Raw genomic sequence first — 54447 nt, forward strand, 5'->3', positions numbered from 1 at the left:
TCGGCCGGACGGGTCACGCTCGTGGGCGCCGGCCCGGGTGACCCCGGCCTGATCACCGTCGCCGGCCGCGCGGCGATCGAGTCGGCCGACGTCGTCGTCGCCGACCGACTCGCCCCGTGGGAGGCCATCGGTTGGGCGAAGCCGGATGTCGAGGTCGTCGACGTCTCCAAGATCCCCTACGGCCGCTCCACGAGCCAGGACGAGATCAACCGCGTCCTCATCGAGCACGCCCGCGCCGGTCGCCATGTCGTCCGGCTCAAGGGCGGTGACTCGTTCGTGTTCGGGCGGGGCTTCGAGGAGGTCCAGGCGTGCGCCGCGGCAGGCGTCCCGACCACGGTCGTGCCGGGCGTGACCTCCAGCGTCGCCGGCCCGGGCCTCGGCGGGATCCCGGTGACCCATCGCGGCCTCGTCCAGGGCTTCACCGTCGTCTCGGGTCATGTGCCTCCCGGACACCCCGACTCGACACTCGACTACGCCGCGCTCGCCCGCTCCGGCACGACGCTGGTCGTCCTGATGGGGGTGCGGACCCTGCCCGCCATCGTCGAGGCGCTGATCGAGGGTGGTCTCGACGAGTCGACCCCCTGCGCTCTCGTCTCCGATGCCAGCCTGCCCAGCCAGCGGGTCGTCCGCAGCACCCTGAGGGACGCCGCGGCGGACGCCGCCGCCTCCGGGATCGGTGCCCCCGCGGTCGCCGTCGTGGGCCACGTCGCCGCGCTCGAGCCGTGATCCGGTGGATGCGGCACGGCGAGTCCACCTGGAACGCCGAAGGACGCCTCCAGCACCGCAACCCGACTCCCCCGCTGACCGAGCTCGGCCGAAGCCAGGCTCGCCAGGCCGCTGAGGAGCTGCGCGGCACGACCGTCGACGTCGTGCTCAGCTCTCCCGCGCTGCGGGCACGGCAGACGGCGAGCGTCGTCGCGGACGTCCTCAGGCTCGACGTCGTGGTCGACGACCGGCTCGTCGAGATGGATCACGCCGAGACCGTCGCGCAGGTGAGGCAGCGGGTGCTGTCCCTCGTCGGCGAGCACCCCGGCGAGCTGCTCGCGGTGAGCCACGGGGACACGATCGCCGTGGCGGTGGAGCTGCTGACCGGCGACCCGTGCTCCGTCCCCGCGAACGGCCAGATCCACGTGACGGGCACTCCGTGAGCCGCTCCCTCGCCGCCGGTCTGGCGCTCGGCTTCGTCCTCGACCGTGCCCTGGGCGATCCCGCCCGCTTCCATCCCGTCGCCGGGCTGGGCCGCTGGGCTGCCGCCGTCGAGCGTCACACCTACCGGGACCACCGAGGTGCCGGAGCGCTCCACCACGTCGCCGTCACCGCACCGCTCGTCGGTGCGGCGGTGCTGGCCGAGCGCGCCTGCCGTCGCCCGTGGCAGCGCACCCTGCTGGCCGCCGCGGCGGCCTGGGCGGTCGTCGGCGGACGTTCCCTCGTCCGAGAGGGCTCGATCATCGCGGAGCAGCTCGGACGCGACGACCTGGCCGCTGCTCGGGTGCAGGTGACCCACCTCGTGGGCCGCGATCCCAGCCGACTCGACGCTGACGGGGTCGCCCGCGCGGCCACCGAGTCGCTGGCCGAGAACACGTCGGACGCCGTGGTCGCGCCCCTGCTGTGGGGAGCGGCCTTCGGCGTCCCCGGCCTCGTCGGGTACCGCGCGGTCAACACGCTGGACGCGATGGTCGGCCACCGCTCGGCGCGCTACGAGCGCTTCGGCTGGGCCAGCGCGCGGATCGACGACGTGGCCAACCTCGTTCCGTCACGAGTGTCCGCGGCCCTCGCCGTGGCGCTTGCGCCGCACGTCGCTGGGCGACCGCTGGACGCGCTGCGTGCCTGGGTCCGGGACGCGCGCCACCATCCCAGTCCCAATGCCGGTCCGGTCGAGGCGGCCTTCGCCGGCGCGCTGGGCGTGACACTCGGCGGGATCAACGACTACGCCGGTCGCGTGGAGCACCGGGCCGAGATGGGCGACGGACCCACTCCGACCGTGACCGACCTGCCGCGCGCCGCGCGACTCGCCACGGCGGTCGCCTGGGCCGCCGCGGCCCTCAGCGTGGGGCTTGCGCTCGCACCCAGGCCCTGGCGTCACCGGCGTCACCCACGGCCGTGACCCCCTCGGGTCCGGCCGCACGACGCACGATGACCACCGGAACACCGAGCGCGCGCGCCACGTCGAGCTTGGCCTCGGTGTGGTCGCCGCCCGAGTCCTTCGTCACCAGCACGTCGACATCGGCCATGACCGCCCGCTCGTGCTCGAGCGTGTAGGGACCGCGGCTCTGGAGCAGGGTCCAGGCGCCAGGCAGCTCGATCTCCGGCGGGTCGACCACGCGCACGACGCAGGCGTGGTCGCGCAACGGGCCGACGAACCGGGGCAGCGACTGCCGTCCGATGGTCAGGAAGGGGCGCCGGCCGAGCGTCGCGGTCACGCGGGCTGCCTCGTCGTGGTCGTCGACCCAGTGCCAGCCCGCCGCCTCGGGACGGCCGGACCATCCCGGGCGCTCGAGCCGCAGCAGCGGCACGCCCGCGGCGCGGCACGCGGCGGCCGCGTTCGCGCTGATGCCCTCCGCGAACGGATGGGTCGCGTCGACGACGACCTGCACCCGCTCGGTGCGCAGGTGCTCCGTCAGGCCATCGACGCCGCCGAAGCCACCGACCCGGACGTCACCCACCGGCAGCCGAGGCCGGGCGACACGCCCCGCGAGCGACGTCACGACGGAGTCGCCGTCCTCCACGAGCCGGCCGGCGAGGTCGCGCGCCTCCCGCGTGCCACCGAGCACGAGGACCCTCATGCGTGCGGCCCGATGACCGGGACGGACGGCGCACCCTGCTCGGCGAGGGTGAGCAGGGCGTCGACGTCGAGGTGCTTCTCGGCGAGGTCGCCCAGCAGGTCGAGGCGCGCGTCGCGGGCCGCGGCGAAGTCGACGCCGGACGCGACGAACGAGCCGCCGCGGGCCCGGGCCGCGAGATTGAGGACGGCCGTGCGCAGCTCGTCGGACTCCAGGCTGCCGTGCCACATCGTGCCGAGGACGGCACCGTCCTGAACCCCACCGAGGAAGTCCGTGGCGCCCGCGTCGCGGCTGATCCGGCCGTGGTGGATCTCGTAGCCCGCGGCGGACGCACCCAGCGCCTCGCCGCGCGGCAGCCGCAGCGTCTTCTCCGCGGCGAAGGTCGTCTCGACGGGCAGCAGCCCCAGACCCGGGACGCTGGCCGGATCACCGGCCTCGATCCCCTCGGGGTCGTGCACGTGGCGCCCCAGCATCTGGAACCCGCCGCAGATCCCCAGGACCGCGCGCCCGGACTCCGCGTGGCGGGCGATCGCCCGGTCGAGGCCTCGCGAGCGCAGCCAGGCCAGGTCGGAGATCGTCGCCCGCGTGCCGGGCAGGACGACCAGGTCCGCGTCGGCGAGGTCGTGGGGGTCGGCAGTGAACACGACGTCCACGTCGGGCTCCAGGCCGAGCGCGTCGACGTCGGTGAAGTTGCTGATCCGGGGCAGCCGCACGACGACGACCCGCAGTGCCGCGTCGCTCCCGGTGCGACGGCCCTGCAGGTCGAGGGCGTCCTCGGAGTCGAGCCACACATCAGGGCTCCACGGCAGGGTGCCGAAGACGGGACGTCCCGCCAGCTGCTCCAGCTGGCGCAGCCCCGGCGCGAGGAGCGACTCGTCCCCCCGGAACTTGTTCACGACGAAGCCGGCCACCAGCGCCTGGTCCTCGGGCTCGAGCAGCGCGACGGTGCCGTAGAACGCCGCGAACACGCCCCCACGGTCGATGTCACCGACCACCACGACGGGCATGTCGGCGTGCCGCGCCAGGCCCATGTTCACGTAGTCGCCGGCCCTCAGGTTGATCTCGGTGGGGCTGCCGGCCCCCTCGGCGACGACGAGGTCGTACCGCGACGCGAGGTCGTCGTACGCGGAGTAGGCGGCCTCGGCCAGGTGCACCCGGCCGCCGATGAACTCGCGGCTGCTGATCTCGCCGGCGGGCTCGCCCATCACGACCACGTGGCTGCGACGATCGCCCCCCGGCTTCAGCAGCACGGGGTTCATGGCCGCCTCGGGCTCGGCGCGGGCAGCCAGCGCCTGCACCCACTGCGCCCGGCCGATCTCGGCACCGTCGGCGCACACCATCGAGTTGTTCGACATGTTCTGCGCCTTGAAGGGCGCCACGCGGACGCCCCGACGGGCGAAGGCGCGGCACAGGGCGCTGGTCACCAGGCTCTTGCCGGCGTCGGAGGTCGTTCCCGCCACCATCAGCCGGGCGGTGCGGCGGGCCTGGGAGTCCACCGGACCAGTATCCCGTCCGGTTCGGTTCCGCCCTCGCCCGGGCAAGCGTGCCGCACTCTCGCCCTCCCGCGGAACCGGCAGTAGCGTCGGCGGGATGACGAACGTGCGCGAGTTCACGATCGAGGTCCCTGCGGCGACGCTCACCGACCTGCGCGAGCGACTCGAGCGGACCCGGCTCCCACGGCGCGCCGGTGCCGGCTGGGAGGCGGGCACCGACCCGGCGTATCTCGCGGAGTTCGTCTCCTCCTGGACGCACGACTTCGACTGGCGGCTCACCGAACGAGCGGTGAACCGGTTCCCCCAGAGGATCGTGCGGGCGTCGGGCACCGACGTCCACGTGCTGCACGTGCCCGCGCGAGGGACTGCTGCGCCGATTCCGCTCGTCCTGACGCACGGCTGGCCGAGCTCCTTCTTCGAGTTCCTCCCGCTGATCGGCCCGTTGACCGATCCGGCAGGCCACGGCGGTGATGCCGCGGACGCCTTCGACGTGATCATCCCGTCGCTTCCCGGATTCGGATTCTCCGAGCAGCTGCCACACGGGCCGACCGAGCCGTCACGCATCGCGGACCTCTGGGTCGAGGTCGTGGAACAGCTGGGGTACCGGTCCTTCGGCGCGTACGGCGGCGACATCGGCTCCCACGTGACGAACTTCCTCGGAGCGCACCATCGCGAGCGCGTGCTCGGCGTGTTCACCCACCACCCCAACCTCCACCCCCAGCTCGATCCGGCGCGGCCACTCTCCTCGGCCGAGCAGCGATATCTCGAGCAGCGCAGCAGCGACCTCGGTGGTCACGACGACGGCTACGCGGCGATCCAGGCCACCCGGCCGAACTCGCTCGCGGCGGGACTCTCCGACTCCCCCGCCGGCCTCGCCGGCTGGCTGATCGAGAAGTACCGCGAATGGAGCGACTGCGACGGGGACCTGGAATCGTCGATCGACCGCGGCACGCTGATGAGCATCGCCACCCTGTACTGGGTCACCAACACGATCGGCACCTCGTTCCTGCCCTATCGCGACGACGACGCGACACCGCAGCTTCCTCCGGTCACCGTCCCCGCGGGACTCATCCTCACACCGGAGGACGCCACCTATCCTCGCGAGTTCGCCGCCAGGACCTACACCGACATCCGGCTGTGGCGAGGGCCCGAGCGCGGCGGGCACTTTCTCGCCCTCGAACAGCCCGAAGGCCTCGTCCGCGACCTCCGTGACTTCTTCCGTCCGCTCCGCTCGTCAGTGCTGCGCAGCAGCTGAGGGCCGGGCGACCACTTCGATCCAGCGGATCGGCGCCTCGATCGGTCCGGGCCCGAAGTGCCGCGTCAGCGCGTCCTCGGCGATCGCCGTCGCATCCTCGACCTTCAGGGACTCGTGGTGCTCGATCGCCACCCTCAGCGGAGTGCCCTGGCAGAACGCCCGCGCGGCCTCCGCCGGGGTCGTGCGGCTCGTTCCTTCCACGGCCCGGATGGTGGCGCCCGGCATGCCCGCCTCCTCGAGGTCGTCCCGGATGCGCGGGATGTGGAAGTAGCCGTGCGGCGTCCGGCTCAGGAAGTCCACGGGGTGGTCCGGCGTCGCGGTGACGAGCGCGGCGTGGATGACCCACGGCACCTCGCTGGTCTCGATCCGGTCCCAGACGATGAAGACGAACGATCCTCCCGGCCTCAGGACACGCGCCGCCTCCCGGTATCCGCGGACACGGTCGGGGAAGAACATGGCGCCGAACTGGCACGCGACCACGTCGAAGGCGTGGTCATCGAAGGGCAGGTTCAGCGCGTCGGCCTGCTGCCACGTCACCGCCGTGTCCGTGACCGCCGCGGCGGCGGCGTCCAGCATCGGCTGGTTGAGGTCCGTGGCCGTGATCCTCGCGCCAGGGCACCTCCGCAGCAGAGCGGCGGTGAGCGCCCCGGTGCCGGCCGCGGTCTCGAGGACCTCCCCCGGCGCGAGGTCCGCGACCACGCGAGCGAGACTCTCGGCCGGCTCCTCGAAGATCATCGGCACGAGGAGCTGCTGGTAGACCTCCGGAATGCCGCCGCGGAACTGCGCGTCCCGCTCCGCCTCCGCATCGTCCATGTCTGCAACGTACGCCCGTCCCGGCGCACGTTCCAGAGGCGAAAGGCGTCCTAGCGCACCGTGATCTTCAGCGGCTTCGACGCGATCCGGAAGGTGTCGGCGTCGCCGCCCCAGATCCACTTGTACGTGTGCTCGCCCTTGGGCTGCTGGCCGAGCGTGTAGATCTTGGACTTTCCGACCTTCACGTAGAGGTTCTTGATGCGCTTGCCGTCGCGGTAGAGCGAGAGCCGCAGCGGCTTGTCGCGCCAGAGGTCGAACTCCGCATCCTTGCCGTACGTGTTGCCGATCCGCACACCGAATCGCGCCTCGCCGGGACCGGCCAGCGGCACGCCGTCCTTCACGTAGCCACGGTCGCGCAGGAACGTCGACCAGTGCACCTTCGTGACCAGCTTGACGCCCCGGACGACCTGTCCCGGCTCGGAGATCCTGACCGGCGGGAACTTCACGGTCGGGAGACGGGGCGACCAGTCCTTCGTGCCGGCCAGCGGCACCGACCCGACCGGCAGCCCGCGCAATGTGAGGATGCCGCGCTTGTCGGTGAACGCGTCGCGATTCCCCGACAGCGGCCCCGCGGCACCGTCGGCGTAGACGAGGTACTCCGGCAGCCGGTGTCCGGTGGGCGTCATGACCGTCGCGCGAAGCGTTCCCCCGCGCGCCACCGTGAACGTGCCCAACGACGTGGATCCGGCCTGCACCGTCACCGCGACCGGTCCGAGCCAGGTGTACTTCACCGGTGTGAGGTCCCAATAGTCGAACGACTCCTCCGCCGCCAGGGTGTACTGGCCGGGAACGGCGGCATCGGTGCGGAACTCGCCGGTCGCCGAGGTGACGAGGTCGATCGGAGGGGCGGAGCCGTCCGGGTCCAACCTGACCTTCATCCCCTTCACCGGGCCGCCGAGGTCATCCACGATCCGCCCGGTCACGACGGAGTCCGGAGCCTCCGCCACGGCAGGCTGAACCCCTGCTCCCACCAACGCCACCGTCATCGAGGCCGCAACGGCCGACGCCATCCAACGCATGGAACCATCCCCCCGAGCCCGACTCTCGTGCTCTCGGTCCCGAGCCTAGGCGGGCGTGTGAGAGATGTCACGGCTGTGGCTTGTGGGGAAGAACCGGCGCTCACCGGGCGTTGCACGTCGCTGTCGCCCGCGCTCGGTCGACCACCCGCAGACGTCTTCACCCAGGAGTTTCGTGACCACCACCGCCACCCAGGCACCCCCGGCTCCGAGCACCGATCGCGCCGGGCGCCTCATCGCCCTGCTCGTCGGCTCGGCGTTCGTCGTCATCCTCAACGAGACGATCATGAGCGTCGCCCTGCCCGAGCTGATGCGGGAGTTCGACGTGCCTGCCGCGACGGCTCAGTGGCTCACGACGGCGTTCCTGCTGACCATGGCCGTGGTCATCCCGATCACGGGCTTCCTGCTGACGCGCTACCCGCTCCGCCGGATCTTCATGGCGGCGATGATCTCCTTCACCGCCGGCACCCTGCTCGCGGCCCTGGCGCCCACCTTCGGGGTCCTGGTCGCGGCACGCTCGATCCAGGCGGTCGGCACGGCGCTGATGATGCCGCTGCTGATCACGACGATCCTCAACCTGGTCCCGGCAGACCGCCGCGGCCGGATGATGGGCACGGTCTCCATCGTCATCTCGGTGGCGCCTGCCGTCGGCCCCACGATCTCGGGCATCGTGCTGGACCAGCTCGACTGGCGCTGGATGTTCTGGCTCGTGCTCCCGATCGCGCTCCTCGCCCTCGGCCTGGGCGCAGCGTGGGTGCGCAACGTCACCGAGCCGGTCGACGTGCCGATCGACGCCCTCTCGGTCGTCCTGTCCGCGCTGGCGTTCGGCGGACTGATCTACGGCCTGAGCAGCATCGGCGAGGCCGCCGCGGGCGAGGTCCCGGTCCAGCCGTGGGTCCCGATCCTCGTCGGTGCCGTCGCCCTGGTCTTCTTCGTGACGCGTCAGCTCTCACTGCGCGAGCGGGCGCTGCTCGACCTGCGCACGTTCGCGCACCGCACCTTCACGATCGCGGCCGGTCTGGTCGCGGTCAGCATGATGGCGCTCTTCGGCACCCTCATCCTGCTGCCGATCTACCTGCAGTCGGTGCTCGGGCTGAGCACGCTGGAGACCGGGCTCGTCCTGCTGCCAGGCGGCCTGACGATGGGCCTGCTCGCGCCGTTCGTCGGTCGCCTCTTCGACCGGTACGGCCCGCGGCCGCTCGTGGCACCCGGGGCGGCGGTCACCTCGGTCGCCCTGTGGTCCATGGCGATGTTCGACACGAGCACCTCGCAGGGCACGGTCGTCGCCGTCCACGTGCTGATGAGCGTCGGCCTGGCGCTCATGTTCACGCCGCTGCTGACCTCGGCGCTCGGATCGCTGCCGCACCACCTGTACTCGCACGGCAGCGCGACCGTCTCCACCCTCCAGCAGGTGGCCGGCGCCGCGGGCACCGCACTCTTCGTCACCGTGATGACCCGCCGGTCCGTCGCCGAGATGGAGGCCGGCGCGTCGGTGGTCGACGCGACGGCCGCCGGCGTCCACGCCGCGCTCTTCTACGGCGGTGCGATCTCCGCGCTGGCCGTCGTGGTCGCACTGTTCGTCCGCGGCCCGAAGGCGGGCGCGGCAGCCGAGGCTCCGGCAGCCTGAGCCGGGCGTCACGTTCCACTCTGCGGCGGGTCCCGGTTACCGGGAGGGAACTACCGTAGAGTGGACGTCATCGTTCGGAACCTTCCCGAGGCCCAGGCGAGCCCGCCGCCGGCTGAAGGTTCCCAGCATCCATCGCCGATGCCCCGCTGAGGATTTCCACCCATGACCGAGTTCGTTCCGCAGTTCCGCCCCGACGCCACCGACGCCCTCACCGAGGCGATGGCGCGACGGATCCTCGTGCTCGACGGCGCGATGGGAACCGCGATCCAGCGCGACCGCCCCGACGAGGCCGGCTACCGCGGTGATCGCTTCGCCCAGTGGTCGTGCGACGTCCAGGGCAACAACGACCTCCTCACCCTGACCCAGCCCGACATCATCGAGAGCATCCACCGCGAGTACCTCGAGGCCGGCGCGGACATCATCGAGACCAACACGTTCAACGCGAACGCGATCTCCCTGCGCGACTACGACATGGTCGACCTCGCATACGAGCTGAACTACGCCTCGGCGCGACTTGCGCGCGCCGCCGCGGACGCCGTCGGGACGCCCGACCACCCGCGCTACGTGGCGGGCGCGCTGGGCCCCACCACGCGCACCGCGTCGATCTCCCCTGACGTCAACGACCCCGGCGCCCGCAACGTCACGTGGGACGAGCTCGTCGACGCCTACCTCACGGCCGCGCGCGGCCTGGTCGACGGCGGGTCCGACCTGCTCATGATCGAGACGATCTTCGACACCCTCAACGCGAAGGCCGCGATCTTCGCGGTCGAGACGCTCTTCGAGGAGACCGGTCGCCGCTGGCCCGTCGTCATCTCGGGCACCATCACCGACGCGTCCGGCCGCACCCTGTCGGGCCAGACCGTCGAGGCGTTCTGGCACTCGATCCGCCACGTGAACCCGCTGCTCGTGGGCTTGAACTGCGCGCTCGGCGCCGACGAGATGCGCCCCTACATCGCCGAGCTCTCGCGCATCGCCGACTGTCACATCTCCTGCTACCCCAACGCCGGCCTGCCCAACGCGTTCGGCGAGTACGACGAGTCGCCCGACCAGACCGCGGCGATCCTGCGCGAGTTCGCCGAGAGCGGCTTCTTCAACGTGGTCGGCGGCTGCTGCGGCACCACCCCCGCGCACATCGGCTCGATCGCCGCCACGGTCGACGGCCTGCCCCCGCGCGAGCTGCCCGAGATCGCCCCGGCGCTTCGCCTGTCGGGCCTCGAGCCCCTCACCGTCACCGAGGACTCCCTGTTCGTCAACGTCGGCGAGCGCACGAACATCACCGGCTCGGCGAAGTTCCGCAACCTCATCAAGGCCGAGGACTACCCCGCGGCCCTCGCGGTGGCACTGCAGCAGGTCGAGAACGGCGCGCAGGTCATCGACATCAACATGGACGAGGGCATGATCGACGGCGTCGCCGCGATGGACCGCTTCTGCAAGCTGATCGCGGGCGAGCCCGACATCAGCCGCGTCCCGGTCATGGTCGACTCGTCGAAGTTCGAGGTCATCGAGACCGGCCTGAAGGCCATCCAGGGCAAGTGCATCGTCAACTCGATCTCCCTCAAGGAGGGCGAGGAGCCCTTCGTCGCGCACGCCCGCCTGTGCCGCAAGTACGGCGCCGCGATCGTGGTGATGGGCTTCGACGAGGACGGCCAGGCCGACAACCTCGAGCGCCGCAAGGAGATCAGCCAGCGCGCGTACCGGATCCTGACCGAGGAGGTCGGCTTCCCGGCCGAGGACATCATCTTCGACCCGAACGTGTTCGCGGTCGCCACCGGCATCGAGGAGCACGCCGCGTACGGCCTGGACTTCATCGAGGCCACCCGCTGGATCAAGCAGAACCTGCCGGGCGCCCTCATCTCGGGCGGCGTCTCCAACGTGTCGTTCTCGTTCCGCGGCAACAACGCGGTGCGTGAGGCGATCCACGCGGTCTTCCTGTTCCACGCCATCGAGGCCGGCATGGACATGGGCATCGTCAACGCCGGCGCGCTGGTGCCCTACGACACCGTGCCCACCGAGCTGCGCAACCGCATCGAGGACGTCATCCTCAACCGTCGCGAGGACGCTGCCGAGCGACTGCTGGAGATCGCCTCCGACTACGCCGGCACCGGGGAGAAGGCCGAGGCCGCCACCGAGGAGTGGCGCGACCTGCCCGTCGGCGAGCGCATCACGCACGCCCTCGTCAAGGGCATCGACGCCCACGTCGAGTCCGACACCGAGGAGCTGCGCCAGCTGATCTCCGACCGCGGAGGCCGCCCGATCGAGGTCATCGAGGGCCCGCTCATGGACGGCATGAACGTGGTCGGCGACCTGTTCGGCGCCGGCAAGATGTTCCTGCCCCAAGTCGTGAAGTCCGCGCGCGTCATGAAGAAGGCCGTCGCCTACCTGATCCCCTACATCGAGGCTGAGAAGTCGCCCGACGACGTCAGCAACAGCAACGGCACCGTGATCATGGCCACCGTCAAGGGCGACGTCCACGACATCGGCAAGAACATCGTCGGCGTGGTCCTGCAGTGCAACAACTACGACGTCATCGACCTCGGCGTCATGGTGCCGGCGCAGAAGATCCTCGACGCCGCGCGCGAGCACAACGCCGACGTCATCGGCCTGTCCGGCCTCATCACGCCCTCGCTGGACGAGATGGAGAACTTCGCCGCCGAGATGGCCCGCCAGGAGTTCGACATCCCGCTGCTCATCGGCGGTGCCACCACGTCGCGCGCCCACACGGCCGTCAAGGTCGACCGCAAGTACCCCGGGCCGGTCGTGTGGGTGAAGGATGCGTCGCGCTCCGTGCCCGTCGTGGCCGCGCTGCTGTCGGACGAGCAGCGACCGAAGCTGATGGCCGACATCAAGACCGACTACGACGCGCTCCGCGAGCGTCACGCCTCGCGCGGCGACGCCCGCACGATCCTGCCGCTCGACGCCGCCCGCGCGGGCCAGACCCCGCTCGACTGGTCCGACTACACGCCGCCGGTCCCGGCCCAGCTGGGTGTCCAGGAGTTCGGCCCCTACCCGCTCGGGGAGCTGCGCGAGTACATCGACTGGCAGCCGTTCTTCAACGCGTGGGAGATGAAGGGCTCGTTCCCCGACATCCTCAACTCGCCCACCCACGGCGAGGCAGCGCGCAAGCTCTACGAGGACGCCAACGAGATGCTCGACCGGATGATCGACGAGGACTGGCTCACCGCCCGCGGTGTCGCCGGACTCTTCCCCGCGGCGCGCGACGGCGACAGCACGATCGTCTACACCGACGAGTCGCGCACCACGGAGCTGACGCGGTTCCACCACCTGCGCCAGCAGACCGAGCACCGTCCCGGCGTGCCGCACCGCTCGCTGGCCGACTTCGTCGCCCCGGTCGACGCCGGTGTGCCCGACTACGTGGGCGCCTTCGCGGTCACCGCCGGCCTGGGCAGTACCGAGAAGGTCAAGGAGTTCAAGGCCGACCTCGACGACTACTCCGCGATCATGGTCGAGGCCCTCGCCGACCGGCTGGCCGAGGCGTTCGCCGAGCGCCTGCACGAGCGGGTTCGCACCGAGATCTGGGGCTACTCCCCCGACGAGAAGCTCAGCAACACCGAGCTCATCAAGGAGAAGTACGACGGCATCCGGCCCGCGCCGGGCTACCCCGCCTGCCCCGAGCACACGGAGAAGAGCACCATCTGGTCGCTGCTCGACGTGGAGGCCCGCACGGGCATCGAGCTGACCGAGAGCATGGCCATGTGGCCGGGCGCCTCCGTCAGCGGCCTGTACCTCTCGCACCCGCAGTCGCAGTACTTCGTGCTGGGGCGCATCGGGCGCGACCAGGTGCAGGACTACGCCGAGCGCAAGGGCTGGACCATCGCCGAGGCTGAGCGGTGGCTGTCGCCGAACCTCGGCTACCGAACCGAGGATGAGTAGGCTGAAGGCGTGACCGATGCCGACATCCCCGTCCTGAGGAACCCGTGGATGGTGGCCGCCTTCGAGGGCTGGAACGATGCGGCCGACGCCGCCACGAGCACGGTCGACCACCTGCTCGAGGAGTGGGACGCCGAGATCTTCGCCGAGCTCGACCCCGAGGAGTTCTACGACTTCCAGGCCGTCCGCCCGGTGATCGCTCCGTCGGAGAACGGAAGCCGCGACATCGTGTGGCCCACGCCCACGCTCTACCTGGCCCATCCTCCGGGTCATGACCGCGACGTGCTGCTGCTGCGCGCCGTCGAGCCGAACTACCGCTGGCAGGCGTTCTGCGCCTCGGTGGTCGAGCTGGCCCAGGCCGCCGGCGTCCAGGAGCTGATCACCCTCGGCGCGCTGCTGGCCGACACACCCCACACCCGGCCGGTGCCCGTCACGGGCTCGACGAACGACCCCGTGCTGATGGAGCGCCTGTCGCTCGACCAGTCCCGCTACACCGGGCCGATCGGCATCACCTCGGTGCTGAGCGACGTGGCCGCGCGCGCGGGCCTGGCCACCGCGGGCATCTGGGCCGCCGTGCCGCACTACGTGGCCGAGCCGCCCTGCTACAAGGCCACGCTCGGCCTCTTGGGCGCTCTCGAGGACGCGATCGGCGTCGGCCTGCCGCAGGGCGTCCTGCGTGAGATGTCCGAGGCGTGGCAGCGCGGCGCCGACGAGCTCATGGACCAGGACGAGGACCTGCTCGACTACGTCCGCACGCTGGAGAACGAGCGCGACGCCGGCGACACGCCCGAGGCCTCCGGCGACGCGATCGCCCGCGAGTTCGAGCGCTACCTGCGCCGCCGCGGCAGCGACGACGCCTGACCCCTTCGCGGAGCCGATCTCGACACGCGCGTCGGCGACTCGATCGCCGGTGGTCGAGTAGCACGGCGAGGAACGAGCCGGCGTATCGAGACCGTCGCTGCGTCAGAGCGCGATGCCCAGCAGCGCGTCCACCGCGGTACGCATGACCCGGGGGCCGTCGACGTCGTCCCCGCGGTTCGAGGCCCAGGCGTCGACGGCGGCCAGCGCGGCAGGCGCGTCCAGGTCGTTCGACAGCGCGGTCCGCAGCTGCTCCACGAGCTCGGCGCCCGACGGGCCGGTCGAGCGGTCGGCCGCGGCGCGCCACGTGGCCAGTCGCGACTCGGCCGCGTCGATCGCGTCGCCGAACCACTCCCAGTCCTCGCGGTAGTGGTGCGCCAGCAGCGCGAGGCGGATCGCCATCGGGTCGCGACCCTCGGCGCGCAGCTTCGAGACGAGCACCAGGTTGCCCTTGGACTTGCTCATCTTCTCGCCCTCGTAGCCGACCATGCCGGCGTGGACGTAGGCGCGCGCGAAGGCCTCGCCAGTGGCCGACTCGGCCTCGGCGGCCGACATCTCGTGGTGAGGGAACACCAGGTCGGATCCCCCGCCCTGCACGTCGAACGCCGTGCCGAGGTGGTGCAGCGCGATCGCCGAGCACTCGATGTGCCAGCCCGGCCGGCCGCGGCCCAGCTCGGTGTCCCACGCCGGCTCGCCGGGCCGCTCGGCCTGCCACAGCAGGCAGTCGAGCGGGTCGCGTTTGCTCGGCCGGTCGGGGTCGCCGCCGCGCTCGGGGAAGATCTGGAGCATCGTCTCGGTGTCGAAGCCCGAGACCGTGCCGAAGCCGGCCGCGGACCGCACCTCGAAGTACAGGTCGTCGTCGACCTTGTAGACGGCGCCCGTCTTCTCCAGCCGCTTCACGAGGTCGACCACGAGCGGGATCGACTCGACCGCGCCGACGTAGTGCTCGGGCGGCAGGATGCGCAGCGCGGTCATGTCCTCGCGGAAGAGCTGCGTCTCACGCTCGGCGAGCTGGACCCAGTCGATGCCGGTGGCGGTGGCGCGCTCGAGCAGCGGGTCGTCCACATCGGTGACGTTCTGCGTGTAGTGCACGTCGAGCCCCTGGTCGAGCCAGACCCGCTGCAGCAGGTCGAACGCCAGGTACGTGTTGGCGTGACCCAGGTGCGTGGCGTCGTAGGGCGTGATGCCGCAGACGTAGAGCCGCGCGGCACCCTCGGGCGTGGAGGGGACGACCTCGCGGCGGGCGGTGTCGTGGACGTGGAGCCCTGGTCCCGATCCGAGCCCGGAGTCGGAGAGTCGAGGGATCGGCGGGCGGGACCAACTCTGCATGTCGTCGAGCCTATCGGGACCGTGAAGTCCACAATGAGCAGGTGATCATGGATTGCGCGGTGTATCTCGACGGAGTGCGCGAGGAGACCGACCGCGACCCCGAGACCCTGGACGACACGCTGGCCGACCTGTCGGGCCAGGACTTCCTCTGGATCGGCGTCAGCGACCCCACGCACGAGGAGATGGAACGCCTCGGCGGGGCCCTCGGGCTCCACCCCCTCGCGATCGAGGACACGCTGTCGCCGCACCAGCGGCCCCGCGTGGACCGCTTCAGCGACCACCTCTTCCTGTCGCTGCGGATCGTGTCGTACAGCGACGACGACATCACCACCAGCGAGGTCAACATCTGCCTCGGGCACCACTACGTGCTGACCGTCCGCCACGGCGGGCCCCAGCTCTCGGTCGCGCGTCGCCGGGCCGAGTTGGTCCCCGACCGACTCAGGCAGGGGCCGATCGCCGCCGTGCACGCCGTGGTGGACGCGATCGTGGACCGCTACGAGGACGTCGCCGCCGAGCTGGTGACCGACGTCGAGGAGGTCGAGTCCTCGGTCTTCTCGGCCGACCGTACCCGCGACTCCGCGCGCATCTACCGCCTCAAGCGCGAGACCCTCGAGTTCCGTCACGCGGTGGCTCCCCTGCGCGACCCGATCCTGCGCTTCGCCCAGGTGGCCGACCCCGAGGACCTGCGCCCCTACTTCCGCGACATCGGCGACCATCTCCAGCGCGCCCTCGACGCGATCGACTCGATCGACAGCCTGCTGTCGAACGCGCTGAACGCCCACCTCGCGCAGCTCAGCGTGCAGCAGAACGAGGACATGCGGAAGCTCACCGCCGGCGCCACGCTGTTCGCCATCCCCACCGCCGTCGCCGGGATCTACGGCATGAACTTCGAGCACATGCCAGAGCTGACCTGGACCTACGGCTACCCCGCCTGCCTCGCTGCCATGGGCGGCGCCTGCCTGTACGTCTACCGGCGCTTCAAGAAGTCCGGCTGGCTCTGAGGACGAACGATGATGCATCGCGCCCCGCTGAGGTACCCAAATGCATCATCGTTCGTCGCTGAGCGGCCCGAGGCCCGATCTTGTGGCGGTCTGGCCCCTATATGGGCCGAACCCCCACAAGATCCGTCCGTCAGGCGGCGACGGTGGCGGTGATGACGCCGGCCCACAGCAGGATCAGCACGAGGGACCCCAGCGCGACGCGGTAGATCACGAACGGCTTGTACGAGTGGTTGCTGACGTACTGGAGCAGCCAGTGGATGACCGCGAGGCCCACGACGAACGAGACGACCGTGCCGACGATCGTGGGACCGATGCCGTAGGCGTTCTCGCCGCCGGGGATGTCCTTGAGCTTGTAGACGCCGGCGCCCACGACGGCGGGGATCGCCAGCAGGAACGCGTAGCGGGTGGCCGCCTGGCGCTCGTAACCCAGGAACAGGCCCATCGAGATGGTCGCTCCGGAGCGGGAGACGCCCGGCACCAGCGCGCAGGCCTGCGCCAGGCCGAGCAGGATCGCGTCGCGGGTCCTGAGGTCGCCGATGGGCTTGGTCTTGCGCCCGATCCTCTCGGCCAGCCCGAGCACGAGGCCGAGGATGATCAGCATGCTGCCGATGAACCACAGGTTCCGGAACTCGCGGTCGATCAGGTCCTCCAGCAGCAGTCCGAGGATCACGATCGGCAGCGACCCGATGATGATGAACCAGCCCATGCGCCACTCGGGCTGCTGCCGGGCCTGCGCGCTGAAGACGCCGCGCACCCACCCCGACCCGATGGTCCAGATGTCGCGCCAGAAGTAGAGGATCACCGCCAGCTCGGTGCCGATCTGGACCACCGCCGTGTAGGCGGCGCCGGGGTCCTCCCAGCCGAGCAGCTGCGGCACGATCGCCAGGTGCGCACTGCTCGAGATCGGAAGGAATTCGGTCAGGCCCTGGACGATGCCCAGGATCACGGAGCGCAGCAGATCCACCGTGCGAGCCTACACACGAACCTTCAGGGCACCGACTAATCTCGTCGCATGCACGTGCGTCGGCTCGGGAGCTCGGGTCTCCAGGTGTCGCGGCTCGCGCTCGGGACGATGTCCTGGGGCGCGGCGGTCGACGAGTATGCGGCCGAGGAGCAGCTGCGGCTCTTCCTCGATTCCGGCGGCACCCTGCTCGACACGGCCCCCATCTACGGTGACGGCGCGTGCGAGCGGGTCATCGGCGCCCTGCTCGACAAGCACGGCGTGCGCGACGAGCTCGTGCTGGCCGGCAAGGCCGGCGTCGTCCGTCGCGACGGCAGGGTCGTCACCGACGGCTCCCTGCGCTCGCTGCTGCGCCAGCTCGACCAGTCGCTGGCCGACCTCGGCACCGACCACCTCGACCTGTGGCAGGTCCACCGCTTCGACGAGTCCGTGCCCGTCGACGAGACGATGGCCGCCCTCGACCAGGCCATGCGCTCGGGCAAGGTGCGCTACGCGGGCATCAGCAACTTCACCGGCTGGCAGACCGTGGCCGCCCAGCACGCGTTCGCGCGGCTCGGCGGCGGGGTGCCGCTGGTCAGCACGCAGGTCGAGTACTCCCTGGTGCGGCGCGAGCCCGAGATCGAGGTCATCCCGGCCGCGCAGCACGCCGGCCTCAGCATCCTGGCGTGGTCGCCGCTCGGCCGCGGCGTCCTCACGGGCAAGTACCGCGGCGGGGTCCCCGCCGACTCCCGGGCCGCGGACGCCCGCTGGGAGGCGTTCGTCGCCCCGCACCTGACTCCGTCGAAGGCCCGCGTCGTCGATGCCCTGGCCGCCGCCGCCGAGGGCCTCGGCGTGCCGATCGCGCACGTCGCGCTGGCCTGGCTGCGCGACCAGCCGCTCGTGGCGTCGGCCATCGTCGGTGCCCGCACCACCGCCCAACTGCAGGAGTCCCTCGGATCGGAGCTGCTGGAGCTCCCCTCCGAGATCGTCGCCGCACTCAGTGACGTGTCCGAAGGAGTTCGATGATCGAGTACGAGTTCTGGGACGTCTCCATCTCCCGGACCAAGTCCCGCAACGCCGTGTGCCAGTGGCTGACCCAGGCGGCCGAGTTCCAGGGTTGGGAACTCGACCGCCTGCGCAAGGACCCGACGGGTCACCGCACGGTGCGACTGCGGCGCAAGATCATCAGGATGCGCGCCACGGTCTGACGACCTGATCAGCTCGGGTCGTCCGACTCCCCGCGGGTGCGCCGCAGCTCGCGGCCCCGCTTGACGTCGGCCTCGTACTTCTTGCGGTTCTTCTCGATCACGGTCGTGTCCCGAGGAGGCAGCTGGATCTCCTCCTCGGCGGGCAAGCCCGCCTGCAGCTCGCGCCCACGCTCCAGCTCGGCGTCGAGCTCGGCGCCGAAGACCAGCGCCAGGTTCGTGATCCACAGCCACAGCAGGAACACGATGACACCGGCCAGCGAGCCGTAGGTCTTGTCGTAGTTCGAGAAGCTCGCCACGTAGAGCCCGAACAGCGCCGAGGCGATGATCCACGTGACGATCGCCACGACCGCGCCCACGCTGATCCAGCGGAAGCGCGGCTGCTTCACGTTGGGCGTGACGTAGTACAGCAGTGCCACGATCAGCACGACGACCAGCAGCATGACCGGCCACTTCGCGATGTTCCAGACCGTCACGGCCGTCTCGCCGATGCCGATCGCCTTGCCCACCGCCTCGGCGGCCGGGCCGGTGAGCACGAGGCTCAGGCCGACGAGTCCCGCGAGGATCACCGTGACGAGCGTCAGCAGCAGCATGATCGGACGCAGCTTCCAGAAGGGCCGGCCCTCGTCGATCTCGTAGATGCGGTTCATGCCCCGCGAGAACGCGTTGACGTACGCCGAGGCCGACCACAGCGCGGCCGCGAGGCCGATGATGAAGCCGAGCCCGGAGCTCTGACTCTGCCCCAGCTGCATCAGCGTGGGCTCGAGGGTGTCGGCGGCCCCCGTGGCGCCCACGTCGCGCAGCACCTGAAGGATCGCGTCCACTGTCTTCTCACTGCTGCCGACGAGACCGACGAGCGACAGCATGGCGAGCACGGCCGGGAACAGCGCCAGCACCGAGTAGTAGGTCAGCGCCGCCGCGAGGTCGGTCCCCTGGTCCTCGGAGAACTCCCGCGCGGTCTTGCGCACCACGTAGAGCCACGGCCGCTTCTTGAGGTCCTTCGGCGAACTCGGCGCGTGCTCGCCCCCGGGCTCGGCCGCCATCAGCTGCTCCGGCGCAGCGATCGCAGCACGGCGAAGGCCAGCACGAGGCACGTGACCCCGGCCGCGAGCGAGAGCACCTCCGGCCGCGGCTTGCCGTCGGGATCGATCACGGTCTCCTTGGCGGATGACGTGAACTCGTGCGCCGACTCCTTGGCCCTGCTCTTGACGTCGAACTTCGCTGCCAGCTCGTCGACCGTCTCCGCGAGGTTCTCGCGGGTCTTCTCGACCTCGTCGCGGAGGACTTCGGATTCGTGTGGTTCGGTCATGGGGTCCTCCGGTTAGTGGTCTCGGGCGTGACGGACGGCGTCCACGTCGGCCTTGACGCTCTCGACGGTCGCCTGCGGAACCGGTGCGCCGGCCTCCTGGACGCGCTTCTTGCCCAGGAGTGCCGCGATGCCGGCGATCACGAAGATCACGACGGCGACGATCAGGGCGGCCAGCCAGGCGTCGACGACGAGCGCCAGTGCCAGGATGGCTGCGGCGATCAGCACGCCGAGGCCGTACAGCGCCAGCAGCCCGCCGGCGCCGATGATCCCGGCGCCGACACCTGCCCGCTTGGCCTTGCTGCCGACCTCGATCTGCGCGAGTCGAATCTCGTCGCGCACCAGCGTCTTCAGCTCATCGCTGAGTCTGGAGATCAGCTCCGAGGTCGAGGCCGACGAGTCGCGACCGGACTCGTATTGGCTCATCGCCCGCCGACTCCGCTGTCGAAGCCCGTGCCGCCGGGCGTGCTTCCGCTCGTGCTGCCGCCGGCAGATCCGCTGGTGCTGCTCGTCGAGCCGGTGCTCGAGCCGGAGCCGCTGCTGGACCCGGGCATGTGCTCCTGCGCAGCGTGCTGCACCTTCTCCGTGGCGTCCTTGACCCGCGGGTCCTTCCACAGTCTCTGCGCCTGGCCCACGATCTGGTCGTAGCGCTCTCGTCCCGAACGCGTCCCCAGGACGTATCCGGCTGCCGCACCCACGAGGAACGTCAACTTTCCGGCCATGGTGGCCACCCCACTTTCGTCTGTGTGACTGCTTGCCACCGAGGTGTACCCAGCCGACGCGGGGGTATGCGGCCTAGGCCAGATCGAGGAACTCGTCGAAGACGCGCGTGCCGAACTGGAGCGCGTCGATCGGCACCCGCTCGTCGACTCCGTGGAAGAGGGCCGTGAAGTCGAGATCGCCGGGCAGCCGCAGCGGCGTGAAGCCGTAGGAGGTCATCCCGAGCTTGTGCCAGGCCTTCGCATCGGTGCCGCCCGACATGAGGAAGGGCGCCACGTGCGCCTCGGGGTCGTGCTTGAGCAGCGACACCGTCATCGCGTCGACGAGATCGCCCTCGAAGCCGTACTCCAGCGGGATGTCCTCGTGGTACGGCTCCACCCGGACGCCCTCGCCGACGATGTCCTGCACGCGCGAGACGAAGGTCTCGTGGTGGCCGGGCAGCGGGCGGCCGTCGACGTAGGCGACCGCCTCCCCCGGCACGACGTTGTGCTTGTACCCGGCCTGCGCCATCGTCGCGTTCGTCGAGTTCCTCAGCCCCGACCCGATCATCCGCACCGCGGGACCGAAGTGCTCCAGCAGCTCGTCGGGGGTGCCCTCGAGCCCTGTCAGCTCCCGCACCTTCTCCAGCAGCAGCTGCATCGACGGACCGGGCTCGACCGGCCACTCGTGCTCGCCGATGCGCACGAGCGCGCGGGCGAGGTGCGTGATCGCGTTGTCGTGGTTGCGCATGGAGCCGTGACCCGCCGTGCCCGTGGCCGTGAGCCGCAGCCACGCGATGCCCTTCTCGCCGGACTCCAGCAGGTACAGGCGCTTGCCGTTCACCTCGGTGGAGAAGCCGCCGACCTCGCCGATGGCCTCGGTGCAGCCCTCGAACCACTCGGGGTGCTCGGCGACGAGCCAGTGCGCGCCGAGCTGGCCGCCGGCCTCCTCGTCGGCCGTGAAGACCAGCAGGATCGGGCGGTCGGGGATCCGGCCGTCGCGCTGGCGCTCGCGCACCACTGCCAGCAGGATCGCGTCGAAGTCCTTCATGTCGACCGCGCCACGGCCCACGACGTAGTCGTCGACGATCTCGGCGGCGAACGGGTCGACCGACCAGTCGGCGGCCTGTGCCGGCACGACGTCGAGGTGACCGTGGATCACGAGCCCGGGGCGAGACGAGTCCTGGTTGCCCCAGCGAGCCAGCACCGATGCCCGGCCGGCCTCCGACTCGAGGATGGTGGACTCGATGCCGACCTCGGCGAGGCTCGCGGCGACGTACTCGGCCGCCACCCGCTCCCCCGGCCCGGACGAGTCGCCGAAGTTGGACGTGTCGATCCGGATCAGGTCACGGCAGAGGTCGACGACCTCGTTCTCGGCGGCGGTCATGCCCCCAGCCTAGTCAGGACATGAGGCGGCGGAGCACCGTCGAGACCATGAGCCGCAGCAACTGGCGGACGACCGGGTCCAGCAGCCGCGGGACACCGATCACGGTGACGTCCTCGTCCCACGTGACCACCGAGCCGGAGCCGCTCGGCTCGACCGTGATCGACGCACTCCCGCGGACGACGCGGCCCTGCTTCTGCAGGTCGGCGCGGTGCGGCGGCTCCCACCGCGTGACGTGCATCGGATCGTCGAATCCGACCGGGCCGACCGCGGTCCTGGCGGTGAATCCCTCGGGCGTGATCGTGATCGTCGTGAGGGGCACGCGATGGCGCTCCCAGTCGGTCACGCGGGCGAACGCGTCGACCGCATCGAGGTGTGACGTGTACCTCACTACCGTTCTGGGCATGGGAACAGCGTAGAGTTGAATCCATGTTCAACAAGGGCACCATGCCGTTCACCTCGGTCGCCGACGTCAAGGCGCGCCTCGCCACCGCGGGCTACCTCGCCTCCGACGCCGTCGCCACCACCGTCTTCCTGGCCAGCGAGCTGGGCAAGCCGCTGCTCGTCGAGGGTCCGGCCGGCGTCGGCAAGACCGAGCTCTCGCGCGCCGTCGCGCAGGCCTGCGGCGCCGAGCTCGTCCGCCTCCAGTGCTACGAGGGCGTCGACGAGTCCCGCGCGATCTACGAGTGGAACCACGCCAAGCAGCTGCTGCGCATCTCGGCCGGGCACGACGAGTCCTGGAGCGAGGCGAAGTCGGACATCTTCTCCGAGGAGTTCCTGCTCCCCCGCCCGCTGCTCTCGGCCATCCGCAACGACGGCCCGACGGTGCTGCTGATCGACGAGACCGACAAGGCCGACGTCGAGATCGAGGGCCTGCTGCTCGAGGTGCTCGGCGACTTCCAGATCACGATCCCCGAGCTCGGCACGGTCACGGCCACGCAGCGCCCGTTCGTGGTGCTGACGTCCAACGCCACCCGCGAGCTGTCCGAGGCCCTGCGTCGCCGCTGCCTCTTCCTGCACATCGAGTTCCCCGACGCCGACCTCGAGCGGGACATCGTGGCGCTCAAGGTGCCCGACCTCGACGACGCCCTCACCGACTCGCTCGTCCGCGTCGTGAACGCGCTGCGCGCCATGCCGCTGCGCAAGGCCCCCTCCGTCTCGGAGACGCTCGACTGGGCGCGCACGCTCGTCGCGCTCGGTGCCGACACGCTCACCACCGAGGTCGTCTCCGAGAGCCTGGGCGTCGTGCTGAAGCACCAGGACGACATCGACAAGGCCCGCACCAAGCTGGACCTGGACGCCGTGCTCTCATGAGCGAGCGCCAGCGAGCGATCATGCGACTCCTCAGGTCGATGCGTCCGTACAGTCGTTTCGCCTCGGGCGCAGTGGCATGAGCACCCAGCTCGCGACCCGGCTGGTCGAGTTCGTCGAGGCGCTGCGCGCCAAGGGCGTCAACGCCGGCCCCAGCGAGTCGATCGACGCCGCCGACGTCATGCGCGTGCTGGGGCTCGACGACCGTGACCTCCTCCGTGAGGGGCTCGCCGCCGCACTGGTGCGACGTGGCGGGCAGCGCGACGTCTTCGATCAGACCTTCGACCTGTTCTTCCCGGTCGGCGTTGGCCGGCCCGAGGCCGCGCGCGACGCCGACGAGAACCTCGACGTCCAGCAGATCCGCGAGCTCCTCCTCATGGCGCTGCTCGACCGCGACCCCCGCACCCTGGCCCAGATCGCCGAGATCGCCGTCGACGTGCTGGGCGAGGTGGGTCAGCCCGGCACCGACACGGCGGGCTGGTCGGCCTACCAGACGATCGACCGGCTCCAGCCCCAGACGCTGATCGCCGCCGCGATGGCCATGCGCCCCGGTGGAGGCAGCGGCAGCGGCGGCCAGGGCCTGGGCACCCAGTTCACCGACCGCCTCGCGCGTGACGAGGTGCGCCAAGGCGTGGAGGCCTTCCGCGAGATGGTGCAGGCCGAGGCGCGACGACGGTCGGCCGAGCTCCGCGGGCGCGAGCTCGTGGCCCGCCACGCGGTGCGCTCCTCGCGCGACCGCGTCGACTTCCTCAGCGCCAACCGCCAGCAGCTGGAGGAGCTGCGCCGCTCGGTGAAGCCGCTCGCGCGCATCCTCGCGACGCGGCTGTCCGCGCGTCGCCGCCGCCGCCGTCGCGGCAAGATCGACATGCGCCGCACCCTGCGCCGCGCGATGGGCACCGGTGGCGTGCCGATGAAGCCCGTCTTCGAGAAGCCTCGTCCGACGCGCCCCGAGCTCGTGCTGCTATGCGACGTCTCCGGCTCGGTGTCGGGATTCTCGAACTTCACGATGCTGCTCACGCAGGCGCTCAGCGCGCAGTTCAGCAAGATCCGCGTCTTCGCCTTCGTCAACGCGATGGCCGAGGTCACCGAGATCGTGCGCGACGGCGCGGTCTCCGGCGGTGGCGACATCGAGACGCGGATCCGCGCCGAGGCGCGCATCACGAAGTGGCACACGAGCAGCGACTACGGCGAGGCCTTCCTGGACTTCCAGGAGTTCTTCCTCGACGCGGTCGGCCCCCGCACGGCCGTGCTGATCCTCGGCGATGCCCGGAACAACAACCAGAATCCGCGGTTCGACGCGCTCCACGAGATCGCGATGCGCTCGCGCCGGACCTACTGGCTGAACCCCGAGCACCACACTCGGTGGGGCCTCGGCGACTCCGAGGCGCTCGCATACGCGGAGATCGTCCCGATGCACGAGTGCGCCAACGTGGATCAGCTGACGCACTTCGTGACACGATTGCTTCCTGTCTGAGCGAAGGAGGGGGCCCATGCGCTCGCTGACCCGTCTTGCGGTGCTGCCGGTCCTGGCGCTCGCGCTGGCTGCCTGCGGCTCGTCCGGGGACGACTCCCCCGGCAGCGGCTCGCCCACGTCGGCCACTCCCGCGCCCAGCCGCGGCGTCCCGGCCGGCGTCGAGGAGACGCTCGACTCCCCCGCCGGCGTGGCCGTCGGCGAGGAGGGTCAGATCCACGTGATCACCTACGGCAGCAGCACGAACCCGGCCGTGGTCAACCAGGTCAGCGCCGAGGGCCAGAAGGTGGTCGTGCAGGTCAGCCCTGAGGAGGGCCGCCCCGCGACGATGGACTACGTCCCCACCACCTCGACGTTCGAGCTCCCCGAGGGCGTCGACACGGATGAGCCCGTGACCTTCGTCCTCGGCGCGTTCGGCACCGTGGTCCTCGACGCGATCGAGCCCGGCCAGCAGGCGTGGGTCGAGCGCGCGGAATGACCCGGCTGTCCACGATCCACGCCGACATCACGACCCTCGAGGTCGACGCCGTCGTGAACGCCGCCAACTCCGCCATGCGCGGCGGGGGCGGGGTGGACGGCGCGATCCACGCCGCGGGCGGTCCGGCGGTGCTCGCCGACTGCATCGCGCGGTTCCCCGACGGACTGCCCACGGGCGACGCCGGCTGGACCACGGCCGGCGACCTCCCGGCCCGATGGATCATCCACACCGTCGGCCCGAATCGGCACGCGGGGCAGACGGACCCCGTGCTGCTGGAGTCCTGCTACCGCAGGTCCCTCGAGGTCGCGGACGAGCTGGGCGCGCGCGAGGTCGCGTTCCCGCTGGTGGGGGCCGGCGTCTACGGCTGGTCGAAGGCGGAGTCGGTGGCGGCGGCCGTGCGCGCGGTCCGCACGACCCCCACGGACGTGGAGCACGTGATCCTGGTCGGGTACGACGCGGCGGCCCAGCGGGAGATCGAGGCGGCGCTCGCGGCCGCCGGCGAACCGAGTTGACTGATCCCATGGCGACCCGACTCGTGCTGATCGCGGACACCCACCTGCCCAAGCGGGCGAAGCAGCTCCCCGCTCAGGTCTGGGAGGCCGTCGACGAAGCCGACGTCGTGTTCCACGCCGGCGACTGGGTGGACGTCGCCACGCTCGACGACCTCGAGGCGCGCGCGAAGCGGCTCGTGGCGGTCTACGGGAACAACGACCACGGCGAGCTGCGGGAGCGCCTGCCGCTCGTCGCCCGGGCCGAGATCGACGGAGTCCGGTTCGCCGTCGTGCACGAGACGGGTGCGTCGAAGGGCCGCGACACCCGGTGCAGCGCCGAGTACCCCGACGTGGACGTCCTCGTGTTCGGGCACAGCCACATCCCGTGGGACACGACCACCCCGACCGGACTCCGCCTGCTGAACCCCGGCTCCCCGACCGACCGCCGCCGCCAGCCGTTCTGCACGTACATGACAGCGGTCGCCGATGCAGGTGTCCTGAGCGACGTCGAGCTGCACGAGCTGCCACCGAGGACTCCGGCGCGAGCGCGATGACCGCGTTCCTCCTCGTGCCGAGTCCTCTCCTCGGGCCCGCCACCTGGCGGCCGGTGGAGGCCTGGCTGCACGGGAATGGCCATGCGGCCACGGTGGTGGACTTCGGTTCCGAGCCGCGCACGCCAGAGCGAGTGCTCGACGCGGCCGTCCGCGCGGCGCCAGCCGGCCCGGTCACGCTCGTCCCTCACAGCAATGCCGGTCTCTACGCTCCTCAGCTCGCCGCTCTCCTGGACGTGGAGCGCACCGTCCACGTGGACGCCGCCCTGCCTGCCGTCGACGGCGGGCAGACGCGGCTCGCGCCGGAGCAGTTCCTGGACTTCCTGCGCGACCTGGTCGAGCCGGACGGACGCCTGCCCCGGTGGACCGACTGGTGGCCAGACATCGCGGACCTGTTCCCCGACGCCGCTGCCTTCGAGGAAGTCGCGGCCGAGCAGCAGCGGCTGCCCCTCTCCTACTTCACGAGCAGCTTGCCGGTCCCCCGCGGCTGGATCGACCGCCCCGCGACGTACCTCGCGTTCGGCGACACGTACGCGGCGGAACTCCGGTTGGCCCAGGAAGCCGGCTGGCCGACGGCGACCCTCGATGGCGGGCACCTCCACCAGCTGGTCGATCCGGGCGCCGTGGGCGCGGCCATCCTGGGGCTGGTCGAACGCAACGATTCTGTCGGTGGCGCCCACTAAGTTGGGTGCATGGACCTCAACCGGGCGATCACCGCAGGCGATGCGGTGCGTCGTGCGCGGGCGATCGCCGAGTTCGAGGAATGGGAGTTCGCCGTCCACTTCCACGCCAAGCGCACCGCCGAGATCGACCGCACCGACGAGATCCTCCTGTCGAAGGACCTGGCCCGGCGCGCGGTCACCCTGGACATCGCCCAGGCGCTGCATGTCAGCGAGCAGCACGTGTGGGCCCTGGTCCACGAGGCGGCCACGCTCCGCGACAGGGCGCCGCTCGTGTGGGAGTCGTTTCGCGAGGGCGACATCGACGCGGTGCGCGTCTCGGCGATCGCGGCGACGGCGGAGAAGCTGCAGACCTCCGAGGCGCTCTCGGTGCTGGAGCGTTCCGCTCCCGACTATGCGGCCTCCCACACGATCGCCGAGCTGCGGGCCTGGCTGCGCCGGTTCCGTGCGCGGCTCGAGCCGGAGCAGGTGAGCGCCGAGGCCGCGCGCGCCACCGAGGACCGTCGCGTCTCCATCACGCACAACGACGACGGCACGTCCTGGCTCAACGCCCTACTGCCCACCGGCGTCGCCATCGTCATCGGCGACCGCTTGCGTCGCGCCGCCCGGGCCGTGCCGGCGGTCGACGCGGAGACGGGCGAGAAGGATCGCCGCACCCGCGATCAGAAGCAGGCCGACCAGCTCGTCGAGTGGCTCACCTCCTGCCTTGACCTCGCCCCCGACATGGGCATCCCGGTCACGGACTTCGTCGGCCTCACTCGCGGCCCGGGCTTCACCCTCGACGGCGAGCCCGTGGAGGCCGCATGGGTTCGTGAGCTCGCCCAGTCCGAGCACACGGTCTTCCGCCGACTGGTCCTCGACTCGATCGGTGAGGTTCTCGACACCACGGTCCTGGCCTACCGGCCACCGGAATCACTCCGGCAGGCACTGAGATGGCGCGACGGAACCTGCCGGGTCGCCGGATGCCGCGCCCCCGCGCACGAGACCGACCTCGACCATGCCAAGGCCTACGACAGCGGCGGCACCACCAGCGGATCCAACCTCCGCTGCCTGTGCCGGAAGCACCACAACATGAAGTCCCACGGTCACCTCGACGACCGCCACCTCGGTGCGCCCACCCGACACGTCGAGAACTACCTGCCCGCTCCGCCGTTCCTCATCGAACTCGACATCGTCGTCCCCCGCCGTACGGCCTGACGCGTCGCCGCTGATCGCGAGGTCGGCCGACTGAACGCGACGATGTGGGTCACGACCGGGCCTCCTGCCCGCTCGCGTCGGTGTCCTCCGCGCCGTCCTCGGGCTCCCACCGCAGCAGGTCACCGGGCTGGCATTCGAGCGCCTCGCACAGTGCAGCGAGCGTGGTGAGCCGCACCGCCTTGGCCCGCCCGTTCTTCAGCACCGCCAGGTTCGCCGGAGTGATGCCGATGCGGTCCGCGAGCGTGCCGACCGCCATCTTGCGCCGGGCCAGCATCACGTCGATGTCGACGATGATCGGCACTCAGATCACCTCGTCCAGCTCGGACTTGAGGTGCTTGGTCTCGGAGTCCAGTGCGACGGCCTGCGTGAGCAGGGCCCTCATCACGTAGACGACCAGGGCCACTCCGGCCGCGACGAGGGCGAACCCGCAGATCAGGCCGACCAGTCCGGGCGCCACCTCGTCCCCGGGCGTGGCGTGATTGGCGAAGCGCGCCCACACGGCGACGGCGAAGATCAGCACCGCCGTGGCGCTGATGGCGCAGATGACCCCGTCGACGTACCGGAACGCCGCACGCGAGAAGACCGTGCCACGTCGCACCATCGTCAGCAGCCGCCAGATGCAGACCGCGACGACCTGGAGCGTCACCACACCCAGCACCCCGATGATCACGAGCGCGACGCCGGAGGCCGTCGGCTCCTCGTCGGTGTCCCACCACAGCAGGGCCACCATCCCCGCCTGAACCACCACGGATCCCAGCAGCGCGATCGCGATCACCACGCGCAACGTTGCGATAGCCCACTTGCTCATTCTCGACTCCTTTGCGCCGCCTCTTGATCGGAACCTATCGTAACTCGATAGGTCTGGCAACGGCGTCCGGTCACGGGACGACCCGGAACTATTTTTGGAGCGCACGCTCCTTTATTGTGGGCGACATGACGATGCTCACGAACCACGACGGACCCGTATGGACGCTCAACCTCGGCGACAACGAGAACCGGTTCTCGCCGGACCTGCTCGCCCAAGCCGTGGAGGACCTTCGAGGTCTCGCGGAGGGCACCGAGCCGGCCGTGCTGGTCACGACGGGCACGGGCAAGTTCTTCTCGAACGGTCTCGACCTCGAGTGGCTCTCGCAGCACCCCGACGAGCTGAACGCCTACGTCGACCGGGTGCACGGACTCTTCGCCGCAGTGCTCACGCTGCCCGTCCCCACGATCGCCGCCATCAACGGCCACGCCTTCGGTGCCGGATCGATGCTGGCGATGGCGCACGACTTCCGGGTCATGCGTGAGGATCGGGGCTACTTCTGCTTCCCCGAGGTCGACATCCACATCCCGTTCACCGAGGGCATGGCGGCCCTCATCCAGGCGAAGGTCACACCGTCGGCCGCCGTCGAGTCCATGACCACCGGACGTCGCTACGACGGCCCTGCGGCACAGGCCTCGGGCATCGTGGACGCGGTCGCCCCGCAGGACACGCTCGTCGAGACGGCAGCAGCGCGCGTCGCACCACTAGCCGGCAAGGACCGCGCCACGCTGGGCAAGATCAAGCAGGTCATGTACGCCGCGGCCATCGAAGCGCTGAAGCCGCGGGCGAGCTGAGGATGGCACGCGGCCGCCCCAGGGAGCACCAGCCCGACGTCCTGCTCGACCACGCGCGTGCTCTCTGGGTCGAGCACGGCGCGACGGGTGTGACGATGCGCGCCCTGAGCGCCCGTGCCGGTGCCGCCAACGGCGTCATCTACAACGCCTTCGGCTCCCGCGACAACCTGCTGGCGCGGGTCTGGGTGCGCGAGGCGGTGGCGTTCCTGCGCTACCAGCGCGACCTCGTGGAAGCCACCGTGCGCGCAGACGGACCTCAGGAGGGGATCGCCGTCGCCGCCCTGTCGCTGGCGACCTACGCCCGGACCAACCCGGAGGCCTCCCGCCTCCTGCTCGCCGTCGACGCCACGGACCTCCTCACCGGCAACGTGGGGCCGGACGAGCGGAACGAGGTCGAGCGGCTCCGGCTGGAGCTCGGCGAGCTGATCACGGGTCTCGCCGAGCAACTCTGGCGACGCACCGACCGTCGAGCCGTCGCCCTGGTCAGGATCTGCGTCGTCGACCTGCCCGCGAAGCTGCTGCTCAGTGCGGACCGACTCGACAGCACGCTCGCACACCACGCGCTGCGCGAGGCCGTGCGAGGCATCACGAGCGCCGAACCGCCGGCGTGACGGCTCGTCAGGAGGTCAGCGCGTCGGTGAGCAGGGCGACGAGGGTCTCCAGCTGAACGTCGGCCGAGTCGACGACCTCCTCGTCGGAGCCGTCGAGCGCCCGGGCGGCGAGGCCCGCCTTGCTGTCGATGAGCTCGACGATCTTGGTGTCGATCGTCCGTGAGGCGATGATCCGCCACGCGGTGACGGGCTCGTCCTGGCCGATGCGGTGCACCCGGTCGATGGCCTGGGTCTGCTCCGCGTCGGTCCAGGACAGCTCGGCGAGCACCATGTCGGACGCCACCTGGAGGTTCACGCCCACGCCGGCGGCCGACAGCGAGCAGACCACGACGGCCACCTCGGGATCGTTCACGAAGGCGTCGATGCTCTTCTGCCGCGCCGACGGCGTCTGGTTGCCGCGGATCGACGAGTACCGGATGCCCCGCTTCTCGAAGGTCTTCTCGGCCACGTCCATCACGTCGACGTGCTTGGCGAAGAAGACGACCTTGCCGACGCTGTGGGCCAGCTGCGCGGTGTAGTCGGCGGCGAGCCCGGCCTTCGCCTGGCCGATGCGCCGCATCATCGCGAAGACGTTCTCCTCGGTCTTCGCCGACTCCTCCCGCTCCCGGGCGGCGATCCGGCGCACGAGGTCGTGATCGACGTCCTCGGACGGGCCGACCGAACCACGGGACTCGAGCGCCTGCTCGTACCGCGAGACCAAGCGTTGGACGAGCTCACGCTCGGCAGCGCGGATCGAGCGTCCGGCCTCGTCGTCGAGCTCCACCCGGAGGTCGGCGATGCGCCGGGCCGGGATGTCGGCGGCGACCTCGACCTTGCGGCGGCGGACGATGCCCATGTCGATGACCCCGGATCGGGCCGCAGGGAAGAAACCCGGGTCGAGCGGTGTCAGTCCCGTGTCCTCGAGCGCGTGCAACAGCTCGGGGCGGGGCTTCTTCTCGTCGATCCAGCCGAGGTACTGCCAGATGGCGCGGAAGTCCTCGATGTCGTTGATCAGCGGGGTGCCGGTCAGCGCCATCAGCAACGGGCGCGTGGTGCGGGAGCGGATGCGCTCGGACAGCTGCAGGACGTGCTGCGAGCGCTGGGACGACTTGTTCTTGATGAAGTGCGCCTCGTCGAGGACCATCCCGCGGAACCCCAGGTCGCCGAGCCAGCCGACGTGCCGGTCGAGCACCTCGTAGTTGACGATGACGATGTCGGCGAAGCCGTCGATCGTGTCGCCGTCGCCCTGGATGACGGTGGACTTGTGCTGCGGGGTCCACATCGCCGCCTCGCGGGCCCAGTTGGACTTGACGACGCTCGGGACGACCACGAGCAGCGGGTAGGCGTTGGCGGCCTGTGCCGCCAGGAGCGCCTGGGCCGTCTTGCCCAGTCCGGGCTCGTCGGCCAGCAGGAAGGTTCGGTGCCCCTCGGCTGCGGCGGCGACGAGCTCGGCCTGGTGGCGCATCAGCTCCTTGCCGTCCGGCACGGGAACCGGAATCGGGTCGGGCAGGTCCATACAGGCGGCCGAGCCGCTGGAGGCGCGCTCGAACGACGAGAGCAGCGGCCCGATCAGCTCCCAGCTGGCCAGGCGACGGGGCGGCGGCGTGCGGCGCTCGACCGTCTCGAACTGTGGCGCGAGGAAGGGGTCGGCCAGCCGGCGCGAGATGACCGACTGGGGAACCACCTGGCGCCCGGCCGCGGGCGCGAGATCCTCCTCGACCGGCGGCTCCGGTTCGTCCGGGAGCTCGACGCCTGCCGCGATCAGCATGTCGCGCCTGAGCTCCTTGGCCGCATCGGACACCTCGGCGTCCTCGGCGAGCAGCGAGAGCAGCGATGAGTCCAGGGCGGCGGTCTTCGCCAGGATCGTCCCGATGCCGTCGAGTCGCTTGAGCTGTTCGGCGCGCTGGGACTCGGTCAGGGTCGTGGCGGTCTTGACGCGCGTACGCTCCTCGCGCGCCAGCAGTGCGACGGTCTGGAACTTCGTCCGGATCGAGGAGTTGGCGCGACTGCGCTGGACGCCCGCCTCGACCTCGCGCACGGCGCGGGCGAGCACCGGGATGATGCCCTCGTTCTCGACGCCACGTCCACCGCGCTGGCTTCGGGGTGCGGCCCCGGTGGAGCTTGACCGACTCCGGCCTCGTCTGGCCAAACTTCTCTCCTCTGAGTGACGTGCTGACCACTTCTCGGCGGCAGCACCACGGGACCTCTCACGAGGTCACTGCTCGGTCGCCACGCGGCTGACGAACCGAGGGAGCGGCCGCCCGAGCAGCCGCAGATCTGGGAACCAGATGAGGAGCGAGAGCCGCCGCGCCGCGGTCGGCCGACACCCACTGGTGTCCGTTGTGCCTTCGACCCAGCGCAGACCGGCTGGGCATGGAAGACGCCCTGACAGTGGCAGTTTACCCCGGTGGGCGTCCACATCCCGCGCGGGCACGCGGTGAGCCTCCGAGAGCTTGCGCGACGCTCAGACGCGGTCGTCGAGGCGGAGCAGGCCGAGGTGGGCGGCGCGAACGAGCCGACGCGGGACGCGGTGGATCCGGCCCTCGACCTCGACGGGCACGAGGTCGGCCGGGGTGGCCTTCCACGCCGAGCGGCGGTGACGGGTGTTGCTGCGGGACGTGCGGCGCTTGGGTACGGCCATGGGTGGCTCCTCAGGTAAGTGGTCGGGGTCTGCTCAGGCTGCGCGGCGGATGGGGCCGAGCCAGGACTCGAAGCCGTCCCGTGCCACCTCCCAGTACGGGCCGCGCTCGTGCATCTCGGCATCGGTCAGCACGCACGAGGCGAAGGCACGCTCGAGCTCGTCACGACCGTCGTCGATGCCGACGACGGTGATGCGGGTCAACGGCCGCCGACTGCCCCAGGTCTCGGTGGATCCCACGCTGAGCTGGCCGCCGGCGCCGTCCCACACGCAGACCTGTCCGGGCCGGCTCGGCAGCCAGAAGCACCCGCGGGACCGCCGGGGACCGCCGCCGAGCAGGGCGATCGCCTCCCGGAGCCGATCGGGGTGGAACGGGCGGTCGGACGCGAAGTCCAGCACCCAGGCCGCGTGCAGCTCACGGGTGGGCAGGGCGTCACGACGGACCTCCGTCACCCACGACTCGTTGCGGCGGTGGTCGTGCACGCCCACCTCGAGCGGACGGGCGTCGACCTGGCTGAACGACTCGGCGACGGGGACACCGGGGCGGGCGAGGGCCACGAGGACGTCGCGCTCGTCGTCGTCGAGCCCGTCCCCCACCGCGATGACGTCGGCGTACTCGACCATGGCGCAGGCCACCTCGGCGACCCCGCGGTTGTCGTCGGCACGCACGGGTAGGTCGCGCTCGCTCATGATGTCGCCACCCAGGAGGTCGTCGAGGAGTCTGTCACTGGACAGCGCCACCAACGACGCGGCGATGCGGACGTGAGGCACGTCCTCGGGTGCCCAGCCGATCACGCGGCAGACCTGCACCGCCTCGGCCGTCACGGGCAGCTGGGCGATGATCGTCTCCCAGCGCCCGTCCGCGCCCAGGCGCTCGAGCGTGGGGACGACGTCCTCACGGATCGCGCAGCTCACGCAGGCGTGCTCGACGTCGATCTCGATCCGTTCGACGATGCCGGTCACGTCACTGACGATCCGCCACAGGACCTCGCGCTCCGGATCGACGACGTGCCGCACCGAGACGGCACGAGGCAGGTCCCACTGCAGTGCGATCGCCGCGGCCGCCATGGGCTCCTCCTCGATGCCACTGATCAGGATCACCGGCACGCGGTGGAGCGACGTCATCCCTGCCGCGCCTTCAGTCGAGGATTCTGCTTGTTGATCACGTAGGTGCGACCACGTCGCCGCACGACCTGCGAGCCCGGCTGGTTCTTCAGCGACCTCAGCGAGTTGCGTACCTTCATCGACCCTCTCCTCCTTCGGTGTTCATGCCGTAGCGGCGGCGGAACCGCTCGACCCGGCCCTCGGTGTCGACCACGCGACCACGGCCCGTCCAGAACGGGTGACTCGCGCTGGAGATGTTCACGTCGACGACCGGGTAGGTCACGCCGTCGAGCTCGATGCGCTCATCGCTGGTGAGGGTCGATCGGGTCAGGTACGTCGTGTCCGACGACTTGTCCCGGAAGACCACCGGCTCGTAGCCGGGGTGGATGTCCTTCCTCACTGGCTCCTGCTAACCTCAGTTATTGATAACGATTCTCATTCTACAACATAGGAGGTCACCATGTCGCGCGTCTGTCAGGTCACCGGAGCCCAGCCAGGCTTCGGTCACCATGTCTCCCACTCGCACCGCCGGACGAAGCGGCGCTTCGACGTCAACATCCAGGCGAAGCACTACTGGGTGCCGAGCCTGAGCCGCCGCGTCACGCTGACGCTGAGCGCCCGCGGGATCAAGACGATCGACCGCCGCGGCATCGACGCGGTCGTCACCGATCTGCTGGCGCGAGGGGTGCGGATCTGATGGTCAAGCGAGGCAACGACATCCGCCCGATCGTCAAGCTCCGCTCGACGGCGGGCACGGGCTACACCTACGTCACCCCCAAGAACCGCCGCAACGATCCCGACCGGATCACGCTGCGCAAGTTCGACCCCGTCGTGCGTCAGCACGTCGACTTCCGAGAGGAACGCTGATGGCCAAGACGTCCAAGATCGTCGCCAACGAACGCCGCAAGGAGGTCGTCGCTCGCCACGCCGCGCGTCGCGCCGAGCTCAAGGAGGCGATCCGCACCGCGTCGGATCCGGCCGAGATTCGCGCCGCAGTGCGGTCGCTGGCGAGACTCCCCCGCGACGCCAGTCCGGTGCGCGTCCGCAAGCGTGACCAGACCGACGGCAGGCCGCGTGGACACATCGGCAAGGCCGGGCTCTCGCGGATCAACTTCCGCAATGCCGCGCACCGCGGCGAGCTGCCCGGGATCACCACGTCGAGCTGGTGAGCCACTCAGGTGGTCAGCGCGCGCAGGTCTCGCACAGGCCGAAGAGCTCGACCGAGTGCGTCACGTCGGCGAACCGGTGGTCCTCGGCGGCCTTCGCCGCCCAGCGCTCCACGGCGGGTCCGGCGATCTCGATCGTCAGGCCGCAGCCGCGGCACACGAGGTGATGGTGGTGGACCTCGCCGCACTTGCGGAACAGCATCTCGCCGTCGCCGTGGCGGAGGACGTCGAGCTCACCGGCCTCGGCCATGACCTGCAGATTGCGGTAGACGGTCGCCAGCCCGACCTTGTCCCCCTGGTCGCGCAGGGCGTCGTGGACCTGCTGCGCGCTGCTGAACGTCGCGCAGTCCTCCATGTATTCGCGCACGAGGCGCCGGGGCCGGCTGTTCCTGCGTCCCGCTTCGTTGGAAACCGCGGGGGCGGTGCGACTGGCCATGAGGCCGAGCCTATCTCGCAGCCCACGTCGGCTTTCTCACACCGAGGCTCCTCGAGGTGCCGTTCCGCCCAATCCCGGTAGACATGGAGCATGATCGGATTCCTCGTCGCTGGCCTCATCATCGGAGCGCTCGCTCGACTCATCAAGCCCGGTAAGCAGAACCTCGGCATCCTCGCCACGCTGGCGCTGGGGTTGGTCGGGTCCCTCATCGGCGGCCTGATCGCCCAGTTCTTCGGCACGGGAGACATCTGGGAGCTCAACGTCCTGGGCTTCGTCCTCGCGGTGATCGCTGCCGTCCTGCTCATCGGCGTCGCCGAGGGCCTGGCCGGAAAGCGCAACCACACGCGCGCCTGACCCCATCGACGCATCACCACCATCGCGGCGGGTGGCCTGAGGAGACTCGGGCCACCCGCCGCGAACTGTGTCGGCGATCGACGAGTCCTACCGGGCGCGTCCTCCCGAGATCCGGATGGAGCCAGCCAGCCGCAGGTCCTCGGAGGACGAGCCCACGTAGATCGGCACGCGCCCGTCGGGGGTGCGCCACCGGTCACGCGCCGTGTCCCAGTACGAGAACGACTGCGGATCGAGGTTCACCGTCACCCGTCGCCGCTGACCCGGACGGAGGTCGACCTTGGCCCAGCCGGCCAGCGCCTTCTCCGCCGTGTCGACGCGACGGGTGGGCAGGTTGCCCACGTAGACCTGCACCGTCTCGCTGCCACGGCGCCGCCCGACGTTCCGGACGTCCACGGAGACCTTCACGGACTTGGTCGCGCGGGCGGACCCACGCCCTCGGGTGTTCGACGAGAGCAGGAGTCGCCTGTAGTCGAACCTCGTGTAGGACAGACCGTGGCCGAAGGGGTAGCTCGGCTCGATGCCGCGCTCCTCGTAGCCGCGGTAGCCCACGAAGATCCCCTCCGAGAACTGCTGGTCGAGCCCGTCACCCGGGTACTGGTCCTCGTCACTGACCGGAGTGCTCTCCTCGTCCACCGGAATCGTCAGCGGCAGCTTGCCTGACGGGTTCACGTCTCCGAAGAGGATCCGCGCGATGGCACTGCCCTGTTCCTGACCGCCGTACCAGTTGTGCAGCACCGACCGGACGTCGTCCTCCCAGTCCGAGGTCTGCACCGCGGCGCTGGCGGTCAGCACGACGATCGTCCGTCGATTGGCGGCCGCCACCTCGCGAATCAGGTCGTCCTGGGCATTCGGCAGGTCGAGGTTGGGACGATCCCCGCCCTCACTCCCGTAGTCGCGGGCGAACACCACGGCGACGTCGGCATCGGCAGCGACCTCGGCTGCTTCGGCGATGCTGGGCTCGACGACCGACCTCGGAGGGACCCAGCCCAGCTTGAACGCCGAGCCGAAGTCCGCGCTCGCGCTGGGGCCGACGGAGAACTCGGCTCGCAGGTCGTACTCCTGGCCCGCGACGAGATCCACCTCGTACCGATGCACTCCCGGACTCGTCGGGTCGGTCGCGGTCTCGGTGGTGATGACCGGGGCGTCGTCCAGGAACAGCGTCGTCACCCCGTTCGTGGTGACGGCCAGCTCGTAGGTCCCCGTCACGGGCGCGGTCAGAGTTCCCGTCCAGCGCATGCCCGACGTGTTCTCGTTCGACTGCGCCGGGAAGTGCGGCGAGGCCGCGTTGAAGCCCTCGAACAGGAAGAACCCTCCGTAGATCCCGGCGTACGGCTCCGTGCGGTCGAGGGCGGGACTGCCCGATCTCGCCGGATTGTCGAAGTACTCGACGCGCAGGCCCGGTTCGCCGTCCAAGGCGGAGCGAAGGAAGTCCGACGGGATCGGATCCGGCCCGGGCAGGAGCGCCGCCGAGGTGACGGGCTCATTGCCCCGAGCGTGGGTCACGGTCGCTCCATCCGCGCGCTCCGTGATCCCCTCGAGCGGGCTGACGGTGTACGTCGGCAGCACCTGGCTGCTTCCTCCGCCCTGCACGGCGTGGTCTGCGTCCGCGCCGATCACGGCGATCGAGTCGAGATCGTCGTCCAGAGGGAGGGTGCGGCGGCGGTTCCGCAGGAGGACCGTGGCCTGCTCGGACACCTCCCTCGCGAAGGCCCCGTTCTCGCCCTCGGGCAGCGGACGGACTCTCGCGGGCTCGTCGAAGAGCCCCAGGCCGAACATCGGCCTCAGGATCCTCATGACCGCGTCGTTGATGCGCGACACCGGGACGTCTCCCTCGTTGACCGCCTCGACGAGCGGAGCGCAGAAGAAGCAGTCACCGCCTCCGAAGTCACCGGGCATCTCCTGGTCCATGCCACCGAGGATCGACGCGACGGTGCTGTGCGTGGCCCCGTAGTCGCTCATCACCCAGCCCTCGAACTCGAGCTGGACCTTGAGGATCTCGTTCAGGAGGTAGTCGTTCTCGCACGCGTACGTGCCGTTGACCTTGTTGAACGCGCACATTGCCGACGCGGGATCACCCTGCTTGATCGCGATGTCGAACGGGCGCGTGTAGATCTCCTGGAGCGTTCGCTCGTCGACCACCGCGTTGCCGCCGATCAGCCGGTTCTGCTCCTGCGTGTAGAGGTTGTAGTGCTTCAGGTCCGCGGCGGCGGGATTCTCCTGGATGCCGCGGATCACGGCGCCTCCCATGCGGCCCGAGATCAGCGGGTCCTCGCCGAACGCCTCGAAGGCGCGGCCGGCCTGGGCGACCCGGGCGATGTCCAGCGCCGGTGCCAGCAGCACGTTGTGCCCGGTCCGGTGCGCCTCGTCGCCTGCGCGCTCGCCGTACTCCTGGGCGAGTACCGCGTTCCAGGTCGCTGCGAGCGCCAAGGGCGAGGGCAGCTCCGTCGCCTGCTGATCGTTCACGTCGGGGTTGGCGATGCGGACTCCGGCGGGACCATCGGCCATTGTGAGGGCCGGAATGCCCAGGCGTTCGATCGGCGCGTTGTAGAAGCCGTAGTAGAAGTTGACCTCGCCGTGGAGCATGTCAATCTTCTCGGCCAGGGTCATGCGGCGCAGCAGCGCCCGCGCTCGCCGTTCGGCGCCGCGCGAGTTCGACCAGCCGGCGTCGGTCGGTGCGGCGTTCGGAAGCGCTGCGGACGTGGTCGTCCCAGCAGCCTCGGCGGTCACGGCCGCTGTCGCTCCTGATGCGAGCAAGGCAGTGGTGACGAGGCCGATCGACAGGCGCGACAGCGTGTTCTTCAAAGGTGCGTGGTACATCGGGACCCCCCGAAGTTCTCAAGACACCCCGCGGGGGTGCCTCTGAAGGGGTGCGTCACGGCCCAGGCTGGACGGTCCCCGGGTACAGGAACGCCGGGCGTCCGGCCGGGCCTGCAGTGGTGCGAATCGGATCACCTACGGTGTGCCGGTCGATTCGAGAACCGGCGCGGGGGTGGCTGTTCCAGAAGCTCGCTCACCGTCATTCGCCAGCATGCGCGCGGCCTGAAAATGCTGTCAAGATCCGAGCCTGTGGCGCCTGGGCGGTGGGACGAAGGAGTCCACCATGCGGTCCACGGCCCGAAAGCACAAAACCCCCTCACCGGCGAGAGTGAGAGGGTCCTGCAGTGTCCGAGGGGGGACTTGAACCCCCATGCCCCTAACAGGGCACTAGCACCTCAAGCTAGCGCGTCTACCAATTCCGCCACCCGGACAGGTGTGAACTTCATGCAGCACTGAACTCTAGCAAACCCCTCACGGGGCCATGAAGAAGGCCCCGGGAAGTATGAGTTCCCGGGGCCTTCAGTATCGATGGTGCGTGATGGCTGCCTTCGTGTCCGGTCGCCCGTGAGGTTCTCTCCCACGCCTGCATCACCAGGCGTCTACGTTCGGTTTGCACCGTCCGCGTGGAGGGAATCGGAGCTTCCTTCCCGCTCTCCCGGAGGAGTGCGTAGGTCATTTCTAGGCCACTGTGACCCGCGCCACAAGTGCTTTTCAGCGAGAGATTCCAAGTATTTTCGCGTCCACAGGTTCTCCACACGCGGGCGCGCTCCGGTCCACAAGCTGTCCACAGGCGTCGTCCACAGCTGTGGATCACAGGACCTGCGCCACGGCGTGGATCACGAGGCCGGCGAGGCCACCGACGACCGTGCCGTTGATGCGGATGAACTGCAGATCGCGCCCGACGTGCAGCTCGATGCGCTCCGCGGTCTCCTGCCCGTCCCAGCGCTCGACCGTCGCGGAGATGACCGTGGCGATCTCGCCGCCGTAGTGCTCCACCACGTAGGCGGCGGCGTCGCCGGCCCAGCCGTCGATCCGGGCGGCAAGCACCGGGTCGGACTGGAGCCGCTCCCCCAGCCGCTCGATCTCCTCGACGATGCGGCGGCGCAGCACCCCGTCCTCGGCCGCGAGGGCGTCGAGCAGCCCACGGCGGAACGAGTCCCAGAGCTTCACGGCCGTCGTCGCTGCCTTCGTCTGCGTGAGAATGCGCTCCTTCAGTCGCTCCGCGCGCTCCATGGCCTCGGGGTCGTGCTGCAGGTCGTCTGCCAGCTCGACGAGCCAGTGGTCCAGCGCCGCCCGGGCGTCGTGCTGCGGGTCGTCGCGGATGTCCGCCACCCAGGTCAGCACCTCACGGAACAGGCGCTCAGCGATCATCGTGTTGGCCCACTTGGGCGCCCAGTCCGGGGCGCGGGCGACGATCAGGTCGGTGATGCGGTGGGGGTGCCGCTCCAGCCAGCCGTGCAGCTCGTCAAGGCCAAGGTCGACGAGGCCGGTGTGGGCGCCCTCGTCGAGGATCTCCCCCAGCAGCTGACCGATGGCCGGGCTCAGCGGCTCCTCGAGCATGCGCGGCACGATCAGCTCGGTCACGACCGCCTGCACGTCCTCCTCCTTGACGCGGCCGAGCAGGTCGGACGCCACGCGAGCGCCCTCGTCCACGAGCCGGTGGGCGCGTCCGGGGACCCCGATCCAGTGCCCCACCCGCTCGGCCGGGCCGGCTGCGGCGATGCGGTCGCGGATCACGTCCTCGCGCAGGAAGTTGTCGGCGACGAAGTCCTGGAGGCTCGCAGCCAGCTGGTCCTTCTTCTTCGGGATCAGCGCCGTGTGAGGGATCGGCAGGCCGAGTGGATGACGGAACAGCGCCGTGACGGCGAACCAGTCGGCGATAGCGCCCACCATGGCCGCCTCGGAAGCGGCGTTCACGTAGCCCCAGGCACCGTCACGGCCGTGCGTCAGCACGAACACGATCGCCGCGAGCACGAGCAGCGACGTGGCGAGCGTCCGCATCCGCCGCAGCCCGGCGCGGCGCGCCTCGTCGTCGCCCGAGATCGGCAGCACGGGGCTCATCAGATCCGTCATGTCGCCACCCTAGGCAGGATCGCGCCCGACGATACGATCGAAGCGCCGGTCCGACGGCGGGCCGCACGACGAAGGAGTCGCCATGGCCGGTATCGACGAGCTGCGCACCCTCATCCCCGTGGACCAGATCGCCGAGCGCCTCGGTGTCGACAGGGCCACCGCCCAGCAGGGCATCGACGCGGCGCTCCCGGCACTGCTCGGCGGACTCGACGCGAACGCCAAGGACCCCGCCGGGGCCGCCTCGCTCGGCGGTGCGATCACCACGAAGGACACCTCCCTCATCGACGGCGGCGTCGACGTGGGCGCCATCGACACGGACGACGGGGAGAAGATCGTCAAGAACGTCTTCGGCGAGAAGACCGACGACGTCGCCCAGGCGCTCGGGTCGACGAGCGGGGCCCAGGACGCCGGCCTCGTGAAGAAGCTGCTGCCGATCCTCGCGCCCATCGTCATGGCCTACCTGGCCAAGCGGGTCACCGGAGGCGACCAGAAGGGCTCGGCCGGTGGTGGGATCGAGGACCTGCTCGGAGGCCTCCTCGGCGGTGGGTCCGGCTCCTCCGGCGGCCTCGAGGGCGCCCTCGGCGGCCTCCTCGGCGGGCTGCTCGGCGGCGGCAAGCGCTGAGGGTCCCTAGAATCTGGCCATGACGTTCAACGAGGGCGCGAACCTCGACACCAGCCAGGTCACCGGCGGCGGCAAGGGCGGCGCCATCGTCGGAGGCGGCATCGGCGGCCTGCTGCTGATGCTCCTGGTGGCGTTCCTCGGCGGCAACCCGCTCGACGGCGGCACGTCGTCCGGGTTCGACGTCAACCAGGTCCTCACCGGTGGCAGCGAGTCGGCCTCGATCGACGTGAGCGAGTGCAAGACCGGCGCCGACGCGAACGAGAACGACGTCTGCCGCATCATCGGCACGGTCAACAGCGCGCAGGACTACTGGACCGACGCGCTCCCGGCCGACATCAACCGCCAGTACCGCGAGGCGCAGACGGTGATCTACTCCGGCGCCACCCAGTCACCTTGCGGCACCGCGTCCAACCAGACCGGCCCGTTCTACTGCCCCTCCGACGAGCGCGTCTACATCGACGCCTCGTTCTTCGACCAGCTCAGCAGCCAGTTCGGCGCCGACGGCGGCAACCTCGCGCAGATGTACGTCGTCGCGCACGAGTACGGCCACCACGTGCAGAACATCCTCGGCATCCTCGCCAAGGGCCAGGACGGAAAGACCGGCCCGCTCAGTGGCGGCGTGCGGATCGAGCTCATGGCCGACTGCTTCGCCGGCGTCTGGGCGAACCACGCCGCCTCGACCCAGGACGCCGAGGGCAACACGCTCATCAAGCCGCTCACGCAGGCGGACATCGACTCGGCGCTGTCGGCGGCCGCGGCCGTGGGCGACGACCACATCCAGGAGGAGCTCGGCGGCGGACGGGTCAACCAGGACACGTGGACCCACGGCTCGAGCGAGTCGCGCCAGCGCTGGTTCCAGACGGGCTACGAGTCCGGCAACCTGAACTCGTGCGACACCTTCTCCACGAACGACCTGTGACCCCGTGACCCGGCGCCTGCGCGCCGAGGTCTGGATCGTCCTCGGCCTCTCCCTGGGCCAGTCGGCCGTCTACTCGGTCGCCAGCCTCGCGCGGAAGCTCAGCGAGGGCCCGTTGCGCGACTCCACGGCCACCCTCAACCCTTCGCGCGACACCGTCCCGTGGCTCGACCTGACCTACCAACTGCTGTCGATCGGCTTCGCGCTCGTCCCCGTGGCGCTCGCGCTGTACCTGCTGAGCCTGGACGACGCTCCCCCGGTGCTGCGACGCCTCGGCCTCGACGGCAGCCGACCTTGGCGCGATCTGGGGTTCGGCGCGGCCCTCGCGGCGGTGATCGGCATCCCCGGTCTCGGCGTCTACTTTGGGGGTCGCGCGCTGGGGGTCACGGCCAACATCGTCACGAGTCCCGAAGACCTCTACTGGTGGTCGGTCACGATCCTGGTCCTCTCGGCGCTGCAGAACGCGCTGCTCGAGGAGGTCATCGTCGTCGGCTACCTGATGACCCGCCTCAAGCAGTTCGGCTGGGGCCTGCCCGCGATCATCGCCACCTCGGCCCTGCTGCGGGGCAGCTACCACCTCTACCAGGGCTTCGGGCAGTTCGTCGGCAACGTCGCGATGGGCGTCGTGTTCGCCTGGTGGTTCCACCGCACCGGCCGCGTCATGCCGCTCGTCATCGCGCACACGATCCTCGACGTCGTCGCCTTCGTCGGGTACGCCCTCTTCGCCGACGCCATCGGCCTGCGGTGAGAATGGGAGCGATGAAGCTCGAGTTCGATCCCGCCCTCCCGATCGCCGCACGGCACGACGAGATCCGCGACGCACTGCGCGACCACCAGGTGGTCGTGATCGCCGGCGAGACCGGATCGGGCAAGACGACGCAGCTGCCGAAGATCGCCGCCGAGCTCGGCCGGACGAAGATCGCCCACACCCAGCCCCGACGGATCGCCGCGCGGTCGGTCGCCGCCCGCATCGCGCAGGAGTGCGACGTCGAGCTGGGCGCCGAGGTCGGCTACGCCGTGCGCTTCGACGACAGGTCGGGCGCCGACACCGTGATCCGGCTCGTCACCGACGGGCTGCTGCTCACCGAGCTCCAGCACGACCGGCGGCTCGAGCGCTACGACACGATCATCATCGACGAGGCCCACGAGCGGTCGCTGTCGATCGACTTCCTGCTGGGCTACCTGCGCGAGCTGCTGCCGCGCCGCCCCGAGCTGAAGGTCATCGTCACCTCCGCGACGATCGACGTGGAGCGCTTCGCCGATCTCTTCGCCACGCCCGAGCGCCCCGTGCCGATCATCGAGGTCAGCGGACGCACCTACCCCGTGGAGGTCCGCTACCGCCCGCTCGACCGCGACGACGACGTGATCGACGGGATCGTCAGCGCCGTCCGCGAGCTGCCCCGCGACGGCGACGTGCTGGTGTTCCTCCCCGGCGAGCGCGACATCCGCGACACCGCCGAGGTGCTCGAGGGCCAGTCGCTCGGTGACGTCGTGCCGCTCTACGGCCGCCTCGCCGCGCACGAGCAGCAGCGCGTCTTCCAGACCGGCCCGCGCCGCCGCATCGTGCTCGCCACGAACGTCGCGGAGACCTCGATCACCGTGCCCGGAATCCGCTACGTCGTCGACCCCGGCCTCGCCCGCATCTCGCGGTTCAGTGCCCGGCTCAAGGTCCAGCGCCTTCCCATCGAGCGCATCTCGCAGGCCAGCGCCGCGCAGCGCGCCGGCCGGTGCGGCCGTGTCGCCGACGGCATCTGCATCCGGCTCTACGACGAGGAGGACTTCGAGTCCCGCCCGGAGTTCACCGACCCCGAGATCCAGCGCACCAACCTCGCCAGCGTCATCCTGCAGATGGCCGCGCTCGACCTCGGCGACATCCGCGACTTCGGCTTCCTCGACTCCCCCGACCACCGCGCGGTGGCCGACGGCCTGGCGCTCCTGCGCGAGCTCGACGCGCTGGCGCCGCGCCTCGACGGCACCGACCGGCTGACGAAGATCGGCCGCACGATGTCGCGGCTGCCGCTGGACCCACGCCACGCCCGCATGGTGCTGGCCGCCGACCGGCTCGGAGTCCTGCCCGAGGTCCTGGTGATCGTGGCCGGCCTCTCCATCCAGGACGTCCGCGAGCGCCCGCTGGACAAGCAGCAGGCCGCCGACACGCAGCACGCCCGCTTCACCCAGCCCGACTCGGACTTCCTCAGCCTGCTGAAGCTCTGGGACTACCTGCAGGAGCGCCGCGACGAGCTGTCGCACAGCAAGTTCCGGCGCATGTGCCACGACGAGTTCCTGCACTACCTGCGCGTGCGCGAGTGGGCCGACGTCAACTCCCAGCTGCGGCGCACGGCGCGCGAGCTCGGACTCAAGCCCGGCAAGGTCCGCAAGGAGCCCGACGCCGACGCCATCCACCGGGCCCTGCTGCACGGCCTGCTGTCCCACGTCGGCCTGCGCGACGCCGAGACCCGTGACTACCTGGGCGCACGTGGCGCCCGCTTCTCGATCTTCCCGGGCTCCGGGCTGGCCAGGAAGCCCCCGAGGTGGCTGATGGCCGGCGAGCTGGTCGAGACCTCCCGGCTGTTCGCGCGCGACAACGCCCGCATCGACCCGGTGTGGGTCGAGCAGGCGGCCGGGCACCTGCTGAAGCACCAGTACTCCGAGCCCCGCTGGTCGGCGCGCCGTGGCGCCGCCGTGGCCACCCAGCGATCGACGTTGTACGGCCTGCCGGTGGTCGTCGACCGCACGGTCATGCTCGCCCAGCACGACGCGCCGCTGGCCCGTGAGCTGTTCATCCGGCACGCGCTGGTGGGCGGCGAGTGGCGCACCCACCACCGCTTCTGGCAGCGCAACCAGGACCGCCTCGCGAAGATCGAGGAGCTCGAGGAACGCGTCCGCACCCGTGGCATCCGGGTCGAGGACGAGACGCTTGTCGACTTCTACGACGCGCGGCTCCCCGCCGACGTCGTCTCGGTGCGGCACTTCGACGCCTGGTGGAAGAAGCAGCCCGACAAGCGGATCCTGGACTTCACCGACGAGCTCTTCCGTGCCGACGTCGACGCCGACGCCTTCCCCACCTCGTGGACCTCGCAGAGCGAGGACTTCGACGCCGTCCTGGACGTCTCGTACCGGTTCGACCCGCAGGCCGCGGACGACGGCATCACGATCACGGTGCCCGTCGACGACCTGCTGACGGTCGACGGAGCGGAGTTCGACTGGGGCGTCCCCGGCCGCCGGCTCGAGCTGGTCACCGAGCTGATCCGCGGGCTGCCCAAGTCCGAACGGCGCCGGTTCGCGCCGGCCGCGCAGTCGGCGGAGCGGGTGCTCCCCACGCTCGACACGTCACGCGACCTGCGTACCGAGCTCGGGCGGGCCCTCGAGGTCGAGCCGTCGCTCATCGACCTGACGGCACTGCCGGCGCACCTGCGCCCCACGTTCCGCGTCGTCGACGGCACGAAGGAGCTGGCCGCGGGCAAGGACCTCGACGCACTCCGTCGCGACCTCGAGCCGCGGCTGCGTCGCGACCTGCAGCAGCGCGCCCGCCAGGAGGAGCGCACCGGGATCAAGGACTGGGACTTCGGCACGCTCGAGCCCAGCATCACCGCCGGCCAGGTGACCGGCTTCCCCGCCATCGTCGACGAGGGCTCCAGCGTGGCGCTCCGCGTGCTGCGAACCCCGATCGAGCAGCGGGTCGCCACGATCCGGGGCACCGCGCGGCTCATCGCGCTGTCCACCGGCTCGCCGGTCGGCACGGTCGGGCGCACGCTGTCCCTGCAGGACAAGCTGCTGCTGGCCACCTCGCCCCAGGGCGATGCCGCCGCCGTCATCGAGGAGTCGTGGCTCGCCGCCCTCGATCACCTCGTGGTGCAGCACGGTGGTCCCGTGCGCGACGAGGAGGCCTACCGACGGCTGCGCGACCTCGTACGCGCCGACGCGGTGCCGCTCACGGAGCGCATCGTGCGCCAGGTCATCGGCGCGCTCCAGGCGCTCGGCGACCTCGATCCCGGGAAGGACGAGGCCGGCGAGGACGTGCGCGTGCAGATCTCGTGGCTCGTGCACCCGGGGTTCATCCGCGACATGGGCGCCGAGCAGGTCGGGCGCCTCGCGGTCTACCTGAGGGCGGCGGCGAAGCGGCTGACCTCGACCAAGGACCCGGCTCCCGTCTGGGAGCTCGAGGCCCGGTTCCACGAGCAGACGCGGGATCTCCGGCCGTGGCAGCGGCTGGCGCCGCCCGTGCAGCGGGTGCGGTGGATGCTCGAGGAGCTGCGCGTCAGCATCTTCGCGCAGGAGCTTCGCGCCGTCGGGCCGATCTCGGCCCAACGGGTCGCGAAGGCGCTGGACGCCCTCGCGTCACAGCTCTGAAGGGGGTGTCGGCTCAGCCGACGCCGAGCAGGTCGATCACGAAGACCAGCGTGCGACCCGACAGGCGGTGTCCGCCACCGGCGGGACCGTAGGCCAGCTCCGGCGGCGCGATGAGTTTGCGGCGGCCGCCGACCTTCATGCCCGGGATGCCCTGCTGCCAGGCGCCGATCAGCTGCGGCAGCGGAAACTTGGCCGACTGGCCGCGGTCCCAGGAGGAGTCGAACTGCTCGCCGGTCTCGAAGTCCACGCCCACGTAGTGGACGTCGACGACGCCGCCGTTGACGGCCTCTTCGCCCTCACCGATGGTGACGTCCTCGATCACGAGATCCGTCGGAGCGGGGCCGGGGGTGAAATCGACTTCAGGCTTTTCACTCATGTCTGCCATCCTTGCACGCATGCGCGCGACAGTCCTTCACTCCCCCGGCGACATCCGACTCGACACCCTGCCCGATCCCGACATCGAGGCGGACACCGACGCGATCGTCCGCGTCGTGGCCGCCTGCGTCTGCGGCAGCGACCTGTGGCCCTACCGCGGCCTCAACAAGCCTCAGACCGAGGCGCACCAGATCGGCCACGAGCAGGTCGGCATCGTCGAGCGCGTCGGCACGGACGTCTCCGGCATCTCGGTCGGCGACTTCGTGATCGCGCCGTTCATGTACAGCGACAACACCTGCGCGCACTGCCGCAACGGCGTGCAGACCTCGTGCGTCAACGGCGGCGGCTACGAGGGCTGCCAGGCCGAGCTCGTGCGCGTCCCGCAGGCCGACGGCACCCTGGTGGCCGTTCCGGGTGACGTGGACGACGAACTCCTCCCGCACCTGCTCGCGCTCACCGACGTGTTCCCCACGGGTCACCACGCGGCCTTCAGCGCCGGCGTGACGGCCGGCTCCACGGTCGCGGTCGTCGGCGACGGCGCGGTCGGCCTGTCGGGCGTGCTGGCCGCCAAGCGGCTCGGCGCCTCCACCGTCGTGGCGATGTCGCGCCACGCCGACCGCCAGGAGCTGGCTCGCCGCTTCGGCGCCGACCACATCGTCGAGACCCGCGGCAAGGAGGGCGCCGCCGAGGTCCGCGAGATCCTCGACGGCATCGGCGCCGACGCCGTGCTCGAGTGCGTGGGCACCGGTGAGTCGATGAAGCAGGCGTTCCTGTCCCTGCGTCCCGGCGGCACCGTCGGCTACGTCGGCGTGCCGCACGGCGTCGAGCTGAACGTCCCGGCGATGTTCGGTCGCAACCAGGCCCTCGCCGGTGGCGTGGCGCCCGTGCGCCGCTACCTCGACGAGCTGGTCCCCGAGGTGCTGTCGGGCGCCCTGCAGCCCGGAGCCGTCTTCGACCAGACCTTCACGCTCGACCAAGTGTCCGACGCCTACCGGGCCATGGACGAGCGGACCGCGATCAAGGCGCTGCTGCGTCCCTGATCGCGGCCCGCCGCGCTCAGCCCTCGGGGCTCACTTCAGCTCGGAGCTGGTGAGCCCCAGCAGCCGTCGGGCGACGATGAGCTGCTGGATCTGCTGCGTGCCCTCGAAGATGTCGAGGATCTTGGAGTCGCGGGCCCACTTCTCGAGGAACTCGGTCTCGCTGTAGCCCAGCGACCCGGCCAGCTCGACGCACTTGAGCGTGATGTCGTTGCCCGAGCGGCCGGCCTTGGCCTTGGCCATCGAGGCCTGCAGCGAGTTCGCCTGGCGGTTGTCGGCCATCCACGCCGCCTCGAGGGTGAGCAGCAGTGCTGCCTCCCAGTCGGCCTCCATCCGCAGGAACTCGGCCACCACGTGCGGCTGGAGCGCCGGCGAGCGGTCGTAGTCGATCGTCAGACCGGCCTGCTCGATGAGGTCGCGCATGACCTCGAGCGAGGCCCGGGCGCAGCCGACGGCCATGCCCGCCACGAGCGGACGCGTGTTGTCGAACGTGGCCATCGCGCCGGCGAAGCCCTTGGACGTGTCGATCTCCGGGTCGCCCAGCAGGTTCTCGGCAGGCACGCGGCAGTTGTCGAGCACGATGACCGCGGTGTCCGACGCCCGGATGCCGAGCTTGTGCTCGAGGCGCTCCACCCTGATGCCGGGCAGCGACTTCGGCACGACGAACGACTTCACCGCCGCGCGCCCCAGCGTCTTGTCGAGGGTGGCCCAGACGACGACGGAGTCCGACCGGTCGCCCGAGGTGACGAAGATCTTCTCGCCGTTCAGGACGTAGTGGTCGCCGTCCTTCGTGGCGGTGGTCCTGATGGCGGCCGAGTCGGAGCCGAAGCTGGGCTCGGTGATCGCCATGGAGGCCCACGTGCCCTTGAAGCGCTCGGCCTGCTCGTCGGTGGCGACCGAGGCGATCGCCGAGTTGCCCAAGCCCTGACGCGGCATCGACAGCAGCAGGCCGACGTCGCCCCAGCACATCTCGATCACCGAGAGCACCGACGCCATGTTGGTGGCGTTGCGGACTCCCTTGTCCTGCTTCTTCTCGTCCTTGACGCGGACGCCCGCAGCGCCGGCGCCCGTGCTGTTGCCCGACTCGTTCAGGCCGTCGATCAGCGAGGCCAGGAGGTCGAGCTCCTTGGGGTAGCTGTGCTCGGCGAGGTCGTACTTGCGCGAGTTGGCGCGCAGGAACTCGTTGGCGACGTCGTGGGCCTGCTGGACGAAGCCACGGAACTTCTTGGGGGTCTCGAGGTAGATCATGATCTCTCCCGTCCTCAGATGAGGACTGCTCCTTCCATCACGCCGACGGCACGCAGGTCGCGGTACCACCGTTCGACCGGGTGCTCCTTCACGAAGCCGTGGCCGCCCAGCATCTGCACGCCGTCGGTGCCGATCTTCATGCCGTACTCGGTGCTCAGGCGGCGGGCCAGCGCGGTCTCCCGGGCGAACTCGGCGCCGCGCTCGGCGCGCGACGCGGCCTTCAGCGTGACCAGCCGCATGCCCTCGAGCTCGATCGCCATGTCGGCGACGGTGAAGGCCACGGCCTGGCGGTGGGCGATCGGCTCGCCGAACGCCTCGCGGGTGGTGACGTACTCCTTGACGTAGTCCAGCACCGACTGCGCCGTGCCGAGCGCGAGCCCGGCCCACGCGAGCCGGGACAGGCGGATCATCTCGCGGTAGTCCTGTGCCGAGCCGAGGATCGCGTCCTCATTGACGTGGACGTCGGTCAGCTGGATCCGCGACAGGCCGGCCGCGCGCAGGCCCATGCCGGGGTCGGCCGCCACGGCGACGCCGTCGGTGTTGGCCTCGACGATCACCATCGACGGGCCGCGGCCCTCGACGTCGGCGGCCACGACGAGCAGCTCGGCCTCGGCACCGCGCACGGCACCGGACTTGAGGCCATTGAGGACGTAGCCGCCCTCGGCGCGCTTCGCGACCGTGGTCAGCGACAGCGGGTCGAACATGGGCACCGGCTCGGCCACGACGAGCGCGGCGGCCGGCACGTCACCGTCGGTGAACGACGGCAGGTAGGTCTGCTGCTGGCCCTCGGTGCCCCACAGCGAGATCGCGGTGGCCACGGCCGACGGCGCGAGGCAGGCCACGGCCTGTCCCATGTCGCCCTTCGCCAGCGCCTCGGCGACGAGCACGCCGGTGACGGCCGAACGCTGCTCGGCCAGGCCGCCGAGGGACTCGGGGATGTTGAGCAGGCTCAGGCCGAACTCGGAGGTCTGCGCCAGCACCTCCTTGGGCGTGTCGTCGGCGGCCTCGGCCTGCTCGGCACCGGGGCGCAGCACCTCGGCGGCGAACTCGCCGATGACGTCGACCATCATCTGCTGGTCCTCGGTGGGCGTCAGGTCGAACACGCCGGACGGCTGGGTCGCGGCCACGCGGCTGCCCTGCGAGCTGCCCGCCACCTTCGTGAACGTGCGCTGGGCCGCACCGATCGCCTGGAATCCGGCCTTCGTCGAGCCATGCACGGCTCGCTCGGCGAACTTGCGCAGGCCGATGCGGTCGAGCGTCTCGGAGGCCGCCAGCTTGTTCAACGCGCGCAGTCCGTAGGCCATGGGGTCTTTACCCGCCACGTTCACTCCCTCAGTGATTGCAGAAACTGTCGTTTACAGTTTCGCATACCGATGGTATCTGAATTGGGACCCGGTTGCCAGCGACTGCGCGTGTCGGCCTCTCGATAGGCTGAAGCGTGACCGAAACGCCCTCTGCCGACCAGTCCCGCCCCCTGCCCGCCGGAGGCTCCGTGCGACCCATCACCCGATGGGGCACGCCCGTGATGCACCGGGAGCTGAAGGACGTCACCGCGTTCGACGACGACCTCGCCGCCCTCGTGGCCGACATGGTGGCCACGATGTACGCCGCCGAGGGTGTCGGCCTGGCCGCGAACCAGGTCGGCGAGGACCTCAAGGTCTTCGTCTTCGACTGCCCAGACGCCGACCACCAGCGCATCACCGGAGTCGTCTGCAACCCCGTGCTCCGCCTCCCCGACGGTACCGAGCGCAAGCTCGACGTCGCCGACGAGGGGTGCCTCTCGCTGCCGGGCGCCTTCACCGAGTGCGGCCGCCCCGACCACGCCTGGGTCACGGGCTTCGACCACCACGGCGAGCCGGTCGAGTTCGAGGGCACCGGCCTGCTGGCCCGCTGCCTCCAGCACGAGACGGACCACCTCTTCGGCACGGTCTTCGGCGACCGCGTCCCGGAGAAGGCGCGCAAGAAGCTCTACAAGCAGCACCAGCAGCTGGCCGACGAGTACGAGGACGACTGGCCGGTCGGCGAGGAGCCCGAGGAGGACTGACCCGGCGACGCGGGACTCAGGGCCGGAACTGCCAGCAGGCGATCGCGGTGGACGCCGCGACGTTGAGCGAGTCGATGCCGGCCGCCATCGGGATGATCACGCGGTGGTCCGACTCGCGCTGCCAGTGCTCGCTGAGGCCCGGACCCTCGGAGCCGACGATGACGGCCGAGCGCTCCGCGGGCTCGATCGCGTCGATCGGAACGGCGTCGTCGGACAGGGTCATCGCGTAGGTCGTGAAGCGGTGCTCGCGCAGCAGCGCCGGGGCCGCGTACCAGTCGTCGATCCGCGCCCAGGGCAGGGAGAACACCGCGCCCATCGCCACCTTGATCGAGCGACGGTAGAGCGGGTCGGCGCACCGCGGCGACAGCAGCACCGCGTCGAAGCCGAGCGCCGCCACGTTGCGCATGATCGCGCCGATGTTGGTGTGGTCGACCAGGTCCTCGGCCACGAGGACGCGTCGCGCGGTGGCCAGCACGTCGTGGACGCTGCGCTCGGCCGGCCGGTGCATGGCCGCGAGCGCGCCGCGGTGGACGTGGAAGCCGGTCACCCGCTCGATCGACTTCTCGTCCAGCACGTAGGCGGGCGCGTCGGTCGACTGGAGGATGTCCGACAGCGTGCCGAGCCAGCGCGGTGCGAGCAGCAGCGACTTCGGCTCGTGCCCCGCGGCGACCGCCCGCTCGATGACCTTCGTGCCCTCGGCGATGTAGATGCCGCGCTCCTGCTCCACGCTCTGGCGCAGCTGCACGTCGCGCAGGTCGGTGTAGTCGCGGAGCCGCTCGTCGCGGGGGTCGTCGAGTGCGATGAGGTCGGCCACCGCACTAGGTTAGGTGGCATGAGCCTCGACCGACCCGTGACTCCCGATCCGTACCCGCTGCTCCCCTCCGCAGCCTCGTTCACCGTCGTCAGCGACGACGTCACCGACGGAGCCTCGCTCAAGGAGGACCAGGTCAACGCCCACGGCGACACGTCGCCCCACCTGGCGTGGAGCGGCGCACCCGAGGGAACGAAGTCGTTCGTCGTCACCTGCTTCGACCCCGACGCGCCGATCGTGTCGGGCTTCTGGCACTGGGTGGCCGTCGACATCCCGGCCGACGTCACCGAGCTGCCCACGGGCGCCGGCGCGAGCGACGACTCCCTGCCCGGCAACGCCTTCCACGTGCGCAACGACGGCGGCGGCCTGAACTTCATGGGCGCCGCTCCCCCGGAAGGCGACCAGCCGCATCGCTACTTCTTCGTGGTCCACGCCGTCGGCGAGGAGACGCTGGGCGTCGACGCCTCGGCCTCCCCCGCCGTCGTCGGGTTCAACCTCGCGTTCAAGACGCTCGGCCGCGCGATCATGCACGGCACCTGGCAGTCGTGAGGACGCAGGCCTGACGCTACTTCGCGTAGCTGTCGGCGATGCCGCGGACCTTCTCGACGTAGGCCATCGAGTTGTTGTAGGCGAAGACCGCCTTGACCCAGCCGTCGCCGGCCAGGTCGCGCTCCTTCGCGCACAGGTGGCGCGCGGCGCCCAGGGCTGCGTCGTCGATGTCGTGCGGGTCGGCCCGGCCGTCACCGTCGGCGTCGGCGCCGTACAGCTCCCATGACGACGTCAGGAACTGGAACGGGCCGACGGCGCGGTCCCACTGCTCGTCGCCGTGCAGGGCCGTGGACGCCTTGGTGGCCTCGATGGCCCGGGTGCCGTTCTCGCCGTTGAGGGGCGGGCCGATGATCCTGCGGCTCGGCACGCCCGCCGCGTCGAGGCCGGCACCGCCCAGCGTGCCGTGGGCCGACTCGACCGACCCGACGCCCGCGAGCGTGTTCCAGCGGAGGTTGCACGCGGGCGCGCTCTCACGCTCGCTGATCTCGGTGCGGGCGTAGGCCTGCATCGCCCGCACCGGGATCTGGCGGTCGGCGGCGGTCCGGGTGACCCAGTCCTCGTCGGGCTCGGTCGTGGAGCCGTCGGCCAGCGGGACCTCCTCGGCCTGCTCGGCCGGGGGCCCGCTGATCGGATCGGCGTCGTCCGATCGCCCGACGACCAGCCAGGCCACGACGATCGCCATCGTGGCCAGCACGGCGGCGCCGAGGACGAGGATCCTGGTTCGGTCCATCCGGCTCAGGCCGTGGGGGGCTGACCGGTCGGCGGATCGTCCTGGGTGGAGATCGGCGACTCGGCCTGCTTGGCGGCCCGGATGGCCTCCTCGACGGCGCTGCTGGTCTCGGCCGGAGCCGTGCTGGCGGTCTCGACCGGCTCGTCGAGGTCGACGCGCTTGTGCGAGCCACCGCCGTCCACGGGGATGGAGCCGACGACGTTGCCGATGGTGCTCAGGGCCGCGGTGACCTCGGCCGGGATGATCCAGGTCGAGGCGTTGTGGCCCTGAGCGATCTTCGGCAGCGTCTGCAGGTACTGGTAGGACAGCAGCTTCTGGTCGGGGTTGCCGTCGTGGATCGCCTGGAAGACGGTCTCGATGGCACGGCCCTCGCCCTGCGCGGTCAGGATCGCGGCGGTCTTCTCGCCTTCGGCGGTCAGGATCGCCGACTGCTTCTGACCCTCGGCCGTGAGGATCGCGGCCTGCTTCTGACCCTCGGCGCTCAGGATGGCCGACTGGCGCTCACCCTCGGCCGTGAGGATCGCGGCGCGCTTGTCCCGCTCGGCCCGCATCTGCTTCTCCATCGCGTCGATGATGGTCGGCGGCGGATCGATGCTCTTGAGCTCCACCCGGCTGACCTTGATGCCCCAGCGGCCCGTGGCCGCGTCGAGCTCGGCGCTCAGTGTGCGGTTGATCTGGTCGCGGCTGGTGAGCGCGTGCTCGAGGGTCATGCCGCCGATGATGTTGCGCAGCGTCGTGGTCGTGAGCTGGTGGATGCCCTCGATGTAGTTGACGATCTCGTACGTCGCGGCGACCGGGTTGTTCACCGTGTAGAGGATGACGGTGTCGATCTCGACCGTCAGGTTGTCCTCGGTGATGACGCCCTGCGGCGGGAACGAGACGACCTGCTCACGCTGGTCGACCCGGTACTTCACGCGGTCGAGGAACGGCACGATCAGGTGCGGCCCGGGCGTCAGGGTGGTGCGGTACTTCCCCAGGCGCTCCACGATCCCGGCGAAGTTCTGCGGGATGATCTTCAGGCTCATCGCTGCGGTCACGATCAGCAGGACCACCAGCAGGATGAAGAAGACCAGCATTGCGGATGCGAACATTCAGCTCTCCTTACGGACGACGCGGGCGATCGCACCGTCGATGGCGGCGACGAGCAGCTCGTCGCCCGGTTCGTAGGTCGCCTCGGGATCCACCGGGCGAGCGGTCCAGTGGACGTCGTCGATCA

59 protein-coding genes and 1 tRNA gene (2 of these 60 running past the window's edge) are annotated in these 54447 nt (G+C 70.6%); 30 read left to right on the forward strand and 30 right to left on the reverse strand.

From position 1 onward, the window contains the following. The 3 genes in view from cobA to B2363_RS05255 are tightly spaced (each overlapping or abutting the next) and all read left to right on the forward strand, a layout consistent with a single transcriptional unit that may run on beyond the window. Positions 1–726, forward strand: the 3' portion of a protein-coding gene (cobA, locus tag B2363_RS05245; protein ID WP_286929029.1) for a uroporphyrinogen-III C-methyltransferase. It extends 48 nt beyond the left edge of the window; only the last 726 of its 774 coding nucleotides appear in the window; its start codon lies beyond the left edge, outside the window; it ends in the stop codon at positions 724–726. Beyond that, positions 723–1148, forward strand: coding sequence for a histidine phosphatase family protein (locus B2363_RS05250; protein WP_286928919.1), 426 nt, complete (start codon positions 723–725; stop codon positions 1146–1148). Before cobA ends, B2363_RS05250 begins: the two co-directional genes overlap by 4 nt. Further along, positions 1145–2104 carry a cobalamin biosynthesis protein gene (locus tag B2363_RS05255; protein WP_286928920.1) on the forward strand — a complete coding sequence of 320 codons (960 nt, stop codon included), beginning with the start codon at positions 1145–1147 and terminating at the stop codon, positions 2102–2104. Before B2363_RS05250 ends, B2363_RS05255 begins: the two co-directional genes overlap by 4 nt. Here the strand turns inward: B2363_RS05255 and B2363_RS05260 are convergent. Both B2363_RS05260 and B2363_RS05265 read right to left on the reverse strand, forming a co-directional pair. Continuing rightward, positions 2043–2783, reverse strand: coding sequence for a cobalt-precorrin-6A reductase (locus B2363_RS05260; RefSeq protein WP_286928922.1), 741 nt, complete (start codon positions 2781–2783; stop codon positions 2043–2045). The genes B2363_RS05255 and B2363_RS05260 overlap by 62 nt on opposite strands. Beyond that, a complete protein-coding gene (locus B2363_RS05265) occupies positions 2780–4243 on the reverse strand; it encodes a cobyric acid synthase (protein ID WP_286929031.1) in 1464 nt (487 codons plus the stop codon). Before B2363_RS05265 ends, B2363_RS05260 begins: the two co-directional genes overlap by 4 nt. A 127-nt stretch (positions 4244–4370) precedes the next feature. On the opposite strand from B2363_RS05265, the gene B2363_RS05270 reads away from it, so the two are divergent. Beyond that, the gene (locus B2363_RS05270) at positions 4371–5528 is read left to right on the forward strand and encodes an epoxide hydrolase family protein (RefSeq protein ID WP_286928923.1); all 1158 of its coding nucleotides are present in this window, start codon (positions 4371–4373) and stop codon (positions 5526–5528) included. On the opposite strand, the gene B2363_RS05275 is transcribed toward B2363_RS05270, so the two are convergent. Then, positions 5508–6341, reverse strand: coding sequence for a class I SAM-dependent methyltransferase (locus B2363_RS05275; RefSeq protein ID WP_286928924.1), 834 nt, complete (start codon positions 6339–6341; stop codon positions 5508–5510). The two genes, B2363_RS05270 and B2363_RS05275, sit on opposite strands and share 21 nt — an antisense overlap. 50 nt (positions 6342–6391) lie before the next feature. Next, positions 6392–7360 carry a carboxypeptidase-like regulatory domain-containing protein gene (locus B2363_RS05280; RefSeq protein ID WP_286928925.1) on the reverse strand — a complete coding sequence of 323 codons (969 nt, stop codon included), beginning with the start codon at positions 7358–7360 and terminating at the stop codon, positions 6392–6394. Between the two features lie 172 nt (positions 7361–7532). On the opposite strand from B2363_RS05280, the gene B2363_RS05285 reads away from it, so the two are divergent. From B2363_RS05285 to B2363_RS05295, 3 genes are all read left to right on the forward strand, one after another. After that, positions 7533–8984, forward strand: coding sequence for an MDR family MFS transporter (locus B2363_RS05285; RefSeq protein ID WP_286928927.1), 1452 nt, complete (start codon positions 7533–7535; stop codon positions 8982–8984). 162 nt (positions 8985–9146) lie between these two features. After that, on the forward strand, positions 9147–12875 hold the full coding sequence (gene metH, locus B2363_RS05290; RefSeq protein WP_286928929.1) for a methionine synthase: 3729 nt from the start codon (positions 9147–9149) through the stop codon (positions 12873–12875). Positions 12876–12884: 9 nt separating this feature from the next. Beyond that, the gene (locus B2363_RS05295; RefSeq protein ID WP_286928930.1) at positions 12885–13733 is read left to right on the forward strand and encodes a PAC2 family protein; all 849 of its coding nucleotides are present in this window, start codon (positions 12885–12887) and stop codon (positions 13731–13733) included. Between the two features lie 102 nt (positions 13734–13835). Here B2363_RS05295 and mshC read toward each other — a convergent pair whose 3' ends face one another. Further along, positions 13836–15059 (reverse strand): cysteine--1-D-myo-inosityl 2-amino-2-deoxy-alpha-D-glucopyranoside ligase, encoded by a 1224-nt coding sequence (gene mshC, locus B2363_RS05300; RefSeq protein WP_286928932.1) that lies wholly within the window; start codon positions 15057–15059, stop codon positions 13836–13838. Between the two features lie 59 nt (positions 15060–15118). Between mshC and corA the strand changes: the two genes are divergently transcribed. Then, positions 15119–16060 (forward strand): magnesium/cobalt transporter CorA, encoded by a 942-nt coding sequence (gene corA, locus B2363_RS05305; protein WP_286928933.1) that lies wholly within the window; start codon positions 15119–15121, stop codon positions 16058–16060. A 130-nt stretch (positions 16061–16190) separates the two neighbouring features. On the opposite strand, the gene B2363_RS05310 is transcribed toward corA, so the two are convergent. After that, the gene (locus B2363_RS05310; RefSeq protein WP_181755665.1) at positions 16191–17024 is read right to left on the reverse strand and encodes an undecaprenyl-diphosphate phosphatase; all 834 of its coding nucleotides are present in this window, start codon (positions 17022–17024) and stop codon (positions 16191–16193) included. Positions 17025–17072: 48 nt separating this feature from the next. Between B2363_RS05310 and B2363_RS05315 the strand changes: the two genes are divergently transcribed. After that, the gene (locus B2363_RS05315; RefSeq protein WP_286928934.1) at positions 17073–18026 is read left to right on the forward strand and encodes an aldo/keto reductase; all 954 of its coding nucleotides are present in this window, start codon (positions 17073–17075) and stop codon (positions 18024–18026) included. Beyond that, on the forward strand, positions 18023–18208 hold the full coding sequence (locus B2363_RS05320; protein WP_078701178.1) for a DUF5703 family protein: 186 nt from the start codon (positions 18023–18025) through the stop codon (positions 18206–18208). Before B2363_RS05315 ends, B2363_RS05320 begins: the two co-directional genes overlap by 4 nt. 8 nt (positions 18209–18216) lie before the next feature. On the opposite strand, the gene B2363_RS05325 is transcribed toward B2363_RS05320, so the two are convergent. The 6 genes from B2363_RS05325 to B2363_RS05350 form a co-directional block, all read right to left on the reverse strand. Next, a complete protein-coding gene (locus B2363_RS05325) occupies positions 18217–19248 on the reverse strand; it encodes a YihY/virulence factor BrkB family protein (protein WP_286928937.1) in 1032 nt (343 codons plus the stop codon). Beyond that, positions 19248–19514, reverse strand: a complete 267-nt coding sequence (locus tag B2363_RS05330; RefSeq protein ID WP_286928938.1) for a DUF3618 domain-containing protein — start codon at positions 19512–19514, stop codon at positions 19248–19250. Before B2363_RS05330 ends, B2363_RS05325 begins: the two co-directional genes overlap by 1 nt. 12 nt (positions 19515–19526) lie before the next feature. Beyond that, positions 19527–19937: a phage holin family protein gene (locus B2363_RS05335; protein ID WP_286928939.1), complete on the reverse strand. Its 411-nt coding sequence runs from the start codon at positions 19935–19937 to the stop codon at positions 19527–19529. Further along, a complete protein-coding gene (locus B2363_RS05340) occupies positions 19934–20233 on the reverse strand; it encodes a YtxH domain-containing protein (protein ID WP_286928940.1) in 300 nt (99 codons plus the stop codon). Before B2363_RS05340 ends, B2363_RS05335 begins: the two co-directional genes overlap by 4 nt. A gap of 73 nt (positions 20234–20306) precedes the next feature. After that, positions 20307–21596: a M20/M25/M40 family metallo-hydrolase gene (locus B2363_RS05345; protein WP_286928942.1), complete on the reverse strand. Its 1290-nt coding sequence runs from the start codon at positions 21594–21596 to the stop codon at positions 20307–20309. 13 nt (positions 21597–21609) lie between these two features. Then, positions 21610–21999, reverse strand: a complete 390-nt coding sequence (locus B2363_RS05350; RefSeq protein WP_286928943.1) for an SRPBCC family protein — start codon at positions 21997–21999, stop codon at positions 21610–21612. Between the two features lie 23 nt (positions 22000–22022). Between B2363_RS05350 and B2363_RS05355 the strand changes: the two genes are divergently transcribed. From B2363_RS05355 to B2363_RS05385, 7 genes are all read left to right on the forward strand, one after another. Then, positions 22023–22907, forward strand: a complete 885-nt coding sequence (locus B2363_RS05355; protein ID WP_286928945.1) for an AAA family ATPase — start codon at positions 22023–22025, stop codon at positions 22905–22907. Between the two features lie 76 nt (positions 22908–22983). After that, positions 22984–24378: a VWA domain-containing protein gene (locus B2363_RS05360; protein WP_286928947.1), complete on the forward strand. Its 1395-nt coding sequence runs from the start codon at positions 22984–22986 to the stop codon at positions 24376–24378. A gap of 16 nt (positions 24379–24394) precedes the next feature. Further along, complete coding sequence (locus B2363_RS05365; protein WP_286928948.1) at positions 24395–24853, forward strand: hypothetical protein; 459 nt, start codon at positions 24395–24397, stop codon at positions 24851–24853. Continuing rightward, a complete protein-coding gene (locus tag B2363_RS05370) occupies positions 24850–25365 on the forward strand; it encodes a macro domain-containing protein (RefSeq protein ID WP_286928950.1) in 516 nt (171 codons plus the stop codon). The genes B2363_RS05365 and B2363_RS05370 overlap by 4 nt, the downstream gene beginning before the upstream one ends. An 8-nt stretch (positions 25366–25373) precedes the next feature. Then, positions 25374–25898, forward strand: coding sequence for a metallophosphoesterase family protein (locus B2363_RS05375; protein ID WP_286928951.1), 525 nt, complete (start codon positions 25374–25376; stop codon positions 25896–25898). After that, positions 25895–26578, forward strand: a complete 684-nt coding sequence (locus B2363_RS05380; protein WP_286928953.1) for a hypothetical protein — start codon at positions 25895–25897, stop codon at positions 26576–26578. The genes B2363_RS05375 and B2363_RS05380 overlap by 4 nt, the downstream gene beginning before the upstream one ends. 9 nt (positions 26579–26587) lie before the next feature. Then, positions 26588–27772 (forward strand): HNH endonuclease signature motif containing protein, encoded by a 1185-nt coding sequence (locus B2363_RS05385; protein WP_286928955.1) that lies wholly within the window; start codon positions 26588–26590, stop codon positions 27770–27772. 49 nt (positions 27773–27821) lie between these two features. Here the strand turns inward: B2363_RS05385 and B2363_RS05390 are convergent, their stop codons facing one another. Continuing rightward, complete coding sequence (locus B2363_RS05390; RefSeq protein WP_286928956.1) at positions 27822–28073, reverse strand: helix-turn-helix domain-containing protein; 252 nt, start codon at positions 28071–28073, stop codon at positions 27822–27824. Next, positions 28074–28580 (reverse strand): DUF2975 domain-containing protein, encoded by a 507-nt coding sequence (locus tag B2363_RS05395; protein ID WP_286928957.1) that lies wholly within the window; start codon positions 28578–28580, stop codon positions 28074–28076. Positions 28581–28705: 125 nt separating this feature from the next. On the opposite strand from B2363_RS05395, the gene B2363_RS05400 reads away from it, so the two are divergent. After that, on the forward strand, positions 28706–29371 hold the full coding sequence (locus B2363_RS05400) for an enoyl-CoA hydratase/isomerase family protein (RefSeq protein WP_286928959.1): 666 nt from the start codon (positions 28706–28708) through the stop codon (positions 29369–29371). A 2-nt stretch (positions 29372–29373) separates the two neighbouring features. Continuing rightward, the gene (locus B2363_RS05405; RefSeq protein WP_286928960.1) at positions 29374–29982 is read left to right on the forward strand and encodes a TetR/AcrR family transcriptional regulator; all 609 of its coding nucleotides are present in this window, start codon (positions 29374–29376) and stop codon (positions 29980–29982) included. A 7-nt stretch (positions 29983–29989) separates the two neighbouring features. On the opposite strand, the gene B2363_RS05410 is transcribed toward B2363_RS05405, so the two are convergent. The 5 genes from B2363_RS05410 to B2363_RS05430 all read right to left on the reverse strand — a co-directional run bounded on the left by B2363_RS05410 (position 29990) and on the right by B2363_RS05430 (position 34103). After that, complete coding sequence (locus B2363_RS05410; protein ID WP_313600936.1) at positions 29990–32014, reverse strand: DEAD/DEAH box helicase; 2025 nt, start codon at positions 32012–32014, stop codon at positions 29990–29992. 411 nt (positions 32015–32425) lie between these two features. Next, complete coding sequence (gene rpmF, locus B2363_RS05415; RefSeq protein ID WP_286928964.1) at positions 32426–32602, reverse strand: 50S ribosomal protein L32; 177 nt, start codon at positions 32600–32602, stop codon at positions 32426–32428. A 33-nt stretch (positions 32603–32635) separates the two neighbouring features. Next, positions 32636–33724: a GTP-binding protein gene (locus B2363_RS05420; protein ID WP_286928965.1), complete on the reverse strand. Its 1089-nt coding sequence runs from the start codon at positions 33722–33724 to the stop codon at positions 32636–32638. Continuing rightward, on the reverse strand, positions 33721–33843 hold the full coding sequence (gene ykgO / locus B2363_RS05425) for a type B 50S ribosomal protein L36 (RefSeq protein ID WP_023645249.1): 123 nt from the start codon (positions 33841–33843) through the stop codon (positions 33721–33723). The genes B2363_RS05420 and ykgO overlap by 4 nt, the downstream gene beginning before the upstream one ends. Then, the gene (locus B2363_RS05430; RefSeq protein WP_286928967.1) at positions 33840–34103 is read right to left on the reverse strand and encodes a type B 50S ribosomal protein L31; all 264 of its coding nucleotides are present in this window, start codon (positions 34101–34103) and stop codon (positions 33840–33842) included. The genes ykgO and B2363_RS05430 overlap by 4 nt, the downstream gene beginning before the upstream one ends. 60 nt (positions 34104–34163) lie before the next feature. On the opposite strand from B2363_RS05430, the gene rpmB reads away from it, so the two are divergent. The 3 genes from rpmB to rpsN are packed head-to-tail and all read left to right on the forward strand — an operon-like array spanning position 34164 to position 34872. After that, a complete protein-coding gene (rpmB, locus tag B2363_RS05435; protein ID WP_286928968.1) occupies positions 34164–34400 on the forward strand; it encodes a 50S ribosomal protein L28 in 237 nt (78 codons plus the stop codon). Then, entirely contained in the window at positions 34400–34570 is a 171-nt protein-coding gene (rpmG, locus tag B2363_RS05440; RefSeq protein WP_286928969.1) for a 50S ribosomal protein L33, read from the forward strand. Before rpmB ends, rpmG begins: the two co-directional genes overlap by 1 nt. Then, on the forward strand, positions 34570–34872 hold the full coding sequence (gene rpsN, locus B2363_RS05445; RefSeq protein WP_286928971.1) for a 30S ribosomal protein S14: 303 nt from the start codon (positions 34570–34572) through the stop codon (positions 34870–34872). Before rpmG ends, rpsN begins: the two co-directional genes overlap by 1 nt. 13 nt (positions 34873–34885) lie before the next feature. On the opposite strand, the gene B2363_RS05450 is transcribed toward rpsN, so the two are convergent. Beyond that, a complete protein-coding gene (locus B2363_RS05450) occupies positions 34886–35305 on the reverse strand; it encodes a Fur family transcriptional regulator (protein WP_286928972.1) in 420 nt (139 codons plus the stop codon). A gap of 90 nt (positions 35306–35395) precedes the next feature. Here B2363_RS05450 and B2363_RS05455 point away from each other — a divergent pair, with 90 nt between their 5' ends. After that, positions 35396–35659 (forward strand): GlsB/YeaQ/YmgE family stress response membrane protein, encoded by a 264-nt coding sequence (locus B2363_RS05455; protein ID WP_181755638.1) that lies wholly within the window; start codon positions 35396–35398, stop codon positions 35657–35659. Between the two features lie 87 nt (positions 35660–35746). Here the strand turns inward: B2363_RS05455 and B2363_RS05460 are convergent, their stop codons facing one another. The 3 genes from B2363_RS05460 to B2363_RS05470 all read right to left on the reverse strand — a co-directional run bounded on the left by B2363_RS05460 (position 35747) and on the right by B2363_RS05470 (position 40549). Next, on the reverse strand, positions 35747–38476 hold the full coding sequence (locus B2363_RS05460; RefSeq protein WP_286928973.1) for a glycoside hydrolase family 3 protein: 2730 nt from the start codon (positions 38474–38476) through the stop codon (positions 35747–35749). A 345-nt stretch (positions 38477–38821) separates the two neighbouring features. Continuing rightward, positions 38822–38907, reverse strand: a tRNA-Leu gene (locus B2363_RS05465). Between the two features lie 379 nt (positions 38908–39286). Further along, complete coding sequence (locus B2363_RS05470; protein WP_286928974.1) at positions 39287–40549, reverse strand: DUF445 domain-containing protein; 1263 nt, start codon at positions 40547–40549, stop codon at positions 39287–39289. A gap of 82 nt (positions 40550–40631) precedes the next feature. Between B2363_RS05470 and B2363_RS05475 the strand changes: the two genes are divergently transcribed. The 4 genes from B2363_RS05475 to hrpA are packed head-to-tail and all read left to right on the forward strand — an operon-like array spanning position 40632 to position 46437. Continuing rightward, positions 40632–41171, forward strand: a complete 540-nt coding sequence (locus B2363_RS05475) for a DUF937 domain-containing protein (RefSeq protein WP_286928975.1) — start codon at positions 40632–40634, stop codon at positions 41169–41171. A gap of 19 nt (positions 41172–41190) precedes the next feature. Next, positions 41191–42090 carry a neutral zinc metallopeptidase gene (gene ypfJ, locus B2363_RS05480; RefSeq protein WP_286928976.1) on the forward strand — a complete coding sequence of 300 codons (900 nt, stop codon included), beginning with the start codon at positions 41191–41193 and terminating at the stop codon, positions 42088–42090. 4 nt (positions 42091–42094) lie between these two features. Then, positions 42095–42835: a CPBP family intramembrane glutamic endopeptidase gene (locus tag B2363_RS05485; protein ID WP_286928977.1), complete on the forward strand. Its 741-nt coding sequence runs from the start codon at positions 42095–42097 to the stop codon at positions 42833–42835. 11 nt (positions 42836–42846) lie between these two features. Further along, entirely contained in the window at positions 42847–46437 is a 3591-nt protein-coding gene (gene hrpA, locus B2363_RS05490; RefSeq protein WP_286928979.1) for an ATP-dependent RNA helicase HrpA, read from the forward strand. A gap of 13 nt (positions 46438–46450) precedes the next feature. Here hrpA and B2363_RS05495 read toward each other — a convergent pair whose 3' ends face one another. Then, entirely contained in the window at positions 46451–46813 is a 363-nt protein-coding gene (locus B2363_RS05495) for an FKBP-type peptidyl-prolyl cis-trans isomerase (protein ID WP_181755632.1), read from the reverse strand. A gap of 19 nt (positions 46814–46832) precedes the next feature. Here B2363_RS05495 and B2363_RS05500 point away from each other — a divergent pair, with 19 nt between their 5' ends. Continuing rightward, on the forward strand, positions 46833–47852 hold the full coding sequence (locus tag B2363_RS05500) for a zinc-dependent alcohol dehydrogenase family protein (protein WP_286928981.1): 1020 nt from the start codon (positions 46833–46835) through the stop codon (positions 47850–47852). 30 nt (positions 47853–47882) lie between these two features. Here B2363_RS05500 and B2363_RS05505 read toward each other — a convergent pair whose 3' ends face one another. Next, a complete protein-coding gene (locus tag B2363_RS05505) occupies positions 47883–49097 on the reverse strand; it encodes an acyl-CoA dehydrogenase family protein (RefSeq protein ID WP_286928982.1) in 1215 nt (404 codons plus the stop codon). 14 nt (positions 49098–49111) lie between these two features. Further along, a complete protein-coding gene (locus tag B2363_RS05510) occupies positions 49112–50419 on the reverse strand; it encodes an acyl-CoA dehydrogenase family protein (RefSeq protein WP_286928983.1) in 1308 nt (435 codons plus the stop codon). A 116-nt stretch (positions 50420–50535) separates the two neighbouring features. Between B2363_RS05510 and def the strand changes: the two genes are divergently transcribed. Continuing rightward, the gene (def, locus tag B2363_RS05515) at positions 50536–51141 is read left to right on the forward strand and encodes a peptide deformylase (protein WP_286928985.1); all 606 of its coding nucleotides are present in this window, start codon (positions 50536–50538) and stop codon (positions 51139–51141) included. A gap of 16 nt (positions 51142–51157) precedes the next feature. On the opposite strand, the gene B2363_RS05520 is transcribed toward def, so the two are convergent. Then, positions 51158–51955 (reverse strand): TrmH family RNA methyltransferase, encoded by a 798-nt coding sequence (locus B2363_RS05520; protein ID WP_286928986.1) that lies wholly within the window; start codon positions 51953–51955, stop codon positions 51158–51160. A gap of 18 nt (positions 51956–51973) precedes the next feature. Here B2363_RS05520 and B2363_RS05525 point away from each other — a divergent pair, with 18 nt between their 5' ends. Next, positions 51974–52501 carry a YbhB/YbcL family Raf kinase inhibitor-like protein gene (locus tag B2363_RS05525; protein ID WP_286928987.1) on the forward strand — a complete coding sequence of 176 codons (528 nt, stop codon included), beginning with the start codon at positions 51974–51976 and terminating at the stop codon, positions 52499–52501. A gap of 16 nt (positions 52502–52517) precedes the next feature. On the opposite strand, the gene B2363_RS05530 is transcribed toward B2363_RS05525, so the two are convergent. The 3 genes in view from B2363_RS05530 to B2363_RS05540 are tightly spaced (at most 5 nt apart) and all read right to left on the reverse strand, a layout consistent with a single transcriptional unit that may run on beyond the window. After that, positions 52518–53231: a lytic transglycosylase domain-containing protein gene (locus B2363_RS05530; RefSeq protein WP_181755628.1), complete on the reverse strand. Its 714-nt coding sequence runs from the start codon at positions 53229–53231 to the stop codon at positions 52518–52520. A gap of 5 nt (positions 53232–53236) precedes the next feature. Beyond that, on the reverse strand, positions 53237–54322 hold the full coding sequence (locus B2363_RS05535) for an SPFH domain-containing protein (protein WP_181755627.1): 1086 nt from the start codon (positions 54320–54322) through the stop codon (positions 53237–53239). Further along, a protein-coding gene (locus B2363_RS05540; protein WP_286928989.1) for an NfeD family protein crosses the window boundary here: on the reverse strand, positions 54323–54447 show its end. It continues 325 nt past the right edge of the window; only the last 125 of its 450 coding nucleotides appear in the window; the start codon falls outside the window, past its right edge; its stop codon occupies positions 54323–54325. It lies immediately after the preceding gene.

The sequence above is a fragment of the Aeromicrobium sp. UBA7512 genome, from assembly GCF_002476985.1.
GTDB lineage: Bacteria > Actinomycetota > Actinomycetes > Propionibacteriales > Nocardioidaceae > Aeromicrobium > Aeromicrobium phoceense.

Coding starts and splice junctions, on each gene's coding strand:
- B2363_RS05260 (WP_286928922.1), bottom strand. CDS start 2,783: ATGAGGGTCCTCGTGCTCGGTGGCACGCGGGAGGCGCGCGACCTCGCC.
- B2363_RS05265 (WP_286929031.1), bottom strand. CDS start 4,243: ATGGTGGCGGGAACGACCTCCGACGCCGGCAAGAGCCTGGTGACCAGC.
- B2363_RS05270 (WP_286928923.1), top strand. CDS start 4,371: ATGACGAACGTGCGCGAGTTCACGATCGAGGTCCCTGCGGCGACGCTC.
- B2363_RS05275 (WP_286928924.1), bottom strand. CDS start 6,341: ATGGACGATGCGGAGGCGGAGCGGGACGCGCAGTTCCGCGGCGGCATT.
- B2363_RS05280 (WP_286928925.1), bottom strand. CDS start 7,360: ATGCGTTGGATGGCGTCGGCCGTTGCGGCCTCGATGACGGTGGCGTTG.
- metH (WP_286928929.1), top strand. CDS start 9,147: ATGACCGAGTTCGTTCCGCAGTTCCGCCCCGACGCCACCGACGCCCTC.
- mshC (WP_286928932.1), bottom strand. CDS start 15,059: ATGCAGAGTTGGTCCCGCCCGCCGATCCCTCGACTCTCCGACTCCGGG.
- B2363_RS05315 (WP_286928934.1), top strand. CDS start 17,073: ATGCACGTGCGTCGGCTCGGGAGCTCGGGTCTCCAGGTGTCGCGGCTC.
- B2363_RS05320 (WP_078701178.1), top strand. CDS start 18,023: ATGATCGAGTACGAGTTCTGGGACGTCTCCATCTCCCGGACCAAGTCC.
- B2363_RS05325 (WP_286928937.1), bottom strand. CDS start 19,248: ATGGCGGCCGAGCCCGGGGGCGAGCACGCGCCGAGTTCGCCGAAGGAC.
- B2363_RS05330 (WP_286928938.1), bottom strand. CDS start 19,514: ATGACCGAACCACACGAATCCGAAGTCCTCCGCGACGAGGTCGAGAAG.
- B2363_RS05335 (WP_286928939.1), bottom strand. CDS start 19,937: ATGAGCCAATACGAGTCCGGTCGCGACTCGTCGGCCTCGACCTCGGAG.
- B2363_RS05340 (WP_286928940.1), bottom strand. CDS start 20,233: ATGGCCGGAAAGTTGACGTTCCTCGTGGGTGCGGCAGCCGGATACGTC.
- B2363_RS05345 (WP_286928942.1), bottom strand. CDS start 21,596: ATGACCGCCGCCGAGAACGAGGTCGTCGACCTCTGCCGTGACCTGATC.
- B2363_RS05350 (WP_286928943.1), bottom strand. CDS start 21,999: ATGCCCAGAACGGTAGTGAGGTACACGTCACACCTCGATGCGGTCGAC.
- B2363_RS05355 (WP_286928945.1), top strand. CDS start 22,023: ATGTTCAACAAGGGCACCATGCCGTTCACCTCGGTCGCCGACGTCAAG.
- B2363_RS05360 (WP_286928947.1), top strand. CDS start 22,984: ATGAGCACCCAGCTCGCGACCCGGCTGGTCGAGTTCGTCGAGGCGCTG.
- B2363_RS05365 (WP_286928948.1), top strand. CDS start 24,395: ATGCGCTCGCTGACCCGTCTTGCGGTGCTGCCGGTCCTGGCGCTCGCG.
- B2363_RS05370 (WP_286928950.1), top strand. CDS start 24,850: ATGACCCGGCTGTCCACGATCCACGCCGACATCACGACCCTCGAGGTC.
- B2363_RS05375 (WP_286928951.1), top strand. CDS start 25,374: ATGGCGACCCGACTCGTGCTGATCGCGGACACCCACCTGCCCAAGCGG.
- B2363_RS05380 (WP_286928953.1), top strand. CDS start 25,895: ATGACCGCGTTCCTCCTCGTGCCGAGTCCTCTCCTCGGGCCCGCCACC.
- B2363_RS05385 (WP_286928955.1), top strand. CDS start 26,588: ATGGACCTCAACCGGGCGATCACCGCAGGCGATGCGGTGCGTCGTGCG.
- B2363_RS05395 (WP_286928957.1), bottom strand. CDS start 28,580: ATGAGCAAGTGGGCTATCGCAACGTTGCGCGTGGTGATCGCGATCGCG.
- B2363_RS05400 (WP_286928959.1), top strand. CDS start 28,706: ATGACGATGCTCACGAACCACGACGGACCCGTATGGACGCTCAACCTC.
- B2363_RS05405 (WP_286928960.1), top strand. CDS start 29,374: ATGGCACGCGGCCGCCCCAGGGAGCACCAGCCCGACGTCCTGCTCGAC.
- rpmF (WP_286928964.1), bottom strand. CDS start 32,602: ATGGCCGTACCCAAGCGCCGCACGTCCCGCAGCAACACCCGTCACCGC.
- B2363_RS05420 (WP_286928965.1), bottom strand. CDS start 33,724: ATGACGTCGCTCCACCGCGTGCCGGTGATCCTGATCAGTGGCATCGAG.
- ykgO (WP_023645249.1), bottom strand. CDS start 33,843: ATGAAGGTACGCAACTCGCTGAGGTCGCTGAAGAACCAGCCGGGCTCG.
- rpmB (WP_286928968.1), top strand. CDS start 34,164: ATGTCGCGCGTCTGTCAGGTCACCGGAGCCCAGCCAGGCTTCGGTCAC.
- rpmG (WP_286928969.1), top strand. CDS start 34,400: ATGGTCAAGCGAGGCAACGACATCCGCCCGATCGTCAAGCTCCGCTCG.
- rpsN (WP_286928971.1), top strand. CDS start 34,570: ATGGCCAAGACGTCCAAGATCGTCGCCAACGAACGCCGCAAGGAGGTC.
- B2363_RS05450 (WP_286928972.1), bottom strand. CDS start 35,305: ATGGCCAGTCGCACCGCCCCCGCGGTTTCCAACGAAGCGGGACGCAGG.
- B2363_RS05455 (WP_181755638.1), top strand. CDS start 35,396: ATGATCGGATTCCTCGTCGCTGGCCTCATCATCGGAGCGCTCGCTCGA.
- B2363_RS05460 (WP_286928973.1), bottom strand. CDS start 38,476: ATGTACCACGCACCTTTGAAGAACACGCTGTCGCGCCTGTCGATCGGC.
- B2363_RS05470 (WP_286928974.1), bottom strand. CDS start 40,549: ATGACGGATCTGATGAGCCCCGTGCTGCCGATCTCGGGCGACGACGAG.
- B2363_RS05475 (WP_286928975.1), top strand. CDS start 40,632: ATGGCCGGTATCGACGAGCTGCGCACCCTCATCCCCGTGGACCAGATC.
- ypfJ (WP_286928976.1), top strand. CDS start 41,191: ATGACGTTCAACGAGGGCGCGAACCTCGACACCAGCCAGGTCACCGGC.
- hrpA (WP_286928979.1), top strand. CDS start 42,847: ATGAAGCTCGAGTTCGATCCCGCCCTCCCGATCGCCGCACGGCACGAC.
- B2363_RS05495 (WP_181755632.1), bottom strand. CDS start 46,813: ATGAGTGAAAAGCCTGAAGTCGATTTCACCCCCGGCCCCGCTCCGACG.
- B2363_RS05500 (WP_286928981.1), top strand. CDS start 46,833: ATGCGCGCGACAGTCCTTCACTCCCCCGGCGACATCCGACTCGACACC.
- B2363_RS05505 (WP_286928982.1), bottom strand. CDS start 49,097: ATGATCTACCTCGAGACCCCCAAGAAGTTCCGTGGCTTCGTCCAGCAG.
- B2363_RS05525 (WP_286928987.1), top strand. CDS start 51,974: ATGAGCCTCGACCGACCCGTGACTCCCGATCCGTACCCGCTGCTCCCC.
- B2363_RS05530 (WP_181755628.1), bottom strand. CDS start 53,231: ATGGACCGAACCAGGATCCTCGTCCTCGGCGCCGCCGTGCTGGCCACG.
- B2363_RS05535 (WP_181755627.1), bottom strand. CDS start 54,322: ATGTTCGCATCCGCAATGCTGGTCTTCTTCATCCTGCTGGTGGTCCTG.